Here is a 57,671-nt window from a genome sequence, read left to right on the forward strand (position 1 = left end):
CCGATGATGACTTTAAAACTAACAGTTGTTAGTAAGTTTAAATGATTAACATCTTACTTGTTCAGTTTTCAAGGTTCATTTTGTTGTCGCCTTAACGACTTATCTATCTTATCATCTTCGTTTTTTCTTGTCAACAACTTTTGCAAAAAAGTTTTTATCAAGTTTTAGTGAAGTAATCTCGTCATCTCTTAATGACAATTAATATAATACAATAACATACAAACCAATGTCAACATGTTTTCTAAATAAATTTAAAAACGACCAAAATCAATTAAATGGTTGTTGGGTCAATCTTATAGTGTCTATGATATAGACCATTGCCTTTTGTTTCAACCGTTTCTACCTGAATAAAACCTTTGCTGATTAAGAATTCGATAAATACCTCAAGATCCACTGAATAATTTTTCAATTCTTCGTGTTCATGCAGCTCTTGAATTGTCCAGAAATCTTGCTGTGCCATAACATTTAATATATGACGTGCTCCATCTGCAGTGCGTGAGTGGATTAGAAACTCACTTGCTAAAAATAAAAGCTCTAGTCTTTTTTCAATTGTTTCATCACTGCCAATCAACTCTTTATATAGTTTATAAATTTCCGCATCAATCAGTTTAACTTGAGACCACACAGTTATTTCTGGATATAATCCTTTATCCAAAATAGCTAACCGGGCAAAATGATGCAATGACTCTATCATATGATCATAAGCATCTAAATGATTGTCTTTTTCAAAACATACTTTTCCTTCTAAATACTGGCGAACAAGTTTAGCAAACTCAATACCCATCTTAATATTCCTTCCATAGAAAGGGAAATCCTTTACCGTCTGCTTTAGATTGGTTAGATACTCATTGCGGTCAAACAAAATTTTGCCGAAAAGAATCCAATCTATTAACTTCTTGTTTGTACCGACTAGTAGCCATTTATGCAGCTGCTTTTCTGTAATAATATGCATTGCCGCTTTTTTGCCATCAAATGTATAGTGCTTTGTGAAAACAGGCACCTTATTTTCTTTTGTAATGATCAATAATATCGTATCAAATGTGTCTGTCTTCGGGCTTACGTCTTCTTTCTTTCCTACTATAATAACACCGAGTGTGTTTGGCCTACTTGCGCGTTCCTGGTAGATTGGACGAAGTAACTGCTCCATGAAAAATCCTCCTCAGAAAAGTTATAGTTTAATTCGACATCATTCATTCAGATTCCTCCTTGGATTACCAATTCATATTGCCTTACATGTAGGATTTTAGTATCCTTGACGTTAGGAGGCTTGTAAAATGACATCCAATAAAAAACCTTATAAAAGTAAAATCAATAAAATCCGTTCGTTCGCTCTTATGTTAATCTTTGCCGGTTTTATAATTATGTATGGTGCCATTATATTTAAAGAACATCTTTGGCTCGTTATCATTTTTATGACACTCGGTATACTCTGTATTATAGGAAGCACAGTCGTCTATGCTTGGATTGGATTCCTATCTACCCAAGCCGTGATGGTTGAATGCCCTAGTTGCCATAAACATACAAAGATGTTGGGCCGCGTCGATATGTGCATGTTCTGTAGTGAACCTTTAACAATAGACAAGTCATTAGAAGGTAAAGAGTTCGACCAAGATTATAACAACAAGTCAAAACATGGCCATAAACCTGAGCTTTAATTAGACAACCCTTGTTTCCAATGGAACAGGGGTTTTCTTCTATTTATTTTAATAGTCTACCATATTGCACTCTTTAAAGTGAAACGACACTCGAGATTTTCCATTACAGGAATAAAAAAAAGCCGCACGCGATTGGGGTGCAGCATTCCACTTATCGTTCTATTGTAATTTTGTTGCTTTTTCTTCGCAGTCTGGGCATGTGCCGTAGACTTCTAAACGATGGGAATTCACTTTGAATCCTGTCACGTGTGCAGCTAAATGCTCCACTTCATCAAGGCCAGGATAATGAAAATCCACAATCTTGCCGCATGACTCACAAATAATGTGATAATGCTTTGTCGTCACAAAATCAAAACGGCTTGCATTATCACCATAAGTCAATTCTCTAACAAGTCCTGATTCACGAAATACACGTAAATTATTATATACAGTTGCTACACTCATATTAGGGAATTTATGCTCTAATGCTTTATAAATGTCATCGGCAGTAGGATGCGACATCGTCTCTATCAAATATTCTAAAATCGCATGACGTTGAGGAGTAATCCTTACGCCGGTAGTCTTTAACGTGTCTAGCGCGCTCTTAAGTTGTGTGTCGGACATCGCCATGCACCTCACTTCATAAGTATTATTTATTTATAATCGTTATAAATAGTTTACTTAAAGTGAGATGCAATTGTCAATATTTCTAACTGTCGAATACTATTTCGGCTATTCTCGAAGCGCGTTCAAAACGTTAATATCCTTTCAATGGGTCAATCTTATTTGTTACGTCCTGCTCTCCTTTTAGCCACTTTTCTAGATTTGGCTTGAAGATCTCCATGCTTCTCTCAAGATAGCGGGATGATTGGCTTGAGATGTGGGGCGAAACAGTTATATTATCCATCGTCCAGAAAGGATGGTCTTCCGGCAATGGTTCATCTTCAAACACATCACAAACTGCATAAGCTATTTCTTTTTGCTCCAAGGCTCTTTTCAACACATCCGTTTCAACCAAATCGCCACGTCCAAAATTCATAAATAAAGCGGTATCTTTCATTGCTTTAAAATGGTTGTCTTTAAGCAGATAATGCGTTTCTTCCGTGCTTGGCAGAACAGAAATGACCGTATCCACTTGTGGCAACACTGATTCTAGGTTCGCAAAATCAACCATTTCGTCCATATAGGCTGCTGTATGACCAGAACGGTTACACCCGATTGTCTTGACTCCAAAGGCTTGTAATAACCTGCCAATTCCCCCGCCTATCGCACCTGGACCAAGTATTAGTGCTGTAGTGCCTTGAATTTCCGTAGATTTATGCTTTCGGCTCCATTCCCGCTGTTTTTGTTTTTCGTATATCCAAGGTAGTGAACGATGATAGCTTAAAAGATGAGCAAGTACCGATTCTGCCATTGGCGTTTTATGTATGCCGCGTACATTGGAAACAACAATCCCCTTCTCTGCAATTTCTTTAAGAGGCATTTTTTCCAAACCTGCTGAGCACACCATAATCCATTGTAAGTGTTCTGCTTCATCAACGTGTTTTTCCGTCAGGTCTTCACCATAAGTTACTACTATATCTGCGTTTTTCAGGCCATCGTCAATTCGGTTTTGAAAGACAAATTCTTGGTCTGGAAAGTTCTTTACTAAGTCTTCCTTTAAATCAGGCCGTGGATCGAATGTAAAATAAATGTTCATAATCTATTCCCCTTTGCCGCTTATAGTATTTAACACGTCTTCGATATGGTTTTTAACACGGACTTTGCGCCATTCTTTCTCAATGATCCCCTCTTTATTAATAAAGAAGGTAGAACGCTCGATGCCCATATACTCTTTGCCATACATTTTCTTTAACTTCCACACACCATACTTTTCTGCAACAGTGTGATCCTCATCTACAAGCAAGGAAAATGGAAGGCCGTGTTTTTCAATAAACTTCGAATGTTTTCCTTCATTATCTGGACTGACACCAAGTATTACTACATCTAAATCCGAAAACTCTTGGTGTGCGTCACGGAAATCACATGCCTCTGTGGTACATCCCGGTGTCATGTCTTTCGGATAAAAATAAAGTACCACTGATTTTTCTCCTTTAAACGCTTCCAGTGAGACCATATTTCCGCTTTCATCTTTCAAGGTAAAAGCTGGTGCAATCTTGCCTTCTAGATTGTTCATTGTATTCCCTCCGATTTTAATAATATTTTCTATTCTCATTGTAACAATTTCTATGGTATTTTGTAGAAAGTTTGACTACAATAAGATGATATAAATTGTCTGCTTTAAGGAGCAGTATGAATTTGCTTTCAACTGCTTATTTCGAAAGCCCGATTGGTTCTGGTCACATCTGCATAACCTTTAATAAGGACACGTTGTGATTTTCAATATCTTTTGGCGGGTATGAGTTAGAGGAAGAAGAAAACTCGAACATCAGGAATGGATTATTTATTTAATAACGTAAAGAAAGAGAGGGAACTAACTTCAAATGAAATTAGGTGCCCGTATTTTAAAAACTGGATTGGCAATAATCACTGCACTGTATGTGGCCAAAGCCTTGCATTGTCCAACTCCTATATTTGCAGGTATTGCGGCTATCTTTGCGATGCAGCCGTCTCTTTACCGGTCTTATCGTACAATTATTGAACAAATACAAGGGAATATTATTGGTGCAGTCATAGCTGTTCTTTTTGTTTTCATCTTTGGCCATGAGTATGTAGCCGTCGGGTTGGCAGCAATCGTCACCTTATCATTAATGATCAGACTTAAGCTGGAAAGCAGCATTTCCCTTGCCTTGGTCACGATGATTGTCATTATGGAGGCCCAAGGCGCAAATTTTATCAACTTTGCACTCATTCGATTTGCAACCGTAATGGTTGGCGTATTTGCCGCTTTTATTGTCAATTTAATTTTTCTTCCTCCGCGATACGAAACACGGCTCTTTTCTGCCATTAATATCGTACAAGATGATATCATTCGTTGGATTCGGTTAGCAGTGCGCCAAGCATCTGAGCACTCTTCTACGAAACAATCATTGCGCGGGCTGAAACAACGCTATGAGCGCATTAATTCTTTATACTATTTATTTAGAGAAGAGCGTGCACATATAGGCAAAAGTAAATATATTAAAGCTAGAAAGCTTGTGGTCTATCGCCAGATGATTGCGACCACATTAAAAAGTATAGAAGTGCTAAATCGATTGCATCTTCATGAAAATGAAATCGCCAATCTCCCTGAGCGATTTCGTATTATCATTCAAGAAAGATTGGATTACTTATTAACGTATCACGAACAGCTCTTCTTGAAATATTCAGGTAAATTGAAGTCAGAACCAACAACATGGGTGGGACAAGAAGAGTATTTACAGCGCAATGAAGTAATGGATATCTTTGCAAAGCACATTGTATTTGCTCATGCCGATGAGGGTGATGAAGAATTTTCAAGCTACCATCTGCTTCACATTTTGTCCCGTATATTAGATTACGAAGAAAACCTTGAGCAGTTGGATACGATTATTATGGCCTATCAAAATCACCATGCAGATGAGCTTTTAAAAGTGGAGCTCGATAACCGTATAGAATAATCAACAAAAAAGAAGTGGTTAGCATAATTTGCTGAACCACTTCTTTTTTAATTTTTCATTTTTGGGTCTAGCGCATCGCGTAAGCCATCCCCCATTAAATTGAAGCCTAGAACTGTCAGCATAATCGCAAGTCCTGGGAAAATCATAGTCCATGGTGCATTGATGAGGTAAATCCTTGCATCCGCAAGCATTTTCCCCCACTCCGGCTGAGGTGCTTGTGCGCCAAGTCCCAGGAAACCGAGTGCTGCCGCTTCGATAATCGCAGAAGCAATAGCAAGCGTACCTTGAACAATAACAGGTGTCATTGAATTCGGCAATACATGAGAGAATAGAAGTCGTTTATCACTCATCCCAATTGCTTTTGCGGCTGTTATATATTCCTCTTGCTTCACGCTCAATACCTTTGAGCGAATTAATCGACCGAAGTTCGGTATATTGATGATGCCAATAGCGATTAGGGCATTTTTTAATGATGGACCTAAAATAGAAACGATTGCAATGGCTAATAGAATACTAGGAAAAGCTAGGATAATATCAAAGAGTCGAGAGATAACAGTATCAACAAACCGTCCATAATAGCCGGCAATGATGCCTAATAGACTGCCGACAATGACAGAGCCAATAACTGATAAGAAACCAACCATAAGTGAAAGCCTTGCACCATGCACCACACGTGAAAAGATATCTCGTCCGAAGTCATCTGTGCCAAACCAATGTTCTGCAGACGGAGCTTGCAGGCGCTGGCTCAATTGTTGTTCGTTAATCCCCTGCGATACGATCAGTGGACCGATAAAGGCAAGTAAAATAAAGAACACGACAATGATGGCACCAACGACTGCTATTTTGTTTTTTCTAAAGCTGCGCCATGCTTCTTTCCATGGCCCTACTGTTTGGTCAGTTGGTGCTTTGGCATTTGGCGCTGCATTTGGCGCTATTTGAGTCATAAAAAACGCCTCCTTCTTAGTTGTATTTAATTCGCGGATCAATAATGCTATACAGAATGTCCACAACTAAATTAATCATTATAAAGATAAACGCCACAATGAGAATACCGGACTGAATCACTGGATAATCACGGAATCCAATGGCGTCATAGATATACCTTCCGATTCCTGGCCAGCTGAAGATAGTCTCTGTTAAAATTGCACCGCCAAGCAAGAGGCCTGTTTGAAGTCCGATTACTGTCAAGACGGGGATAATCGCGTTTTTCAAAGCATGTTTGTAGACAACGAAAAACATTTTTTGTCCTTTTGAACGAGCTGTGCGTACATAATCAGAACGCATTACTTCAAGCATGCTTGAACGTGTCATCCGTGCAATAATCGCCATTGGAATGGTCGCTAACGCTAGAGCTGGCAGAATCAAATGTTGAAGAACTACTATAAACTGATCAAAACGCCCTTGAATCAATGTATCAATGAGATACAAGGAAGTAATCGGATTGACCGGGTTACGCGGGTCTTCACGTCCTGAAGTTGGTAAAAAGTCTAATTGAATGCCGAAAATCCATTGTCCCATTAATCCTAGCCAGAAAATCGGCATAGATACACCAATCAACGCAATAATCATCGCTGCATAATCGAACCAAGAATTTTGGAACCAAGCAGAAATAATACCGGCATTGACGCCTATGATTACGGCTAAAATCATAGCGCATAGGGATAATTCCAGCGTTGCAGCTAAGTATGGCCATAATTCGTCGGCTACTGGTGTTTTGGTACGCATTGACTCACCTAAATCGCCCGTTATCAAATCACCTAAGTAGTGGAAATACTGTATATACCATGGGTTGTCCAATCCTAGGCTTGCTCGCAATGCCGCAACGGCTTCTTTTGTTGCTTGTTGGCCTAATATCACTTGGGCAGGATCACCAGGAATTGCGCGGATTATTAAGAATACGATAAATGTCATTCCGAGCAAAACAGGGATTAATTGTAGCAGCCTTCTGCCTATATACCGAAGCATATCCTCACCTCTTTATCATGTTGTCATGGCAGATTTATAAAAACTCACCTTCCATTAACAGAAGGGAAGGTGAGTCTACTCTTTCAAAATGCCATTTTGTATTATTTAAAATCAACTTGAGATAATAGATCAGATCCCGTTGGATGCGGCTTGAAGCCTTCAAGATCAGCTTTGCCCGCTAATAATGGTGTTGAGTGTGCAAGCGGTACCCATGGCGCTTGTTCTGCAATAATGTCTTGCGCCTTTTTGTACAATTCATTACGTTTTTCCTGATCTGTTTCTTTTTGTGCTTCAAGCATTATTTTATGCGTTTCGCTATTTTTAAAGTACGTATAGTTGTTGCTTCCGATATTGCTTTCATCTAGTAATGTGTATAAGAAGTTATCCGGGTCTCCATTGTCGCCGGTCCAACCTAGCAAGAATGCATCTGCTTCTCCTTTAGATGCTTTATCTAAATAAGTAGCCCATTCATACGTTACAATTTTTGCTTTCATGCCTACATCTTCCAGGTTCTTTTGGATTGCTTCAGCCACTTTTTGGCCATCCGGCATGTAAGGACGTGGTACTGGCATTGCCCATAATTCGATTTGTTTGCCATCATAGCCAGCTTCTTTTAACAATTCTTTCGCTTTTTTAGGATCATACGTATATTCCTTCACATCATCGTTGTAGCCTTCAATTGACGGTGGCATTGGGTTTTTCGCCACTTCAGCTTGACCTTCGAAAAATGCATCGATGATTGCTTTCTTATCGATTGCATAGTTAACAGCTTGACGCACTTTCACATTGTCAAAAGGAGGTCTAGTAACTGTTAATCCAAGGTATCCAACGTTCATAGAAGGACGTTCAAAGATTTGCAATTGATTGTTGCCCTTGATGGAAGCAGCATCAGATGGATTGATACCATCTGCCAAATCAATTTCACCTGTATTTAATGCATTCAAACGAGCTGAGTTATCAGGGTACGTACGGAAGACAACTTTATCTAATTTAGGTTCGCCATCTTTCCAATACTCTTTATTTTTTTCGATTGTAATAGAATCATTGCGTTTCCAAGAAACAAATTTGAATGGTCCTGTACCTACAGGGTTGTCGCCAAATTTATCTCCTTCTTTTTCAAATGCTGTTGGGCTCGCAATACCGAATGAGCTCATCGCAAGGTTTTTCAAGAATGGTGCCTGAGGTTTATTTAGCGTAAATACTACTTTGTAATCTCCATCAGCTTTTACTTCTTTGATGACAGCATCCTTGTCACCTTTAAAGCCGCCAAACATAGATTTAAAGTAAGGGAATTTATCTGCATCCCCGTTCATCCAACGTTCAAAGTTTTTCACAATTGCCTCTGCGTTGAAGTCAGTGCCATCATGGAATTTAACGCCTTCTTGTAAATCAAATGTATAAGTCAAGCCATCTTTAGAGGCTTCCCATTTTGTTGCTAGGCCGGGATGCAATGTAGTGTCTTTTTCTCCGAATTCAATCAGTGTTTCAAAAATATTCTTTGTTACTTTATATGATTCGCCATCTGTTACTGCAATCGGATCAAGCGATACAGAGTCTCCCCCGCGGCCAAAAATCAATGTCTTCTCTTTTTCATTGCCGCTTTTGCCGGTATCCCCGCTTGCACCATCTTTGCTGTTTGACCCGCAAGCTGCAAGGATGGTCGATAGGAACACAATCAACAATACACCGAAAGATAATAATTTCCTTTTTCTCATTGAATAACCCCCAAATTCCCTTTTTATTTATCATTAACATAGCCTTCGTCATATAGATGACAGGCTACAGAATGACCTTCTTCAACTTCTATTAATATTGGAACAACTGCTGTACATTGCTCCATCTTGAAAGGACATCTTGTATGGAAAGTACACCCTTTCGGTGGATTAGAGGGGCTTGGAATATCGCCCGATAACAATACATGCTCTCGCTTGAAATCTGGATCTGGCACAGGCACTGCAGAAAGCAGGCCCTTTGCATATGGGTGAAGCGGATTGGCATAGAGCTTTTCGCTTTCAGCGAGTTCAACCATCTTTCCTAAATACATCACACCCACTCGATCACTGATATGCCGTACAACCCCCAAATCATGCGCGATAAATATATAAGTAAGCTTTAAATCTTTTTGCAAATCTTGCATAAGATTTAATACTTGTGCTTGAATCGATACGTCTAGTGCTGAAACAGGCTCATCTGCAATAATGAGCTTCGGATTGGTCATAAGTGCTCGAGCGATGCCGATTCGTTGCCTTTGCCCACCACTGAACTGATGTGGATAACGATTGGCGTGATAACTTGATAACCCTACGATTTCTAAAAGTTCGAGCACCTTTTTCTTTCGTTCCTTGGCATTGCCCAATCCATGGACGATCAAAGGCTCTTCTAGTATTTTGCCAATCGTGTGCCGCGGATTAAGTGATGCAAAAGGATCCTGGAAGACCATTTGAATTTCACGGCGCGCCTTTCTCATCTCAGCATTCGATAGTTTTGTTAAATCTTTTCCTTCAAACTCAATGGAGCCCTCTGTCGGATCAAGCAGTTTCATAATCATTCGCCCTGTAGTGGATTTCCCGCAGCCGGATTCTCCTACTATGCCTAAGGTTTCTCCCTCATATACATAAAACGACACATCATCTACGGCTTTGACGTTTCCTTGTTCTTTGCCTAGAATTCCTTTGCGAATAGGAAAATACTTTTTTAAGTTATTTACTTTCAACAATGGCTCTGTCATCAATGTGTGCCTCCTTGCCGCTTACTAAAAAGCATCTTGTCTTATGGTGCTCTCCTGTCTGATAGAGAGTAGGGTTCTCCTGTAAACAGCGTTCATGCGCCCATTCGCAGCGTGCAGCAAAACGGCAACCCTGCTTAATGCTTCCGGGTTTTGGTACATTTCCTCGAATGGAGTATAATCGATCCTTCTTAAACCTCATATCAGGCACAGATTGGATTAATCCTTTTGTATAGGGATGCTGTGGATCCTTAAAGATCAAATCAACAGGTCCTTCCTCAACAATTTGCCCACTATACATAACGACAACTCGTTCACACGTTTCAGCCACTACGCCTAAATCATGCGTGATTAGCATAACAGCCGTATTAAGCCGTTTATTTAAATCCCTCATAAGTTGGAGGATTTGGGCTTGAATCGTAACATCCAACGCAGTTGTTGGTTCATCTGCTATCAAGATTTTTGGATCGCAAACTAAAGCCATTGCAATCATGACCCTTTGCCGCATTCCTCCTGATAATTGGTGAGGATATTCTTTTAGCAGCTCTTCTGAACGGGGAAGCCCCACTAACTTCATCATTTCAATGGCACGTTCTTCTGCTTTTTTCTTGGACCATTTTTTATTGTGAATCAAAATGGCTTCCGTTAATTGATTACCTATTGTAAAAAGGGGATTCAACGATGTCATAGGCTCTTGGAAAATCATCGCTACTTCTTTCCCTCTAATTTTTCGCATTTCTTTATCCGAAAACTTTGCTAAGTCCGTGCCTTCTAAGAGAATTTCACCGTTTGTGACCTTTCCTGGCGGGGAAGGTACAAGCCCCATAATAGAAAGGGACGTTACGCTTTTGCCGCAGCCTGATTCTCCTACTATGCCAAGAATTTCACCTTCTCTTAGCGAAAAATCTATGTTATCAACTGCAGGAATTGCTCCATCCTCTGTAAAAAATGTTGTTTCTAAACCTTTAACCTGTAATAGCTCCTTCCGTTCCATCCCATCACTCCCTCAAGAGTCTTATCTTCTATTTTATATATATGCGCTTAAAAGCTCGTTCCTTCCTCGCTCTAAAGTTTAATAGAGTGATTAAAGGTACCCTAAACCGTTTTAGGTCGTATTGCATAATTAATTGCAATATATTTCTGAATTATCTATTAATCATAATATTTTGTCAATAGTATTTTTACTTTTGAGCTTCTGCTAGATTCGTATATATATGAGATAAGACACTCCTTTTCGACTGCGAACAAAAAGGCCTCCACGAAATGGAGGCCGCAGACTGTGGAGAGAAGGGTTGGAAATCGAAATGATTTTAACCCCTTCTGTGTTTTCTGCTTCTAAATCAGCAGAGGAAAAATCAACAGTTTTAGTAGTGATTCTATAAAAAAAGACTGCAGGCAAACTCTAAACCCATGAGTTTGTCTACAGTCTGAGGCCTTATCAAAAATGGAGGCCGATTGAACGTTATTCTAATGTTTGGATATGGAACAAGTTATGATAAATTCCATCCTGTTTTTCTAGAAGTTCTTGATGGGTGCCTTGTTCTTTCAACTCTCCATGATCAATGACTAAAATCTGATCTGCATGTGTAATCGTAGATAGACGGTGCGCCACGATAACCGTTGTACGATTATGCGCTAGCCTGTCAAGAGATTCTTGAATCAATGCTTCACTTTCTAGGTCAAGGGCAGAAGTAGCTTCATCCAAAATAAGGATAGGCGGGTTCTTTAAGAACACTCTCGCGATGGCAATCCGTTGTTTTTGTCCGCCGGATAGTTTTACGCCTCTTTCGCCCACTTTTGTATCATACCCCTCAGGAAGAGACAATATAAATTCATGGGCATTGGCGGCTTTGGCAGCTTCAATGACTTCCTCGTCTGACGCATCTGGATTACCCATTAAGATATTCGCTTTCACAGAATCGCTAAACAATATATTATCCTGCATAACAATACCGATTTGGGAACGCAATGATAGGAGTGTCGTTTTCCGAATATCCACCCCATCGATTTTTACAGCGCCCTTTTGGACATCATAAAAACGAGGAATCAAGCTGATGATCGTGGACTTACCACCGCCACTCATACCGACAAGCGCTACCGTTTGGCCCGGAACAATGTCAAAGTTAACATTTTTCAGTACATCTTGCCCGTCATCATTATAGCGGAAAGACACATGGTCGAATTCAATTTTCCCCTTCACTTGTGGTAATGGTTTAGCATCCTTCGCATCTTCTACTTCATAGGTTTGGTCAAAAAGCTCAAACATGCGGTCCATTGATGCAACGGCTTGTGTTAATGTTGTAGACGAATTAACTAATCGACGCAATGGATTGTACAAGCTATCTATATAAGCAACAAAAGCAGCCATCGTACCGACAGAAAGATGTCCATTAATTACTTCATAGCCTGCAAAGCCGATAACAATTAATGGAGCAATTCCTGTAATCGTATTAACTACTGCAAAGGTCTTCGCATTCCATCTTGTTTGGTCTAATGCTTTGTTTAAGAATTCTCCGTTTGTACCGCTGAATATCTTTTGTTCATGTTTTTCTAATGTAAAGCTTTTAATAATATTCATGCCTTGAACACGCTCATGCAGGTAACTTTGAACACCTGCCAATGCCTTTGATCTTTCCCTTGTTAGTGAACGCAGACGGCTAAAGAAATATCGTACACTAATCGCGTAGAATGGAAAGGCGATTAAAGATACAAGCGTTAACTTTACATCCAATTTCATCATGACAACGATGGCAATAATAATGGTAGATAAGTCAATCCACACATTCATTAACCCAGTCATGACAAATTCTTTTGTTTGCTCGACATCATTGATTGTTCGAGAAATGACGTCTCCTACCCGATTATTGGAATAGAATTTTAAACCCAACTTTTGCAGGTGAACATATAATTTTTGGCGAATATCGTACAGAATATTATTACTTAATTTTTGAGCTAAATATTGACGATAGTACTCAATTGGCGGACGAATTATGAAGAAAAGAATTGCGGTACCGCCAAGCCAATAAAACAGTTCCTTTGTTTTCATTTCAGTCGAGAGGTCTTTTGCGCCTATAATATCATCTATGACAATTTTAATAAGCACTGGAGTAAAAAGTGGTATAGCAAATTTAATAACTCCGAGTATAAAAGTGACAAATATATTCACTCTATATGGTTTGACGAAGCGCAAATAGCGTTTCATACTGCCCAATTACATCACGTTCCTTTCAAACGAAAAAAAGCTGCCCTGATCCGCCGGGCAACTCCTTTTCAATTTTTGCATTGCGTTTAAGACAAGCGAAAGCTACTTAGGATTATGCAGTTCTTTTTGGAACTTATAGCGGCTTGTCCACGCTTCAATAAAGTCTGGCGCAAATGGCCCTTTACGTTTATCTATCCAGCTGATTAATTTGTCAACATTGGATTTAAGGATATGGTCTATCACTAGTGGATAGCCCATTGCCTTTTTATGCTGCTCATACTCATCCTCATCAAGTAGTGTATACGACATGTCCGAGAATACTTTGATATCCAAATCATAATCAATATACTTTACAGCATTATGGTCAAATACAAATGGTGAGCTCATATTACAATAGTAATATACTCCATCTTCCCTTAACATACAAATAATATTAAACCAATGCTCTGCATGGAAATAACATATGGACGGTTCCCGTGTAACCCATGTACGCCCGTCTGACTCAATGACTAATGTTTTATCATTCGCACCGATTACGATATTTTTAGTAGCCTTTAATACCATCGTTTCCTGCCAAACTCGGTGGATCTTGCCGTTGTGTTTATAACTATGTATTTGTATGATTTCCCCTTCTGACGGAATTGCCATTGAAAGACCACCTTTCAAACACCCCTTATGAGCGTTCTTTTGTAACATTATAACAATCCTCGTCAAAAACGTGTAGCAAAAAAAACTGGTGAAGGATAATCCTCCACCAATTTGTTTGTTAAAAGCTATTGATTTTGATTTGGATTGTTTTGTCCATAAAGACCAGAAGCTTGCTGCTTAGCGCGTTCAGCTTGTTGGTTTTGCTTTTTGACAGCTTGAACATCTGTCTCAGCACCAAACTCCTCAGTGTTTTGCCCCGCAAGACGCCCAGAAGCTTGTTGCTTTTTAGCTTCAGCTTGTTGGTTTAACTTTTTCACACCTTGAACATCTGTTTCGCCGTTGAATTTTTTTCTCAATGTAATCACCTCCACGACTATAAGTTGTGCAGTATGATGTTTTTTATACAATGGTTATTAAATTCAGCAAGCAACCCACACTAATACTCACTAGGAGAATAAACTGTGTACAAGGTAAAATTTAAGCATGTTTATGTTTTGCTTCGGTTTCTTTCCATGCAGCCCAAATCTTTTGCATAGGTACAGGCAGTGGCAGAGCTTTTATTTCTTCCTCTGTAAACCAAACGCTGGATTCTGTTGGTTGTCCGTTCTGTTCTACCTTCAAATAGTAACTCTCCATATTCCATGTTAGATGTGAAAAAATATGCTTGAAGGACAATAATCTTTCGCGGCTTACAAGATCTACATTGTAAGAATCTGCAAGGAAACCTTCGCTTGGAGTTGTTGATTTTTCTACCATTGGGAATTGCCACATGTTTGCAAGCAGACCTTTACCAGGTCTTTTTTCTAATAAGAACTGTTTCTTTTCATTTTGCACAACAAACACATCATAAAAAAGGTCTTTCATTTTCGTTTTTTTTGTTTTAATCGGCAATTCTTCTGGACGGCCTTCCTGGAAAGCAGTGCAAAATTCGCGTACCGGGCAAAGGAGGCATTTGGGTGAAGTTGGCGTACAAATCAGCGCTCCTAATTCCATTAACCCTTGGTTGAATTCAGAAGGATACGCTGGATCAATTAATTCCATAACGGCTTGTTCAAATATTTTTTTCGTTTTAGGTAAAGCGATATCTTCTTTAATCAAAAGAACTCTGCTGAGCACGCGCATTACATTGCCATCGACTGCATGTTCGGCTTTATTATAGGCAATACTTAGAATAGCACCCGCGGTATAAGGGCCGACACCTTTTAATTTGATAATTTCCGGGCGATTGTCAGGCACTGTACTACTATACTTTTCTACAACCTCTCTGACGCCTGCTTGCAGATTTCTAGCTCTCGAATAATAACCAAGACCTTCCCATTGCTTTAATAGTTTTTCTTCAGGTGCTTGCGCTAAATCCTCCGGAGTAGGAAATTCTTCGATAAAACGATTGTAATAAGGGATGACAGTATCTACTCTTGTTTGCTGTAGCATAACTTCTGACACCCATATTTTGTACGGATCATGCGTGTGTCTCCAAGGCAAATCTCTTTTTTCTCGAATAAACCATTGAACTAATGCTTCTTGGAATTGTTTTTTATATTGATAATGAAAATTCATGTTTTCCACCTTTTTAATTCATTTTTAATTCACATACAAAGTGGGCATTATAGTGTAAACTGTTGCCTAAAAGGGTAAACAGTAAGTATAAGCAATACTCCCATGTTATAAGGAGTTGATCATTTTGGATTCTGGAACACATCTAGTAATGGGAATTGCGCTAGGCGGCTTGGCTATGGTTGACCCAGTTGTTGCCGGCAGCTCATCCACTTCTATGGCCGTCATTACCAGCGTAATTATTGGTTCCCAAGCACCTGATATTGATACTGTTTTGAAATTGCGCAGCAATGCTATATATATACGCCATCACCGAGGAATTACACACTCCATTCCAGCGGTTCTATTATGGCCGATTTTAATTTCATCTGTCTTTTTTTTAGTATTCCCGCATACTAATTTTTTGCATCTCTGGCTTTGGACATTCCTTGCAGTCTTTTTACATGTCTTTGTAGATATTTTTAATGCGTATGGCACACAGGCACTGCGCCCCTTCTCTAAGCGATGGGTAGCACTTGGCTGGATTAATACGTTTGATCCGATTATTTTCGCCTTGCATGTGATCGCCTTAATGTTTTGGGCATTCGGTGCGGACCCAGTACCTACCATGTTTTCTTTGTACAGTGTGGTATTCATCTATTATGTGGTACGTTTCTTTCTTCAACGATCAGTCAAGAAAGCGGTCCATAATACAATACCTGATGCTAAGAGAATTATTTTATCGCCTACGTCACGTTTCTTCCAATATAGAGTAGCAGCCAACTCTGCTACTCATCACTATGTGGGACGTGCTTATGGGCGTTCAATTACCATTTACGACAAATTTAAAATTGAACCATTGCCCGATACGCCACTTTTCCATAAAGTATTGGAAGACCCGAATTTTAAAACGTTTGTTTCTTTCTCTCCACTCTATAGGTGGGAGGTCAACCAATTGGGTGATGGGAAAACAGAAGTACGTCTCATAGATCTGAGGTATCGCAGCAATAATTATTATCCATTTGTTGCAATCGCACATCTGACAAAAGATCTAACCATCGTCAAATCCTTTACAGGTTGGATTTTCAGCGAAGACAAACTACAGAAAAAATTAGTAGTGAAATCAGAAGGCATCCGTTAAAAGGCCATCAAAATGACCGTTTCTATAAAAGAAACGGTCATTCTTTTTGTATAAACGGACAATCTAAGCAATAGTTTAACATGTCCATTTTAGCCAAAAATCTATTCTTCATTTAAAAGGTGCGCATATTTTGGATTACGAGCTACAAATTCATTTAACTGGCTGCCGTAGCTGTCTATCCATTGTGAGATGATTTTCTCCGACATTTTAGCTCCTTGATAGTCGTAGCCTGCTTTAGCATAGGTGGCTTCAAAATCAGACCAAAGAAGTTCCACCCAAACACGCGCTTTCTCCTCTGATATTTTCGGATTTTTGTCTTGCAGTTTTGCAACTAATTCATTGATAATTCGTTCCATCTTTTAGCTCTCCTTTACAGGTGTTAGCATAGCAATCGGAAGGGCTTCTTCATAATGATTGCCGCCTAAGCGATAGCCCCATGCATACACACCTTTTAAATAATCGACCTTAAAGAACATCCCTGGGTCGTTTGCAATCCGATACATCTCACCTGATTTAAAATCTTCTGGGTTTAACAAATACGACTGTGCCACTAATGCTTTCCGTTCATACACAGCAAACTCATTTAGAATACCGAGCTGCTCTGCTTTTCTTGCTTTTTCTTTTAGTGTGGCAATTGTTTCCCGTAATTCAGTAGGGTTCATTTCGCTAAATTTCTTCTCCATTGTCCTGCTCCTTTTCCTTTTGTTCAATAAAATCATCTATCACTTCTGCAGGGAATCCTTTTTGATATAGAGCTTGTTTCACCCGCATATGCAATTCGTATCCTGTATATTTTGAGGCGTATTTCTTCCACGCCTTTTCACCTTGCAGTTCTATCATATCTTGCCATTCTTCATCTTCTTTGGATAAATCCACTTGCTCGATTACTCTTTCGCAAATTGAATAGGAGTAGCCCTTGCGCAGTAGCAAATCCTGTATTTTTTGCTTTATTTGGACGGGTGTCTTGCGATGCTCACTTCGCACAACCTTTTCCGCTAGCTGTTTAGCAATCTTGGCTTGCTCATCTTCAGAAAATTCATCGAGTACTCTCTGCTGCAGATTTTCTTCGATGCCCCTTTTTTTCAGGTCCATCTTAATCGCTCTTGGCCCTTTTTTGGCTGTTTTCTTTTTTGTTTCGACTAAAGCCCTGGAGTAACTTTCATCATTTAAGAAGCCAAGCTTTTTTAGCTTTTGCAGTGCTTCTTGGATCACCGCATCCCCAAATTCTAAACCCTTCAATTTTTGGCGGACTTCATGTTCGCTGCGCATTTGATAACTCAAATAGGAAAGTGATCGATTGAAAGCTCGTTGAATTTCATCGTCGAATGCAATTTCCTCAACCGTTAATGAATCGAGTACCTTTCCTTTTGTCAGACCATATTGAATAAGAATACCCTCGTCCACGCTAAATGCATATTCTTCATTAAGAAATATATTATAACGCTCTTGGTTCCTTTTTTGGGCGCTTATTTTTGTAATTACACGAGACATTCGGTCCACCTCCATTATATAAGTATAACAAGACTTCGTTTAAAAACAATTATCCCTAACTGCATAATTCCTGGTATTACACACAAGCTAACACAAAAAGAAAGGATGCGTGAAAAATGTTTAAACAACATCTCGCCGGCATTGCCATTGCAGCCACTATTTTAGCAACAGGCATCACAACAAATCCGTTTGATGCATTTGCAAAAGAATATGGTTGGGGTTTTAAAAAAACAACAAATGAAGTTCCTACAGAAGCTGGTGCAGAGTATGATGCACTACTAAAAAAATATGATGCTGTCTATAAAGGCAGCCCAGAAGAAAAAATTATGTATCTGACATTTGACTGTGGTTATGAAAATGGCTATACAGCATCCATTTTAGATACTTTGAAAAAAGAAAATATACAAGGCACATTCTTCTTAACAGGCCATTACTTATCGAGCGCAACACCGCTAGTTAAACGTATGGTAAAAGAAGGTCATGAAATCGGCAACCATTCGGATAAGCACCCGAATATGGCTCGTCTAACTGAACAACAAATGAAAGATGAATGGGCTAATTTTGATAAAAAGCTCGCTGAAATTACAGATGTAGAGCGTACAGTGTATGCAAGACCGCCTGAAGGAGTATTTAGTGAAGAGTTATTGCGGGTCGGTAATGAGGCTGGCTACCGTCATATTTTCTGGTCTGTCGCATTTAAAGACTGGCTTAAGGATCAACCACAAGGCTGGAAATATTCATACGACAACTTGATGTCTCAAATGCATCCAGGCGCAATCATATTAATGCATACCGTTTCACCTGATAACGCTGAAGCGCTGCCTCGATTTATTAAAGATGCTAAGAAAAAAGGCTACCGTTTTGAATCCATCAACAATTTGATGAACTCTGGTACTGGCTCCTCTTCAAAAGACAAGAAAAAGGATGCTTCTTGATTCTTTGCTGCTGCGTCTATTTTCGTTATAATGAGGAATGAAGCGAAAAAAGGACGTGTAATTCTTGAATCAACAAGCGACGATAATGAAGCTGGGACAACGAATCCCACTTTCGATAAAACGATTAGGCATTAATGGTGAAGGTATCGGCTACTATAAACGTAATGTTGTTTTTGTTAAGGGTGCTTTGCCAGGAGAAGACATTTATGCCGAACTAACTAAAATCAACCGCAATTTTGCCGAAGCTAAAATCATCAAAATTCATAAACAGTCAAAAGCAAGACAAACACCGCCATGCCCTGTGTATGATTTGTGCGGCGGATGCCAATTACAGCACATGAAATATGGAGACCAGCTGAAGGCAAAGCGAGATGTCATTGTACAAGCTCTGCATAAGTATGTGAAAAATAGCGCGAAGCAGATAGACATCAGAAAAACAATCGGTATGAGTGATCCATGGCATTACCGGAATAAAAGTCAATTTCAAGTTCGTAAAATCGGTAGCCATGTAGCTGCCGGACTTTATACGGAAAACAGCCATAAGCTACTCGATATTGACGATTGCCTTGTCCAAGATACTAGAACTACTGCTATCACGAATAAAGCAAAGAAGATTATTGAAGAACTCGATATTCCTGTGTACAACAGTAAAACACATAAAGGCATTGTCAGAACAATTGTTGTGCGGGTAGGTCTTCAAACGGGAGAAATTCAACTTGTCCTTATCATGGCACGCAAAAATTTCCCAAATAAAGAAGTACTGCTTGAAAAATTAAAAGGAATAGACGAATCGATAGTGTCGATTGTTCAAAATATCAACAACGACCAAACTTCCCTTATATTCGGTGATCAAACGATTACTCTTTATGGGCAAGATACAATTCACGAAGAACTGGGTGAGCTTGCTTTTGACCTTTCAGCACGCGCATTCTTCCAACTAAACCCAAGCCAAACAGTACATCTGTATAATGAAATCAAACAAGCAGCAGGGCTTACAGGCAAGGAAAAGATTGTAGATGCTTATTGCGGCGTCGGTACTATTGGTCTTTGGCTTGCAGATCAGGCCAAAGAAGTGCGCGGAATGGATATCATCCCTGAAAGCATTGAGGATGCGAAGAAAAATGCGAAGAAGCATGGCTTCACGCATACAAAATATGTGGCAGGCACAGCAGAAAAATGGCTGGATATCTGGCAAAAAGAAGGCTTCATACCAGATGTTTTAACAGTCGATCCACCACGTACAGGATTAGCGCCAAGCCTTATCAACACATTGCTACAAGTAAAGCCAAAGCGAATTGTTTACACATCCTGCAACCCATCTACGTTAGCAAAAGATCTGCAGGAATTAATGAAAGTCTACAACGTAGAATATATTCAACCATTGGATATGTTCCCACAAACGGCGCATGTTGAGTCCGTGACATTGCTGACATTGAAATAGCTTGTCTTGTCTCCAATATTGTGGTGTTTTGTATGTGCCCTCGGACTAAAGGTTCGGGGGTTTTTTTTTTGCCTAGGAGCGTATTTTTGCATGGGATTAAAATATTTGATGGGCTGAACCATCAATAAAATATATTCTGGCAATTACGTGAAGGGGATTTAAGAAGAACGTTTTGCGATTTAAAAGCTGTAGGAGACGGTGATAACATATGCCACTATCAATTTATTAAAAAAAGAGAATACGTAGGAAATATTGTGGCAATTATAGTGCTTGCTTAATAAACTGGGGATTGGAAAGAAGAATAACTAACATAATTTCTTTCAATCATACTTGCCATATAGTTAGATTTATATAGTATTCTAATAATGCATTCACAAACTAAAAGGAGGCAAAAAATGAATATCGATGCTCAAATGAATCAAACAAAGGACGAGGAATCGGAGCAATATAAAGTAGTTCCCATTATCGTCTCTTTTTTGATTGCTGGATTTATTGGTTTATTTAGCGAAACAGCTTTAAATATGGCATTAGGTACTTTAATTGTAGACTTTAAAATTCATGAGACTACCGTTCAATGGCTTACGACTGGCTATTTATTAACTTTAGGGATTCTTGTTCCTGTTTCTGGTTTAATTTTACAATGGTTTACAACAAGGCAATTGTTTATTGTTTCCATTACATTATCTATAATCGGAACATTTATAGCTGCTATTGCCCCAACATTCGCTTTCTTAATGTTGGCGCGTGTAGTTCAAGCAATGGGTACGGCATTAATGTTACCTCTCATGTTTAATACCATTTTATTAATTGTTCCACCCTATAAAAGAGGTAAAATTATGGGATTAATGGGACTTGTTATTTCCTTTTCTCCCGCTGTTGGCCCAACACTTTCTGGGTTGATTTTAAAAACACTAACATGGCATTATATTTTCTGGTTTTCTTTACCGGTTCTAGTGATCGCCCTTGTTTTTGGAATAGTGTATATGCAAAATGTTTCAACACCAACGAAGCCTAAAATTGATATCTTATCCATTATTTTATCAACAATTGGATTTGGTGGGGTGGTTTATGGATTTAGTATTGCAGGTGATGGTGGTTGGGGAGATTCAACTGTAATTACTGCTATTATTGTTGGTGTAATTGGGTTACTGCTCTTTTGCATTCGCCAAACAAAAATGGAACAACCAATGTTAAAACTTCGTGTATTCAAATACCCTATGTTTGTTGTTGGGTTAATACTCGTACTAATATGTATGATGGTTATTCTTTCTTCAATGATTGTATTGCCACTGTACTTGCAAAATTCGCTAGCTTTAGGTACGTTTGCTGCAGGACTTCTGCTATTACCAGGTGGAATTGTAAACGGGTTATTGTCACCTGTTATGGGTAGCTTATTTGATAAATTCGGACCGAAATGGTTAGTTATCCTTGGCATTATTATAGTCACAGGTTCCTTAATTGGCTTTTCAACGATTGATTTAGATACATCTTCTGGATTCTTGATTGCTATGCATATCTGCATGATGATTGGTGTATCGATGATCATGATGCCAGCTCAAACAAACGGTTTAAACGAATTACCACGTGAGCTTTATCCTGATGGAACAGCAATCATGAACACACTTCAACAAGTCGCCGGTGCAATTGGTACGGCAGTAGCGATTTCTATTTTATCTTCTGGAACTGAAAAGTATCTAAAAAACGTAACCGATGCGACAAACCCACTAAATCAATTACTTGCTTTCACTTCAGGAGTTCAAGATGCCTTTATCTTTGCGATTATCGTGGCGATTACTGGTTTAATTGTTAGTCTATTTATTAAAAGAGTCCATGTGTAACATTACATTTCTTAAGGTATGAAATCGACCATTATTTTTAAGGACCGAGTTGATTAAGTCTATAAATAGATTGTGTTGTAAAAATATGGACAATATTAGAAATATAAACCTTTAAATGATAGCACACGTTGAATCCGTGACACTGCTGACATTAAAATAGCTGTTCTAATTACATTAAATAGCAAAAAGAAAAAGGCTTAACCTATGTTACGCCTTTTCTTTTTGCCGTTTTTTCATTCAGGCTTCTCTTAATTTAAGGATATTGATTAGATGGACATTCATGTCATCAGCCGAATCTTTAAAGTCATGGCGATACCACTCTATGATCAAGCCCATAATTGCATTCGCCGAGTAAGAATATAAATAATCGTTCAATTCTCCATATTGTTGAAGCGTATTCTGGTCTTCTATACAAATAGAACGTATTTCATCAAATAACATGAAATAATAATGTGTGGAGACATCTTGAGAAAATACTATCTTATAAAAATCCTCATATTTTTTTATATGATGAAAAATCCGAACTGTTTTAGGATCCAAATTTGCTACGTCAAGAAAATTCGTATGGAGATAAGGTGCTTGGTAGGATTCTTTTAAATCTACCATAATCTCTTCATAAAATTCTTTAAACACATCCCCTACCTCTTGGTAATGAAAATAGAATGTCCCTCGATTTATATTTGCTTCTCTGCAAAGCTCAGTGACCTTGATATGTGTTAAAGGTTTCTTTTTAAGCAGTTTAATTAAAGCTAAATGTATACTTTGCTTTGTTTTTAATACACGCAAATCATTTTTATTCATCTAGCATTTCCCCTTTATCAAACACTTTTACGTTTTCTGTTCAATATTGTACGTTTTGAATTTTTTTGTTTATTGAAGCTGCTATGATTCAATATTATTATTTTATTGAACAGTTGTAAAATAAGATTAAGGGGAGGATGTTTAGAATGAGATTAATGGATAAAGTAGCGATCGTCACAGGTGCGGCTTCAGGTATGGGTAAGGCAATTGCAGAGCATTACGCTAAAGAAGGTGCTAAAGTAGTTGTTTCTGACTACAATTTTGAAGGTGCTCAAGCTGTGGCTGAGGCAATTAATGCAACTGGCGGTACAGCCATCGCCAACAGAACGAATGTTGCTGAATTAGCAGATTTAGAACAGTTATTCGTAGAAACTAAAAAAGAATTTGGCAAGTTAGATATCTTAGTTAACAACGCAGGCATCATGGACGGCATGGAACCAGTTGGTGAAATCTCAGATGAAAAATGGGATCGCGTATTTGCTGTTAATACGACAGGCGTTATGCGTGCAATGCGCATCGCAACAAACATCTTCTTAGAACAAGGACACGGCGTCATTGTGAACAATATTTCAGCAGGCGGATTACAAGGTGCACGCGCAGGCGCTGCCTATACGGCTTCTAAACATGCTGTTACGGGGCTTACAAAAAATACTGCCTATATGTATGCTCTTTCAGGCATCCGCTGCAACGGAATCGCTCCGGGTGGCGTGGAAACAAACATCGGTTCATCTATGACAAATGTGTCTCAATTTGGTATGGGTCGTCAAATGACTGGCTCAGGTACAATGCCACGGACAGGTAAACCAGAGGAAATTGCACAACTAGCTGTTTTCTTAGGTTCTGATGAATCAAGCTTTGTAAATGGACAAATTATCGCTGCTGACGGCGGCTGGATTGCATACTAATCTGTTCATCTAATTCGTTTGTACAAATCGAAAGCAGAAACGAAAAAAGGCTCCAACATCGGATCTCGATGGTTGGAGCCTTTTATTATGCTAGATTGAACAACATAGCAACAGTCATCAGTAGATAGCCGAGCATCGATCCATGCTTATAATCCATGTACATTGAAAACGCAACGAATCGAAGATGTATAAACAAACAGACTCCATACGAACCATTTAAACTACTCCACCTTTTTCACCGGATAAAAGAACTCTCCTATGCCAGTTCCTCTTTCTTTTGCTCTTTTCCAAATACAGCACTAACTGTAAAAATGAGCAGCAAAATAATAGATATGAGCAGTAAGAAGCTAAAATGCACATATTGCAGATAGATACCTCCGAAGAGTGGACCGGACAAACTACCGAAGCTAAAGAAAATACTGCAGAGTAAGTTCCCAGTTGGTAACAGCTCCCGCGGTGTCAAATCGCTCATGTAGGAAATACCAAGAGAGAAGATGGACCCGACAAACGTACCCGCTAAAAAGAAACAAACTGCCACAAGTATACTATTGGATTCCAAAAAACTGCCTACCCCAAAGAATAAGCCTCCTCCTAAAAAGGCCATTAACACTACCTTCCGCCGGCCAATTTTGTCTCCTAGCGTGCCTAGCGGGAATTGTGTGAGGATCCCTCCGATTGAGAAGGCCGCCAATATAACAGAAACCATTGATACGTCTATTTCCTTTCTCAATGCATAGACAGGAAATAAGGAATTTAATGTAGATTCTAAAAAGCCATAGCAAAGCGGTGGCAAAAATGCGACCCATGCATACTTTAAAGTAACGGCATATCGTTTGAGCATCTTCCCGTTTTCTTTTGTTTGAATAGGCTCTGGCTTTTCGTTTTTCACAAAGAAAATAAATGACCATGCAATTAAACAAAGAATCGAGGATAAAATGAATGGAAATGCTTCAGAAATCTTCGTAAGCGGTACAAAGAAAGGACCAACTGCAAAACCAATCCCAAATGACAAGCCATATATGGCAATATTTTTACCTAAGCGATTAGCAGGTGCAGAGCTTGTAATCCATGTTTGGGTTGAATAATGGAGAGAATGATCTCCAATGCCGATTAGCAATCGTAAGATAAACCAAAACCATACATTCTTCCAAAAAGGAAATAATAATAAACTACTAAAAACTAGTGCACCGCCTATAATTATAATTGGCTTGTAGCCAAATTTTCTAAGCGGCTGCTCGACAAATGGTGCAATAAGTAGTGTCCCGATATAAAGACCCGTTGCGTTTAATCCATTTATGGACGATGATACACCGTCCTGTTCAAAAATAACAGAGATGAGCGGCATCAGCATGCCTTGTGAGAACCCAGAAATCGACACAATGATCACAAGGATCCAGAATCTCTTTTGGGCCATTCGTTCATTTAATTCCACAAATCTAAACTCCTTTGCTAGTTAATAATATTCTATGTATTTCCCTATCCCCAACCGGCTTTTGACTAATAAAACACCTTCTCAACTTACTGTTTCCGTTAAGTCTGATTGGGATTTTACATTCTTGATAGGTTCGTGCGGGAGACCTTCTACATCCATTAAGCATGCCCTGAAAATGAATTTTCAACTTACTTTTCTTATAAGTACTTTGTGCCTTTGAAATCCTCTAGCATCGCTTAAAAATAATAGTAACATTTAAACAGAAAGTAGGGAATCTAGTTTACTATTATTTTTTCCTTTTAAAAAACAACACAAAAAGACCCAGTCCACTTTAACGATACGTGTACTGGGCCCTTCAATCTGTTAATATCATATTTTTCTTGGTTTTAAACAATTTTCAGCCTTATTCTGAGAACTGTTTAACTCCGTAGCCAACATTTGCATGACAACATCTTTTCACATGTCTTTTTTAAGCTAATTCATTTTATTGATAAAGCTTGATCTCGCAAACTCGTAAACAACATTTCCTACACGCTAAACCTGAAGAATCGCTTGTTCAATAATCTTCGTTGCCTTTCACTGCTGTCTAAAAAGTATACATCCTTTCTTTAGATTTATCCTAAGGCATTTAGTTATAAGTAGGCTCATTGTGATTTACATTTACACCAACACTCAGGCGCTTTGGCTAACGGAACTGCCCTCCCTTCACAAAATTAGGATTTTCAGTAAGAACGCTATATGTTTCTTTCATTAATCCCTCCAATCTCTCGATGATTTCAACCAGCTCTTCTTCCAATGTTCCCTCCAGAAGTATTGAGAAGGAAAACTGATTCCTCATCGGGCCTCCTTTCTTTTAAATTAAAAATAGAATAACATATAACTTTAATTTTGTAAATTTTCATAATCGACAAAATACTTAAATCATACTTTATTCCTAATTCTGTTTTTGATTTGAATTATTATCTCATTTCGTATACGATGGATAGGACGAAATGAGGTGGTACAATGAGCAAGTCAATCACAGACAAAGAGCAACAAGTAACTTACTTAAAAGAGCGCCTTCAAATCTTTATGGAAGTATTGGATGCTATTGATCCAGAAACTGCCGATTTACAGGATATCGATCGCCTTATTGGAATGATGGACGATTTAGAAGATAAGATGGAACAATTTAAAGACCGTCCTGAAATTTAACAAATAAATACTCCCGAATGGATAAAAATCAAAGAGCGCATAATTGTGCTCTTTTTTTCATATTTTAAGCAGGTTATAATAAGCATGCTTGACAACATTTTATAGGGAGCTGAAAGCTATGAATCTCGAAGTGCTCGAACAAAGCATCTATGATTTAGTAACTGAAACATCGACAAATTTGCCGAAGGATGTCAGACGTGCAATTAAAAAAGCGAAAGATGCAGAAAATGCAGGAACTCGCGCTGCTATGAGCTTAGATACAATTGCCAACAACATTTTTATGGCGGATGATCAAGTATCACCTATCTGCCAGGATACCGGTCTACCTACATTTAAAATTAAAACACCGGTTGGCGTTAATCAGCTTGAAATTAAAGAATGCATCAAAAATGCGATTATCCGCGCTACAAAAGATGCGAAACTACGCCCAAATGCAGTTGACTCCCTAACAGGTAAAAACAGCGGCGATAATTTAGGCGAAGGCGTGCCCGTTATTAAATTTGAGCAATGGGAAAAAGATTATATTGAGATGAAGTTAATTCTAAAAGGTGGCGGCTGTGAGAACAAAAATATTCAATATAGCCTTCCATGCGAATTAGAAGGACTTGGACGTGCTGGCCGCGACCTAGAAGGCATTCGAAAATGCATTTTACATTCAGTGTATCAAGCACAAGGACAAGGCTGTGCAGCCGGATTCATTGGAGTAGGTATTGGAGGCGATCGCTCTTCAGGATATGATCTTGCCAAAGAACAGTTATTCCGCCATGTAGACGACGTAAATCCAAATCCTGAACTAGCAAAATTGGAAGATTACATACTAGAAAAAGCAAATACATTGGGCATTGGAACTATGGGATTTGGCGGTGAAGCGACACTACTAGGCTGTAAAATCGGTGTGATGCACCGTATCCCTGCTTCCTTCTTTGTATCTGTTGCATATAACTGTTGGGCATACCGTCGTATGGCTATCGATCTTGATGCTAATTCTGGCGAAATCAAAAATTGGCATTATCAAGATGGCGAAAAAATTGCCTTTGACGAAACAGCAGCAACACAAGACGATCAACCATCAAAAGAAGTGATTGAGCTGCGCGCACCAATTACAGAGGAACAAATCCGTTCACTTAAAGTTGGAGACGTAGTTAAAATTACAGGACGTATGTACACAGGCCGTGACGCCATCCACCATCATTTAACATCACATGATGCACCGGTGGATTTAAATGGTCAAATCATTTACCACTGTGGCCCTGTTATGGCAAAGGATGAAGACGATCGCTGGGTTGTAAAAGCAGCTGGTCCTACTACATCTATTCGCGAAGAACCATACCAAGGCGACATTATGAAAAAATTCGGCATTCGTGCTGTTATGGGTAAAGGCGGCATGGGTCCAAAAACATTACAGGCGCTTAAAGAACACGGTGGTGTTTATTTAAATGCAATTGGCGGAGCAGCACAGTATTATGCTGACTGTATCAAGTCTGTCGATGGTGTTGATCTAATGGAATTTGGGATTCCAGAAGCCATGTGGCATTTAAATGTAGAAGATTTCACAGCAGTTGTGACAATGGATTCGCACGGCAACTCATTGCATGCTGATGTCCAAAAATCTTCATTAGAAAAACTGGCGGCACATGCAGAGCCCGTCTTTAAATAGAATAAAATAGTATAAAAAAGGGTATTAAGCAACAATTGCTTAATACCCTTTTTGTTTGCCGCTTTTTCTTCTCTTGCATACACTGTGGAAGGAGTAGCCGTGTAAACCATTTGTTCCGTTATACTTTTTATTAATCTATTATGTTGTGTAGTGTAGGACGGTGACTCCTGCGGGATGATCTTGAGCTGAAAGACCCGCAGGGACGTAATTGAAGTCAAGCTTGCGGGTGCACTCTCTCGAACGGAACACTATAAATATCACCCTTTGAAAGCAGCTACTTTTGTTCTGGACCAACCTCAGTAAAACGCCATACAAAAAATAACTAGTTAATCATTTTATTTTTGAATTAATACTCTTCCTCTCTTCAACCCCTTATGTTATAATCATTATAAATAAGTAATTACTATTAATTAATTACTAAAGGTTGAATAATCACCTTTAATAAAGGTTTTGATATTGATTTTCATTATCAGGAGGGATGAATGTTGGAAATTGTAAAAGAGAATAATACTCATCTAATTGAGAAAATAAAAGAACATGGTGAACTGATAGCAGCTATTTTCTCAGGATTGTTCATATTAATTGCTTGGTTACTAGGAAAAGATGGGCATACGGCAGCTTCTATCGTTTTCTATGTGATCGCATTTATTGTAGGCGGCTTTGCGAAAGCAAAAGAAGGCGTAGAAGAAACGATTGCAAACAAAGAGTTAAATGTAGAATTTCTAATGATATTAGCAGCTATTGGATCAGCAATCATTGGCTATTGGACAGAAGGCGCCATCCTCATCTTTATATTTGCAGTGAGCGGTGCATTAGAAACTTATGCCATGAACAAAAGCCATAAAGAAATCTCCGCATTGATGGATTTGCAGCCGGAAGAAGCATGGCTTGTAAAAGATAATGGCGAGATTGAAAGAGTTGGGATTTCCACTCTACAAGTCGGCGACCATTTACTTGTTAAACCAGGTGAACGTGTCCCTGCAGATGGTGTAATCATCGATGGGATGACGACTCTCGATGAAGCAGCCATTACTGGCGAATCCATTCCAGTCTCTAAAGGCATTAAAACAGATGTATTTGCTGGTACTGTAAACCTCTCAGGTGCTATTACAATGAAGATGACAAAATCGAATATGGAGTCATTATTTCAAAAAATAATTGACCTCGTTCAATCAGCACAGAGCGAAAAATCACCTTCTCAGCAATTCATTGAACGTTTTGAAGGTACCTATGTGAAATGTGTGCTCCTAGCAGTAGCTTTGATGATGTTTATTCCACACTTTTTACTTGATTGGAGTTTCCAAACTACCTTCTACCGTGCAATGGTTCTACTTGTAGTAGCTTCACCATGTGCGCTCGTAGCGTCTATTATGCCCGCTACTCTATCCGCCATTTCAAACGGCGCAAAAAATGGGATTCTATTTAAAGGCGGACTCCATATTGAACATTTAAGTGTATTAAAAGCAATTGCCTTTGATAAAACTGGCACACTTACGCAAGGTAAACCTATTGTAACTGACTTCGTTGCAGCCAAAGGCGAAGATGGGAAGGCTTTACTTTCGCTTCTTGCCGGAATTGAAGCGAAGTCTAACCACCCTCTTGCGCAAGCTATTACAAAATACGCTGTAGCCAATGAGCTTACAAACTATCCACAAGCACAAATTGAAGATTTGCCTGGCTTTGGCTTGAAAGGAATTGTTGCAGGAAAAGCCTATAAAGTCGGAAAAGCAGATTTTGTTGGAGAACAATTGGCTCGGGAATTTGAAAATAATATTGCACTAGAGCTAGCCGAACAAGGTAAAACTGTAATCTTTCTTTCAGATGATACTAGAATCCTAGCACTTGCTGCCATGAAGGATACCGTTCGCCCGGAAGCAAAGCATGCTATCTCTCTTTTAAAAAGTATGGGAATCCAGACTGTCATGCTAACAGGTGATAATGAAGTAACGGCAAAAGCTATTGCAAAGGAAGCGGCAGTAGATTCATATATTGCCGAGTGCTTGCCTGAGACAAAAGTAAATCATATCAAAGAATTGATGGGCTCCTATCACCATGTTGCCATGGTGGGAGATGGCATTAATGATGCCCCCGCCCTAGCAACTGCTACATCTGGTATCGCTATGGGCGAAGGTACAGATGTAGCGCTAGAAACAGCCGATGTGGTCCTTATGAAGAATGACTTGACCAAGATTGCTTATGCAGTGAAGCTATCACGAAAAATGCAAAGAATTGTAAAACAAAATATGTTCTTCTCCATCGCTGTTATTGCCCTGTTAATTATCTCGAATTTCATGCAGGCAGTCGATTTGCCTCTTGGAGTTGTTGGACATGAGGGTAGCACTATCCTGGTTATCTTAAACGGCTTACGCCTACTAAAGAAAATAAAGTCTGCTTGACTCAGTAGGGGATTTTTCTCTTCCCTGCTGATGGTGAGTGCTCCAATCGGGCTTTTGGGCAGTTATTCCCCATTTAAACTTCTTCGCTATACTTAGGTTTAGAAATAGGCGTCTTACTGCCCGTAGAAGCGTATTAAAATAAATCATTTAAAAAGCGGCAGGTCATTCAATATAGAATGACCTGCCGCTTTTTCATTAAGCTGTTCTATGACTTTTTGATTCCTGTATTTCTCTTCTCTTTTGGACAAGCGCATTCACTTGTCCGCCAACCATCAGGATAATACCAGTGATGTATAGCCAAAGCATTAGAATGATAATACCACCGATACTTCCGTAAGTAGCGGAGTAATTTGAGAAGTTGTTGATATAGAAAGAAAAACCATATGAAACGATTAACCAAGCCAATGTAGAGAACAAGGCGCCAACCCATACGCTTTTTAAATCCAACTTCATGTTTGGCATCAACCAATACATAAGCGTGAGGACAATAAATATAACAACGGGAGGCAAAATATAACGGAACTTGTTCCAAACGGCGAGGAAACCATTCTCTAATCCAAATGCAGAGAATAATAGTTTACCAATTTGCTCACCGAATACAGGCAATACAAGTGCCACTACAACTAAGCCGATTAATAGAATCGTGAATATTAACGAGTAAAGCCTTACTTTAAGAAATGGCCGCGTCTCTTCTTGGTCATAAGAGCGATTCAATGATTTATTTAGCGCATTTACACCATTAGATGCTGACCATAACGTACCTAGAATACCGATCGACAATAAGCCGCCATGACGATTCTTTAAAACTTCAGAAAGTGTATCAGAAGTAAGAGAATAGATTTGGTCAGGCATAACTTCTTCTAAAAGTGTATATACTTGGCTAACGGATAAATGAAGATACGGCAGCAATGTCACGATAAAAAGCAGCATCGGGAATAAGGAGAGTAAAAAGAAATAAGCTAATTGCGCTCCAAATCCCCCGATGTCTTCTTTCTTCACTTTCTCGATAAGCCCCATGATAAAACCCTTATTTGTTGTAATATCAAAGTGACGCTCTTTCTTTTTCTTCTTCTTTTCTTTTTTATCCATGTTTTCTTCGTTTTCTAATTGCACAAATGTATCTTTATCGATGTATTCAGCAGCATCGCCTTTCCGTGTTTTGGTTGTCTCGGAATCTGCTGAAAGACCAAATTCGTGTCCCTTCTCCATAATCCCGCCCCTTTATCTTCTTCAACTTATAGATGAATAACAGATTCATTTGATTCGGTATTGGTTGAAGGTAATTGTTGTTTTACATCTTTGATATTAGATGAAAATGTATCTTTCGTTTCCATCACAATGTTTTTAACTTTCGGTGTAAGTTCTTGGATTTCTTCTACTTTTTTCATATAGAAGTCTTTGTCTTTCATAAATGTATTGTATAGAGATTTAACTTTCCCTGTTCTTGCTTGGATACTATTCATTAATTCATCTCGGTTATTTGCAAAATATTGCATGTCTACCCAATAGCGTTTCAGTACTTTTTTTGTTGTTTGACGTGTATTGCGGTCTGCCATACTAAGTGCTGCACCTGCTACTGCTCCTAATGCTAATCCTGTAACTAATTTATTTGACATAATAATCCTCCTCCATACTTTTACAATGTTATATGCCTATTATACCCTACTGATTTATATGTAAAACAGTTTGCCCGTTAAAAAACTCCTTACCTATTTAAAGGGATTTTTAATTGTTGTTTTATGGAATTTCTTAACTATAGAAATTTAAATTCAAAAAGGGGGTAATGGAATGACCAATTTTTTAGCAAAGCTGAACGAGGTCTTAGGGGATTTTTCATCAATGCTTTGGGGAATACCGCTTATTGTCTTAATTGTTGGCACAGGCATTTTTCTCACACTTCGAATCAGCTTTTTGCAAATCAGACTTCTTCCACAAGCTTTGAGATTAGTATTCTCGAAAAAACACGACAAAACGGCAGATGGTGATATCTCCCAGTTTCAAGCACTTACAACAGCTCTTGCTGCTACAGTTGGAACCGGAAACATTGTTGGTGTAGCAACAGCCGTTATTTTAGGTGGACCAGGGGCTGTCTTTTGGATGTGGGTGTCGGCTTTCTTCGGCATGGCGACTAAGTATAGTGAGGCTATACTAGCTGTTCGCTATCGTGTAAAAGATGCGAAAGGGCAAATGGCTGGCGGTCCGATGTATTATTTGGAACACGGCCTAAAACAAAAATGGCTGGCTGTTTTGTTTGCCTGTTTTGGCGTACTAGCTTCTTTTGGCATTGGGAATGGAACACAATCTAATTCAGTTGCAGGCGTTGTTAATGCTACATTTAGTGTACCTACTTGGGTCACTGGCCTCATTCTAACTGCCTTTGTTGCGCTTGTCATTTTGGGCGGCATTAAATCTATCGGAAATGTAACAGCTATTTTTGTACCTATTATGGCGGTCTTTTATCTTGCAGCAGGACTTATAATTATGATTATGAATATTACCGAAATACCAGCTGCTTTCCTTACAATTATTAAAATGGCCTTTACAGGCGAAGCTGCTCTTGGCGGAGCCGTTGGTGCAGCTATACGTTATGGTGTTGCACGTGGGGTATTCTCGAATGAAGCAGGTCTTGGTTCTGCACCAATCGCAGCAGCTGCTGCTAAAACGGATCTGCCGGGACGACAAGCTTTGGTTTCAATGACGCAAGTGTTTTTAGATACATTCCTTATTTGTTCAATTACAGGAATCACAATTGTCATGTCTGGTGTTTATACAAATAAAGGCTTGCAAGCAAATGAACTGACAACAGCAGCATTCAGTCACTTCTTGGGTGGTTGGGGTCCTTATGTTGTAGCGATTGGTCTTATTTTCTTTGCCTCATCTACAATTTTAGGTTGGGCTTATTATGGAGAAAAATGTTTACAATATCTCTTCAAGGGTCAAACAGCTATATATATTTACCGCGTGATATTTGTTGCTTTCGTATTCGTCGGTTCTACCGTTGCATTGGATCTTATTTGGACATTCTCAGATATCGCAAACGGATTAATGGCTATTCCTAACCTGATCGGCTTATTAGGCCTTTCTGGCATTGTAGTTTATGAAACGAAGCGGATTCAAAATAAACTAAAAGAAGAAAAAGCTCTAGCAAAACAGATGGATATGCCTGATTCTAAAAAAGCGAGCTGATACTAGTATAAAATGCTGGCCCAATCGTAAAAGGAATTGACAATCATAGGCTATAAGTGGAATGATACTATAGTATACATCTATCAAAAGCAGGAGGAATCCCTTTGAATCTTACAGAACCGACAACAGAAAACGTAACTTTCATGATTGATGCCATAAAAGAAAAGCTTCGCATGGTCAATGCAGATGCGATGAAGCCCGAACATTTCAGCACCAATCATTATGAAGATTTGGTTTACTTATATGATATGGTGATGAAGCGCGATGCTTTTAGTCCTAGCGAAATGCAAGCAATTGTAGCAGAACTTGGCTCATTGCGTGACTAAAAATAGGCTAATGAAAAAACCGAACTATATGTGAAATTTAATTTAATTTCACATTGGTTCGGTTTCTTTTTATTATTTTACTTTTGAATCCCTCAAGCTATTTTTATTCTCCAGTTTTCGATTCATTAACGGAGGCATCTTTATTGATTGTAGGATTTGTTGAAGAGCCATCTTTTTTCACTAAAGGTTGGATAAGAACTTCAACCCGCCGGTTTTTGGAACGCCCCTCATCAGAATTATTAGACGCGATTGGATTATTTTCTCCATATCCTTTTGCACTAAAGAAAGAAGAATCTAATTTAGGGTTTTGATCCACGATTAGCTTCAAAAAGTTTACAGCACGCATTACACTTAGTTCCCAGTTCGATGAAAACTCGGCGGTATGCATCGGCACATTATCCGTATATCCCGTAATGACAACACTACGTTTTGGATCAAATACAAGAAGCTTCGATAATTCCCTCGCTGTTTTCTCATACTCGCTTTTAACTACCGCTTTCCCTGGATCAAATAATACGCTGTCTCGTATCGTCACCAGAAGCCCTTCGTCAGTTAACTTGGTTTCAAATTGTTTTTCTAGTTCATTGACCGCTATAAAATCATCAACATTACCTTTAATCTTGGATAAAGATTTTTGGTCTTCCAGATAAGCTGAATTTTTGCTCGTCTCATCGCTCTTCGGATCGTTCGGCATTGTATCAGACGGATAGTCCATAACGCCTTTTCCCCCGTCAAATACTGCATTAAATACCGATGAAAGCTCATGCAGCTTTTGATTATCGACTGTACTCGAGGCAAAAAGTACGATAAACAATGCCAGTAATAAAGTTAATAAATCTGAATAAGGAAGCAGCCATGCTTCTGGAATTTCCTCATGCTCCTTTTTATGCTTTTTAGCTCTCTTCGCCAAGGCCGCTCGCCCCGCTTTCGCCCAATATTTTTTTACGGTCTTCTTTTGTTAAGTAAGAAGCAAGCTTTTGTTCAATGACACGCGGCGCCTCTCCCTCTAATACGGAAAGAATCCCTTCAATCATTAGCATTTTTTGACGTACTTCATTGCTCGATTTTCGTTTAAGCTTGTTGGCAAACGGATGCCAAAGAACATACCCTGTAAAAATCCCGAGTAATGTTGCAATGAACGCAGCCGAAATCGCATGGCCGAGCTTTTCAATATCATTCATATCTTTTAGTGCGGCAACCAGACCGACAACCGCCCCTAAAACCCCTAAAGTAGGAGCGTATGTACCTGCTTGTGTGAACATCCCAGCGCCAGCACTGTGGCGTTCTTCCATAGCCTCTACTTCTTCTGATAAGACATCGCGGATATAATCAGCATTTTGTCCGTCAATTGCGAGTGACAGGCCGTTCTTAAGGAAAGGATCATCGATTTCTGCTACTTTTCCTTCCAGTGCAAGCAAGCCTTCTCTTCTTGCCAGGTCTGCCCATTCTGAAAATAATTTAATAATGTCCGTGTCTTTACCTAACTTTTGTTCAGTAAACAATATTTTAAAAAGTTTTGGCAATCTTTTTAATTCACTCATTGGGAAGGCAATTGTTACGGTTGCCATTGTCCCTAAAATAATTATGAATATAGCTGCTGGATTCATTAAGGCATCGGGTGTTACACCTTTAAAGTACATCCCAACGATTAAGGCAACGACCCCCATAATAAGACCAACAATTGATGATAAATCCATTTCTGTACCTCCAAAGTGTCATTCTTGTTATTATTTCGGTTACTTCTCTCTAATGTTAATATTCTACCGTGAACAAACTAGAATATTTGACTAAAATCCAAAAACTTCGTGAATTATAAAATATTTGTAGACAAATATTGTTCGCTACAATTATGATGCGAGTATTTGCAAAACTATTTTAAATTGATAAAATTATCATAGAATTTAAAGTTCATCTTCAAACTATGTTGGCATAGAAGTATCTAGGGATGCTTTCTATTCCACTGATTTGTAAATGAGCAATTTTGGAGGAGATCTTTTATGAAAACGTTTCAAGAGAAGTTAGATAGTTATGCCGAATTGGCAGTAAAGGTGGGGGTGAACCTTCAACCGAGCCAATATCTGTTTATCCAAGCATCAATTGACCAAGCTGAGTTTGTTCGATTAGTCGTGAAGAAGGCTTACGAAGCAGAGGCAAAAGAAGTCTTTGTCCACTATTCAGATGATTTGCTGACACGCATGCATTATGACATGGCACCAGAGGATGCCTTTGGTTTCTTTGCCCCTTGGCACGCAGAAGAGAAAAACTGGTTAGCTGACCATGGTGCAGCATTTATGACCATCAAATCACAAAGCCCTGATCTTTTAAAAGGTGTTGACCCTAAAAAAATCGCACTTCAACAAAAGGCGGCAGGTCAGGCATTGCAGCACTTCCGCCAAGCTTCCCAATCTAATAAAATCAGTTGGAACATTATAGGTACGCCTTCTAAAGAATGGGCTGCAAAGGTTTTTCCTGAGCTAGAGGAAGATAAACAAGTACCAGCCCTATGGGAGGCTATCTTTAAAACAGTCCGCGCTGACTTAGACAATCCGCTTGAAGCTTGGGAAGCTCATGATGAAGTATTACATGAAAAAGTAAAACATCTAAACGGTAAAAAATATCAAAAACTTCACTACACTGCCCCAGGTACAGATTTAACGATCGAATTGCCGAAGGGACATGTGTGGAGTGGTGGCGGAAGCAAAAATCAAAATGGCAAACCTTTCATGGCCAATATTCCGACAGAGGAAGTGTTCACTGCGCCTCATAAAGATGGTGTTAATGGCTACATCACATGCACAAAGCCACTTAGCTACGCAGGCACAATTATCGATCATTTTACCTTAACATTTGAAAATGGAAGAATTGTGGATGTAAAAGCAGAAGAAGGCGAAGATGTCTTAAAAAATCTAGTTGAAACAGATGAGGGTTCACATTATCTAGGTGAAGTAGCTCTTGTTCCGCATGATTCGCCAATCTCCAACTCCGGTTTACTGTTCTATAATACGCTATTCGACGAAAATGCTTCTAACCATCTAGCAATCGGTAGCGCATATGCATTCTGTATTGAAAATGGCACAACAATGACTGCTGCAGAACTCGAAAAACACGGTATAAACCAAAGCATTATGCATGTTGATTTTATGGTTGGCTCCAAAGATATGGACATTGAAGGCATTACAGAAGATGGACGTTCAGAAGCTGTCTTCCGCAATGGAAACTGGGCATTCTAAGCTCCCCATAAATAACCAATTTATTTTCACGTAAAAGTGGTATAATAATAGTGTTCTATTAATCTTATAGAAACCTGTTTTAACCTTATAATTCAAGAAAAAATCATGTATACTATTTATATAAAGTGAAACTACAGTTAGTAGGTTATTTCCTACTAATTGTTAGTTTTACCAATCGGGCAGTTACGGGCAATAAACCCCAGTCTAAACTTCCCGTTTGCACTTACTTTCGTTTTGGGGTTTACCATCCGCTAATGCGGAATAAAATTATTTAATACATGGAGGGCTATGATAATGGCAACTTTTATGGTTACTGTATTAGGCGTATTCTTCGCAATTATGGGCACTGGCGCTATTCTTGTTCACTTTTTGCGTGATGGGCTTAATTCTTCAACTTCTCATATTATCGATCCAAAACCAGAAACTAAGTTCTAATAAAAAGGAGCAGCCTGTAATCTAGTAGGCTGCTCTTTTTATTTCACAATCTATTAACATTTTCATCACAATTTCACTTTTATTTGTATCTTTAGTTCCTTTAAACTACCATTTATTGGGTTTATATATCAACCTTCTATCTATCTACCTCTGTAATGATTGTTACATACCATAATATAACATGCTGAACCCTCTAAAAATATCATATACTTATAGAACCTAAGGTTATTCGAGGAGGAATTGTACGCATGTTTTCGCCAACAACTATTGGAATCGATTTGGGCACTGCCAATACATTAATATATACAAAAAATAAAGGAATTATCATAAATGAACCTTCTGTCGTAGCTTATAATGTGAATACAAACCAAGTGATAGCGACAGGTACTGAAGCAAAGGAAATGGTCGGCAAAACGCCGATAGCTATTCAGGCAGTTCGTCCTCTAAAAGACGGTGTGATCGCTGACTTTGATATGACTACTGCTTTAATCAAGTCAATGATGGAAAAGGCTGCAAAAGTAATGGGCTCTTCTCTACGCAAACCAAACGTTGTGGTTTGTACTCCCGCAGGAGCAACATCCGTTGAAAGACTGGCGATTCAAGATGCGGTAAGACAATGCGGCGCTAAGGAAGTATTTTTAATTGAAGAATCTGTGGCAGCTGCTATAGGTGCTGATCTTCCTGTAAGCGATCCGATTGCGAGCGTTATTGTAGACATTGGTGGCGGTACAACAGAAGTCGGTATTATATCATTCGGCGGAATTGTAACCTCTAACACATTGAAACTTGGCGGCGACCATATGAATGAAGAAATTATTCAATATGCACGCAAGGAATTCAACGTCCTGATTGGCGAGCCTACTGCTGAAAAGGTAAAACAGGAAATTGGTTACGCGCTGATTGACCATCCTGTCGAAACAATGGAAATCAGAGGACGCGATATCGTTACTGGTTTACCTAAGATTATCTCTGTGAATTCTTATGATATACAAAATTGTTTAAAAGAGAACCTTTTAGCGATATTAGAATTAATTAGTAGGACCCTTGAATGCTGCCCTCCAGAACTATCGGGTGATATTGTAGATCAAGGTGTGATATTGACTGGCGGTGTATCACTGTTAAAAGGTATGACAGAATGGCTTTCAAATGAATTGGATGTACCTGTTCATCTTGCGCCAGAACCTCTTGAATCTGTTGCTGTCGGCACAGGTAGATCGATTGATACCATTCATTTCCTTAAGAAATAATTTACACAAAAACACATGGCGCGCTTTTTATCGAAGCTGCCATGTGTTTTCTTTTATTATTCGACTTATTCCCCGGGAAATAGCACGACATTTTCCTACAATCCCCTCAGTAATTTGCGGGCGTTATTCGACCATTTCCTCCACCGGGCCTTACCCTTTCAATAATCTTCCTCTAAATAAGAATATAAATAATGATCTTCCCATTTCCCATTAATATATAGAAGACTTCGGAGTAATCCTTCTCGGTTAAATTTTGCTTTTTCAAGTACACGGACTGAAGCTATATTTTTAGGAGAAACATAAGCTTCTAAACGATGCAGGCATAAATCATTAAAAGCAAATTTGACAACAAGTGAAAGAGCTTCCGTCACAATTCCTCTGCCAGTATGGGATTCATCCATTGAATAACCCACAAATGCGCTTGAAAATGGCATACGCTTTATCGAATACAAAGAGATATGCCCTACCATTTCCTTGGTTTGTATATCAAATATGCCAAAGCTATACTCACGGTTTAGACGCATTTGCTGAATTGATTCTTGTATTTTTTTTAATTGAACCTTTTCAGTATAATATTCGGGCGGATGCAGTGGTTCATGTACTGACCAATAACGCATATTGCGCGCAACCATATTCGTAAATGGCGTGACATCTGACTCCATTAATACCCGTAGAAAACATCGTTGCCCCTCTATAACAATCATGTTACTTCTCACCCTCTTTTAAAAATCTCTATTGTGTTAGAATCTTTTTCGCAACTTATAAGAGTTATGTACCCCATAATAAGAAATACTGCGCATTTTCACTAAATATGTATCCTTTCCTAAAACTTCCGAATGCTCTCTTTTTTATTTTACTGGAAATTTCACGAAAATGATATTTGTTGTTAAAGCAAAACGAATGTATACTTAAAGATAGTGGTTTTTTGTTATTATTACAGCTCACTTCTATCATTTGTAAAAATATTAGTTTTGGGCATATTGTTATTCTACAGTTTATGTTAAAGGGGGAGATTTTAATGGGCAGGCTACTCATCATTTCGCTTAGCTTTATCGCAATGACCGTTTTTAGCATTATGGCAAATTTGATGCCATTGAACGGTTATACAACAAGTGAAATCTCCAACCGCTATACCGTCCTTTTTAGCCCTGCTGGATATGTTTCTGTAATTAAAATCTTTATTTATATTATTTTAGGTTTGTGGGTTTACCTGCAATGGAAAAAACGGCAGGCACAGCAGAACATAACGGGAGTGCAAACAGCCTTATTTTCTTTCAGTGCTCTATTTAATATTTTATGGCTTTACTTGTGGCATTATGAATATTTCACATGGTCTATTATTGCCATATTGTTGATGGTTTTGTCGTTAATTGGGCTATATTTTACATATCCTAATTGGCAAAATACTTGGAGTGGGAGAATTCCTATTTCTTTATTCCTAGCTTGGGAAAGTATCATTGCATTTATGAATATTGCATTTCTATTTACACATAATCACTGGAATTTCTTAAGTTTAAGCGATCCTTTATGGACAGTTATCGCACTTACTGTTGGCACAGCAGCAGCACTCCATTTGCGATATCACCATGACGACTATGTTTTTCCTATCGTATATATTTGGACATTTATCGGTATAGCATTTAAGAACGGCTTTGATGAATTGCTCGTTTCGACTGCTGCTTTATTTTTAAGTGGCGTCCTGCTCGTTGGAATTTTACTAATTAAAAAAACAAAGCCCTCTGAATAATCAGAAGGGCTTTGTTTTTTAATCTAACTTTGTTGTAATAATAGGCACGCCATTAGTGACAATAATGGTATGTTCATGCTGAGCAACAAGAGATTTGTCTGGCGTTACAAATGTCCAGCCATCACCTGCTTCAACAATATGCTCCGCTTTTTGTGAGATAAATGGTTCTACAGCTAAAACCATACCTTCTTTCAACATTGTACGTTCCCAAGCATCAAAATAGTTAAGAACGTGTTGTGGTTCTTCATGAAGAGAGCGCCCAATTCCATGTCCTGTCAGATTCATGATGACGTTTAAGCCGTGATCACGCGCCTCACGCTCTACTGCTTTGCCGATTTGGTTTAGTTTAGAACCTGCTTTAACTTTCGTCATAGCACGTTCGAATGCACTTGATGCTACATCACAGATTTTTTGGATATCTGCATTATCCACATCTCCTACGATAAACGAAATGCCGGTATCTGCATAATAACCATCCACATGTCCAGACACATCAATGTTAATCAAATCGCCTGCTTTTAATTTATAATTGTTCGGGATGCCGTGTGCTACTTGTTCATTGACGCTTAAGCATGTGTATCCTGGAAAATCATATTCTGCTTTAGGTCCAGAAACCGCACCTTTCTCGTCAAATAGCTTTCCAGCCAAATCATCCAATTCTTTAGTCGTTACGCCTGGCTTGGCCGCTTCTTTTAAAGCCTCACGAATTTCGGCCATAGCACGGCCAGCTTTCATCAAAGCATCTATTTCTTCTTGCGTTTTTGCAATCATGTAAAACGATCCCTTCTGATTAATCTCGCTATTTAACTATACCACAAAATTCTGTGATGAAGTGAAAACCGGCTCAGTGGAGGTTTCTCTATTCCCCCTCATAACCTGCTAACCAAACAGCTACTTAGAATTTGAAAATGCGAGGTAAATTAAGTGTACTTTTCTAAATTAACATATGCGTTTCTATAAAAATAAGTGCTTGCGCTTTAAGAAAAAACCGCCGTTCAAAATGTTCGGCTCATAGGAAACAACAAAAGCAGATGGGGCTATTTTTGTAATGCAATCTCGGAAATACCTTTCCTCTTTTCTCTTGGCAATCACTTTCAAACAGAGACGTTCCCCATCTTTACCATTACCAATCCATGCTGTGACGCCAAAGCCTTCATCCCTCAATTTGCTAACCAACCCCTGCTGTTCTCTGTCAACAATCACATCAAAGATCATATAACCTAGCGCTAGTTTGCTTTCAATGAGACCACCAGAATAAACGCCTAATCCCCATCCTACGCAATAAGCTAATATATTGAGCGGACGGTCTAAATTATCCAGCACAATCTTCAACCCCATCAAATAGATAAAGACCTCAGCTACAGACATCAGTGATGCTACAATTCGATATCCTTTTATCACAAGAATCATCCGCAATGTTACCAGTGTCATATAAACAATATTGATAATAATAATTAGTAAAAGCATCTCCAACAGATTCACCCCGCAATCAATTATTAGTATGTAGATTTATTACAATCCATACCCAGTCATGAAACTAAAAAAACGAATTGAGTTCCGTTACGATTCGCTAGTATTAGCAAACTATATTAAAGAAGATCGGAATAAATACGATAAAATTGTTATAGAATTTTTAGGTAATCAAATCTTATAAACTTTTAGCTTCTGCCGAAGAAGATACCTTAAAACAAGAAGGGTGGAAATTATATGAAGAATAGACTTGATCCACTAGAAGCAGCCTTACAGTTTGTTGAAAAACATTTTCATAATTGTCAGGGAGCTATCTTAGCTGGGAGTGTTGTTCGAGGACAAGCAACTGAAACTTCTGATTTAGATATCATCATATTTGACAAAAGTTTTCCTTTTTCTTATCGTGAATCCCTTATTGAATTTGGATGGAATATTGAACTGTTTGTTCATAATTTGAAGTCTTATCGTTTCTTTTTTGTACGTGATTGTAAAGAAGGAAGGCCTACAATGCCAAGAATGGTAAGTGAGGGCAAAATTTTAAAAGATACAGGAGTATTATCGGCTATTAGAAAGGAAGCCAAAGACTTAATAGAACAAGGGCCAGAAGATTGGACAAAAGAAACAATGGACATAAAGCGATATTTTGTTACGGATGTGTTAGATGATTTAATCGGTTGTCAAAATAGAGCTGAAGGCATTTTTATTGCGAGCACACTCAGCGAATTAGTTAGTGAATTCATCCTTCGAAGTAATGGCAAATGGATTGGTACATCAAAATGGGTTTATCGTTCATTAGTTCATCATGACAAGAAACTTGCAAACGAATTTGTTGAAGCATTCGACGCATATTATAAATCAAATGATATTGGTAAGATTGTATGCCTGACTGATCAAGTCCTTCAACCATTTGGTGGAAGATTATTTGAAGGCTTCTCTTTAGGAAAATAACCTAATAAATAAAAACGCTCAGAATGTATCTGAGCGTTTGTTCATTGTATTGCTAATATCATGTCGAATTCTTAATTCATTAATTTTTCGGGTTAGCTATTCGAGGCGCAGATTTAAACAGCAGCGCAACGACAATAATCGTTAAAATAATAGCAGGAATCATATAAGAGCCGTTGTACACAATAGAGTACCAATATACATTTTGCTTCCCTGCATATTCAGCAAAGAACACGATTCCCGCCAATGTATGTGCTGCATATTTTAATAATCCGCCAATAAATGTTCCAATTGTTATAGCAACGATCATTTTGCCAGTTTGGCCACGTCGGTTGGCAGCAATCATCATGCCTCGCATCACACCAGCTAAGCCTACAGCTGTAAATGCAAAGAAATAATCGATGAAGCCTTGCAAAGGCGTCAACACATAGGCGCCCCCTATTAACACTTGCAATCCGCCAATTAACAGCCCTGTAACGAGTCCAGCCATTGTCCCCCAACGAAATGCCATAAGTACAATCGGAACCATTACAAGGCTAATAGAACCGCCCTGTGGCCATAGACTAAAGGACAGCTTATCCAGTACAAATCCGATCGCTGCAAATATGGCGATTTCAATCATCATTAATAAACGTTTCTTATTCAATATACTTCCTCCCGTATTTCGATGCAGCCCACTCTTGCCTAAAGCGTATTCCCGTAAACAAGTATTCCAGAAGATTTCCACCCAAATAAAAAACGACATTAGGATAGCCCTAACATCGAAATAAGTCGGTCTCTATCCACATTCCTACGCAAGCATTAACTTACAGGTTCAAAGGGTTAGAATTTCGGATTCACTCTCAGCCGCCCATTTGCGGCTCCCCTCGTGGTCGATACATCAGTATTTAATTGAACACATTTATTGTACTTGATTTGATTTTAAATTGCCATGGTAATTTTCATCTTTCTGAATCTTTCAGTGAGCCCTGTGCGTATGTATAGATATATGGAGGTGTCAAAATTGGAATTGGAAAACAATAATAACCGTGTAATCTCTTCTTTGTGTTATTTTAGTATATTTTTTGCTGGATTTATCTTGCCCGTCATCGTGTATTTTGCTGTAAAGGAACAAGAAGTGAAAAGGCATGCTAAGCGCGCCTTACTCTCTCACCTTCTTCTTCTGGTCCCTACCATTATTGGCGTTATTATATTTATGGCCGTGGTGGCTGGAGCCGGTTTTTACAGTTATTCATTTGAAACAGGGAGCCCAGATGCCTCGTCCAATGATGGTATGTGGATTATGGGAGCATGGCTCATCTTTATTGTTGTAGAAGCTATCCTTTCGCTAGGCGTGTTCATTTGGAATATTGTACAAGGAATTAAAGTACTCAAAGTTTAAAATACTGTTAATATGGCTATTAGTTAAATATACACAAGCTCATCAATGAATGGAGTGCTACTATATGCAATTACGAAAAGTAATAAAAACTGTAATCAAAATCGCACCAGTTGTTTATCCAATCATCTTAAAAGTGATTGATGCAAGACATGATAAAAAAGCAATGAAAAAATAATCACTAAAAACGCCGTATTTCCTATGGAATACGGCGTTTTTTTATATGAACTTTAAGCTGAGATTAAAAGGTATAGCAACCTACGCAAGTCTACTTAAAATGCCCAGCTGCCATTGCGGAAAATAGGTTCAACTGTACCGTCTGCTAGAACGCCGTCGATATCCATTTCTCCGCTACCAATCATGAAATCTTCATGAGTAATTGATGTATTAATACCTTTTTCCTCAAGCTCCTCTTTTGTCAGGCTGCTTCCACCTTCATAGCATGTCGGATAAGCTTCGCCAATTGCCAGGTGGTTAGAGGCATTTTCATCGAAAAGCGTATTGTAGTAAAGAATATTTGATGCAGAGATAGGCGACTCATGTGGTACAAGAGCAACTTCGCCAAGGTACTTAGAACCTTCATCCGCTTTGACTAATTCTTGCAGCAAATCATGACCAACCTCTGCTTCAGCTTTTACAATCTTTCCACCTTCGAATGTCAACTTAAATTGATCGATAACATTGCCTTGGAAAACAAGCGGTTTTGTATTCGATACAAAGCCATTTACCCCGTATTTTGATGGCATTGTGTACACTTCTTCTGTTGGCATATTTGCTACAAACGAAGAACCAGCAGGTGTATGGCTCCCACCTGTGCACCAAATATGCTTATCTGGCAATTCAATTGTTAAATCAGTACCAGGCGCTTTATAATGCAGCTTTTGATAACGTTTTGCGTTTAAAAGATCTGCTCTCGCATCTAGGTTTTTCAAATGTTGTTCCCAGTTGTCTACAGCATTTCCTTCACCAATATGAACCGTTTTGAAGATCGCTTCCCATAATGCTGGCAGCTGCTCTTCTTCTTTTAAATCAGAGAATACTTTTGCAGCCCATTTCTTCGATGGTACAGCAATAATAGACCACGCAATCTTGTCGTTCATCACTGCATCGCGATAGTTTTCAAGCGCTTTGCCTGATGCTTTTTGCTGTGCGGATAGTTTTTCAACTGGCACTCCCGTAAGGTTATCCGGATCTTGCGCATCAATCCACAAAAGAGCACCCCCGCGCTCAATCAACTCATCTCGTTGTTCACTAATCCAGCGTGGAAATTTAGCAAATTCATCAGCTGGTGCATTGTCGTAAAAAGCACGGTCAATCACATCATCTGAAAAATTAACCGTTACGCGTGCAGCCCCTGCTTCATACGCTTTTTTTGCCACTAATCTTGTAAATTCAACTGTCTCTGTAGTTGTATTTATTAACATGGTTTGACCTTTTTGGATATTTGCGCCTACTCTTACTGCAAGCTCAGCAAATTGTTCTAGCTTCTCTTCAAACGTCATATTATTTCCCTCTTTTCTTTGCGTGATAAGGTTTCTTCCCATCGCCCTTGTTTTTTCTGTTTGCATTTGTACCATTCGTTGAATAGCGTTTATTCCCTTTGTTAGGTTTGGCTTCTGCCTTACCCTCTTTTAATTGGCCATTTGCCCAATTTTTCTCAACTGGCTCAATTTCTAATTCTCTCATGCGTTTTAGATATGCCTGTTCTTCATGATGTGCAAGTAATGTAAGTACTTCCCCGCTATTGCCAGCTCTTCCTGTTCTGCCTGAACGGTGGATATACTGCTCTTTTGTGAATGGCACGTTGACATGAATAACATGTGTTAGCCCCTCTATATCTAAGCCCCTTGCGGCAATATCTGTAGCGAGAAGGACGCGCGCGTCACCTTTGCGGAAACGTTCAATCGCTGATTTTCTTTCCTCTTTTTTCATCTCAGAATGCAAGGCTACAATCGGCGCATTGCGAAAACCTAGCTTTGATTCTTTCATCATCACTTGGTCTAAGTTATTGATAAAAGCTAGTCCACGCAGCCCTGAAAGGTTTGACAGTTTTCGCAATAGTTCTGTCTTATCTCGTTCCTCTATTTTTATGAAGGAATGTTCGACCTTACCGCTTGCTGGAACCTCTGTTGCTGCTATTTTAATGCGTACCGGATCATGAAGCATTCTATTCGCCACAAGCTCAATTTCTTCTGTTACCGTTGCAGACACCACAGCTACTTGTCTGCCATGAGCTGCTCCATCTATAAAGCCTTTTACGATAACACGATAATCCCGACTTAATAGTTGGTCCCCTTCATCTAAAACAATCATGTTAATTTCATGCAATTTTAGTTTTTTGCTTGTAATAAGTTCATTTAAACGTCCTGGCGTTCCTACAACTATCGTTGGCTTTTTCTTTAGCTTTTCAATTTGGCGTTGTGGATTTGCACCGCCAATCAAAGGGACTACAGTAATATTTGTGCCAGCAATCCATGTACGGATCACCTCTACGATTTGCATGCACAACTCTTGCGATGGAGCTACAATAAGGGCTTGAGTTGCCTTTTTAGCACCATCTACCTTTTGTAAAATCGGCAACAGATACGCTAACGTTTTACCTGTTCCTGTAGGAGACTCAGCTACTACATCTTTCCCCTCCAAAAATGCTTCTACCATCTGCTCTTGAATGGGCATTGTAGATGGAAACTTCCATTTTTGCTGCAAATCTTCATTTAATAAATCTAAAAATGCCATAATGCCTGCACCTTCTTTCTTTTTCTAATGTATGTAACGCCCGCCTCTTATGTAGACGGGCCCTTTAAATTCCTGAGAAAAGTTTTATACTAATCCGCTAACTCATAACCGCAGCTTTCGATTGCACGCTCTGCAAGCACGACAAGCGCATCGATATATCGATTATCAAGCGCTAAAGAACGGTTTACAACTGACAGCTCCGTACATCCTAGAATGATATAATCACAAGCTGCTTTCTTCATCTCATCCTCGATTGACTGCCAAACTGCTTTTGATATCATTTTGCCCGCCTTCACATGATCGTAGATAATAGACATCAAGCGCTCTTGCAATTTTTCATCTGGAACAACCGGTTCAAGACCTTCTTGGACTAAAGCTTCTTGATATAAGTTCGACGAAAGTGTTCCTGTTGTAGCAAGTATCCCCACACGTTTTGCTTGAAGCTGCTTTGCCTTTTTAGCTGTCTCCCGAATCATATGCAAAATCGGTATCTTTGTTTCCTTTTGCAATTCATCGTAAAAGTAGTGGGCTGTATTGCAAGGAATAACAATTCGTTCCGCTCCAGCATTCACTAGTTTTTTTGCATCTTCCGCCATAAAAGGAAGCGGGCTAGCCTGTGTCTGATCAAGGATAAATGCTGTCCGGTCTGGAATGCGCGTATCATTATCGATAATAAAGTGCATATGCTCTTGGTCGCTAAACGCCTTTGTTCTTCTTACAATGGTTTCTCCGAGTAGCATCGTTGCAAGCGGCCCAACCCCGCCAATAATCCCCAGTACTAACTTGTCCATTTCTTATGACAAACCTTTTTTGTTAAAGTATTTTTTGTACTTGCGATAATAATTCAGACTGTTCAACGTTAGTTTGATCCAACGTTTCCAGTTCATGTCCTCTTTGTAGAACAGCGAGTTGGTTGATTTGCCCTCTTGGATTAGCTTACGCGCTTTTGCTTTAAGCTCTTTATTTTCTGCATATTTGAACAGTACGCCATTTGGAATAATGGTCCAAAGATGCTCATTTTGCGCATATGTGCACTCTTGTTCAAGATGCAGCATTCGGTCATCTGCTACATATTGCATTAAGTTGTAGCCAGCAGCAGTCACATAGTAGCTGCTTCGTCCGTTACGTAAATTGATTTCAAATAATTTATACTTGCCGTCACGTTCATCATACTTCATATCAAAGTTGGCGATACCAGTAAAGCCGATATCCTCTAAGAAATAACGCACTTGGTCAAGAAGCTCTTTATCATATGTCGAAATGATTGCTGCATAGCTTCCAATTCCTTCTGGTGTATGCTCTTCTAAAATTGGATTTCCTAAACACATTAATTTTACTTTGCCGTCTGTTGCAACATAAGCATTTAAAACACGCATATAGGAATCATCACCTGGAATGTATTCTTGGATGATTAAATGATCTTTATACGACGAACTGTATATCGCTTTTAAAATCGCATCTTTTTCCGCTTCATCCTGTGCTAAGAATACTTTCTTTTTGCCCGGGAATTCGCAAGCCCAATATGCGACTGAGTTTGATGCCTTGATAATAATGGGGTAGTTGAATTTCACTTCAAAGTTTTCATGCGTTTCATATGTGCATGTGTCTGTTTTCGGATAACTAAATTGATATTGATCGCATATTTTATAAAAGTTTTCTTTTAACAAAATACGGTCCATCAACGCTTCATCAATATATGGAACGGTAAAATGCTCCTCTAGGGCAGGTTTATTTTTAATAATAAGTTTGACATAGTCATCGCCGCATCCCATAAGAAGCAATTTTTGGTCTCTATATTCTTTTGCAATTTTCTTCATCTCTTCTAGGAAGTTCTCTTTTAGATTGGGAACTTGTCTGAAATGGAGTATACGGCTATTTTGTGTTGCTGTTAAATGTGCTCGGCCGACCACAATGGGCTTAATGCCGTATGCTTCATAGAATGAGCGAGCCATGCCATAGGCGTTCATATCTGAGCCGATTAATATAGGTAAAAATGGTTGTTTTGCCAACGCTGATCATCTCACTTAATTTCTTATTTTAATGCCATTAGTGTACCATATTTTCATTTATATCACGAATATACGAATAGATTTGCTTTAGTGTTTCTTAAGAGCTATTGCTTGCTTGCCTAAGTCTTTATAACTCGCAAAAAACTTGGACGCGGAATGTGATACATAACCGTGCAATGGATCCATTACAATGACCTTTCCATCATCGTAACCTGTAAGCACCACAACATGCAGATTACGGTACATGGACATTTTTTTCATGGTTCCCTCGATATACCAGCCTTCCTTTGTTTGTGGCTTAGTTAAATCGAGTGTTACCCACATCATGACAGGGATGCCCTGTTTGACAGTACCAATAATCTTCTGCTTGCTTGCGCCTGTGAGGTTTTGTACCTGAATATCTGCATGATAATCCTTTGATACTTTCTTCGCTGCTTTTTCAATTACTTTAGCAAACACATAGGTACCTGTATTCACATTAGCTGGATCACCAGCATATGCTTTTGCCGGGTCTGGGCCTATTCGTTTGCCGTCACGATTAATTAATGGCTGTGTAGGCAAGTAATTGCGAGCCATCTTAATTTTAGACAAGTTTAAACCATAATAATTGAATGCTGCGGTCATTGCAGTTATTTCACAACCGTGGGGAAGCTCAGGTTTTTGCAGAACAACAGGCACGTCCATTGCTTTATCTTCTTGATTGTAGGTTTCCAGTACCACATAAGTTGTATCATCTTTAATCTTAATCACTTTCGAGACATTCGCTGTTTCTTCGTTCTTAAAATCCTCATGTGAGGGGATGAACAAATACCTGCGATTCCTCTCCAAATGTAACGTCAATTCGCCTTCACTGTTCCCAATTGCAGTGGTAATTAATTTGTCTGTATCTAAGTCACGGACGATTACCTTTGTATTGGGTATGGGTTCTCTGCTCCCAAAGGCGACGGTCAACACTTTTATGCCCTCATCCTGCTCTCCCTCTTTTGCTGGAAATACACTGCTGCAACCGCTTAGATAAACGGAAAAAAGCAATATAAAGCAAAAGAGGAGCACATGCCGAGGCATTATACTTCTCTTTAACATGCATAACATCCTTTTATATCCCGGATAACAGGCATCAGGGACCGACCCCTACCATTTAAGCTAATGATAAGGGTCGGTGAATTGTTGCCTGTATGCCCAACTGGAACACTCAATCAGGTACACTGATTAGATTGCAATTTATAGGGAAAGGGAATATTAGCCAAAATATTTGTTGTACCATACTAGGAACATATAGATTGTCCATACTTTACGTTGGTTTTTCGCTTTTCCTTCGTAATGGTCTGTTAATAATTGAACGATTGCTTGTTGATCAAAGAATTGTGCTGCAACTGGCGATTCAAAAGCCTCTTTAATTTTGTTGAAGTATTTGTCTTCTTGTAGCCAAAGTCTGATAGGCACAGGGAACCCGATTTTTTTGCGGTTTGCCCATTCTGATGGTAATGCACGTTCTGAAGCTTTACGGAAAGCAAATTTTGTATCTTGTTCATTGACACGATAGCGTGATGGCACTTTAGATGCTACTTTCATAACTTCACGGTCAAGGAATGGTACACGCAATTCAATAGAATGCGCCATACTCATTTTATCTGCTTTCAATAAAATGTCGTCTACTAACCATAAATTCAAATCTAGCAATTGTTTTTTCGTTAAATCATCTTCACCTGCAGCTTTTTTATAAACAGGCATTACTAAGTCTTCTACAGTAGGCGCATGATTGTAACGATCTGCCAATATCTCAGTCGCTTCTTTTTCTTCAAAGATATGCGCTTGTCCAATAAATGTTTGCTCTACTGGTAGACCTCCGCGCATTAAGAAGTGTTTGCCTCTAAGTTCAGGCAAAACTTTAGCTACTTCTGCAATTGGACGACGAATTAATTGAGGTATTTTTTTATATTTACGCATAGAAGGTGTTTCATCATACTCTGCATAACCACCGAATAATTCATCTGCACCTTCCCCAGACAATACAACTGTCACGTGTTTACGTGCTAATTCTGCTAAGAAATAAAGTGGAACGATAGAGGGATTAGAATGTGGTTCATCCATCATATATTGAATTTCATCTAATTTATTGAAGCAAACTTCAGGATCAAGTACTTCATTAATATTTTCGATACCTAATTCAGTTGATAATTCTTTTGCATTATCAATTTCAGAAAAGTTTTGTGCACTGAAACCAACTGAGAAAGTTTTATCCGGTTTTAATACAGAAGCTACATAGCTTGAGTCAACACCAGATGATAAGAATGAACCCACTTGAACATTTGGATCTGAAAATTCATGTGCTTTAATAGAGTCGCGGACAGTGTCATCGATCTCATCGACAATCTCATCAAGAGGACGTTCTTCCGGATGGAATTTTGGTTCCCAATAACGTGTCACTTCTAACTTGCCATCTTCAAAAGTCAAATAATGAGCTGCTGGCAATTTGAATACACCTTTAAAGAAAGTTTCATTCAATACAGGGAATTGGAATGTTAAATAAGGTTTTAATGCTTTTTCATTCAATGTTTTCTCAAAATGCGGATGAGGCAAGAAACTCTTAATTTCAGAGCCAAATAATAGCGTTCCATTCATATGTGCATAATAGAAAGGTTTAATACCGAACATATCACGTGCAGCGAATAAGCGCTTTTTATTGCGATCCCAGATCACAAAAGCAAACATACCACGTAGCTTTTGGACAAGCTTAGGGCCGTATTCTTCATACCCATGGATCAATACTTCACTATCTGTATCCGTTTTAAACGTATGACCACAAGCAAGAAGATCTTCTCTAATTTCCTGGAAGTTATAGATTTCACCATTAAAAATTAATACTAATGATTGGTCTTCATTATAAAGCGGTTGGCTGCCGTGCTCTACATCAATAATACTAAGACGACGGAATCCAAGAGCTGCTAGTCCATCTGTAAAGTCTCCCGCTGAATCCGGGCCGCGGTGTATAATTTGGTTCATCATATTTTCTAGTACAAGGCCAGGGTTTGAAACCTCACCGATAAATCCTGTAAATCCACACATATTTAATATCTCCTATCTATATCAATTCACTTTAATTCATGTTTTAGCCAATGTCATTGACAACTTTCGACATCTCTTGATTATACTCTATTTTTCCATTTATATGTACCCTTACATACCGAAAAAGATTGCCACTGAGTAGCAATCCGTTAATTTGTCCGTTTTTTATATTCTTTCTTCAAAACTTCCAATGAAACTTGGTAAAGTTGCAGATCTTGCAGCTTGAATACACCAAGCTTCATTAGGTTATCTATTAGATCATCTTTTTTTTGTTCTTCTTCGATTGTTGATTGCTTATTCATGCTGTATCTCCTCTTAACATTAATGCCATTTAAACTTTCCCCATCTTGAAGTTTATTTAAACTCTTCTTTTGAATTTTTCTTTCAGCCAAGGCATTCTTTTAACTAGTTGGTGATAAACCAGAAAACCCAATAGAGCGCCTAACGTATTAAGCCATAAATCATCAACATCTGTGCTTCGGTACTGGGGAAGTTGCATCGTTTCAATAAAAAGGGATAAACAAAATCCGACGATCAATAAATAGAAGAATTTTTCCATTTTCCGCCATAACATCGGAAGAAGAAATCCAATGGGCATAAAAATAGCGATATTCCCGAGAAAGTTAATAAAAAACGGTTGCCATAAACCTAAATAATGGATGGCGTTATATACATCTGTGAATACACGAAACAAATGGAGATTGATTCCTAAAGAATCGGTATCCGTGATTCGCTTTTCCGCATAGCTAAAGCTAACGCCATTTTTAGGGATTATGGTTTCATAAAACAAGCCCACTAAATAAATCCCAAAAATAATTATTCCTGCTTCACGAAGCGGATTACGTTGAGAGGCCTTTTGTTTTCTTTTCATCCGTAAACGAATGAAAATAACAAAGGGTACAGCAATCATCATAACAATTAGCATATCAAGTGTGTATTGAAGTATATAAGACAACTTCTTCACTCATTTCTCTCTATCTAACAGGACAAATTATATAACATTAGGTTGCGTGCTCACCATAAATATCTCTAATAAAATTGGATTTTTAAGAAAGATAGAACTACTTCCCTACGTTACAGCACTAACTTCCTACTATTTTATTTTGTTAGGTATGGGGCTTTTCTTGAAAGAATTACCTCTTTAAGTGATTCTAATTTTTCAATCACAGTTTGCGAACAAGCTTCCAATTCAGCTAAATATTTTTCTGCAAGTTGATTCTTGTTAGCGTTATAAGCATTTATGGCCAATTTTGCGATTTCATGTACTTGTTCATGTGGTATTTTTAATTCCTTAAATGCAGGTTCATCTCCAAGCAATTCTCTGCCCATTCCATCATACCATTCACCAAGCCGTGATTCTTTGTGCGTTCCAATATCCTCGACGCTCAATTGTTCAAAACCGCTAAGTAGATTGTAGATACGCCAACGCCAGAGCAGATGATCGGTAATAGCTAGTGATATCACATCTTCTTGGCTGATAATAAAGTTCTTTGAAATGGTATTTGTACGATAATCAATAATCATTTTGCTAAGTGTATAAATGATTTCTCCCGTTGTGTGGGATAATTCTTTGCTTTTCACAGCATGCTCAGCAATATTGCGTATCCTGTCTACGATTTCATTAGCAGCGGTAGCTTGCTGCTTAGAGGCTGAAGCGACATCTTCGATATTTTCACCTTGATCTTGTAGGTTTTCATTCAAAGCAGCTAATGTCTTTGTAATGCCTGTTGCTTCAAGGGAGCCAATATGTAAATCTTCTGCTGATTTAGTTGTTAATTCATTAATCTTTTTTGTAGTAATTAAGAGCTTTTGAATGTCTTCATGCACAGACTTAACAGAGATCTTTGTATGATCTGCCAGTTTTCTTACTTCCTCTGCTACAATGGCAAAACCTTTACCAGCCTCTCCTGCTCTTGCGGCTTCAATCGATGCATTTAATGCAAGTAGGTTTGTCTGTTCCGCTAGGTCTTGAATAAATTTTACCAGCTGAGAGACATTATTGACTGTACTAACCAAATCTGAGACATGTTCATTAACGCTTCCTTGACCTTCATCTGTTACTGCTAGCAACTCTTGTACTGATTGTAACGAGCTAATACCTTTATTCAATTCCTTCAATGCTGTTTGCGTGTCATAGGTGATGTGTTGGATAGATGAAGATGCTTCTTCTATACCCGCTTCTAATTGTTCCATCGCTTCATTTACAACCATGACGTTTTGCATTTGAATTTCTTGAAAATCCCTCAAATCCTTAATCTGATCAAGCCTAGTATTATAGGAAATAATCTCGCCTAATCCATCTACAATAGAGTTTGCTTGTATTTCTATATAGGTCTCAACAATGATTTGCTGGTCTATACTTACTAACGTTTCATAAGCTAAAAGGACATCCATTGCCTTTTCAATGTCTCGGCTATACTTTTTAATAATCAGTGGAATAATCATTTGATTGATATAGGTATATGCTGAAATCATCCAATCTGGCAATACACCAATTTTCGCATGTGTATGCGCGATTTTACGGCGATCAAAAATATATTGTAAATCCAAGTCGTCCTGGAAAAGGCTACGGAAGTGCCGGTCAAAGGTTATTTTTAGACGATCAACATGTGAATACGTATCGATTATTTCTTTAAACTCTGGAATAGCCATTAAATGTTCGTAGAAGCTCGTCAAGATTTTTTCGTGATGTTCAATATACAGGTCGCATAAATCTTTTACCGCTTCCCTCCTAATAGAGGAAAGTCCCAAAAAATCAAGTTTGCGCTGAAATCTTTCATTGGCGACAAGATCGGTACCAGGTGTGGAAGAGAAATATTGATAGTGTTTTTTTAACTTTGGAAACATAAGATGATCCTCCTTCGTTTTCAGCAACACACCCTATATATTTATTCAAAAGCAACAAGAAATTATGTCTATAGGGAACGTATTCCCCTTATTATAATGGAGTTCTAACCACTTTAATACAACTTTATATCTAGTTTTTTTACACTATTTACATAGTGTTTTAGGTAACAATCATTAAAAAAGGAGCCATTTTTAATGGCTCCCTACTTAAAATCATATTTATGATGCAAAAAACATAACTGTTGGAACAAAAGATAAAACAAAGAATAAAGCATACCAGCCAGAGACTCTTTTCAATGAAAAGCTACGTCTCTTTTTCTCCGCGTAAAACGCATCGAAGAATACTGCGCAAACCAACGGAATGCTCATGCAATATACGGCTATTAGGATAAGATCATTAAAATTCATTTTGGCATCCCCCTTTAATTTAAACGTTCAATTGTGACAACTTTATGTCTATATAATACGCCAGTCGGACACAAAATGTCAACAATTCATTCACAAATTGGACAAATTTATTTTCCCAAGGACTTATTTATAGAATAAGTCCCCAAAAACAGCAATTAATACGCAAAAAAGCAGGCCTGCCTTAACTAAGGTTAGCATTCATTTTTATAAATAATTATAATTTGATTAACAAATAGAAAGTGAGGAGATGATGTAATGATTATAATGATAAATGGAGCATTTGGTGTGGGTAAGACCACTATTGCAAATACGCTTCAAAACGAAATTGAAAATAGTATGATATATGACCCTGAAGAGATAGGTTATATGTTAAGAAATGTTATTCCTATTGATATAAAAAGAACAGAATCCACTACAGGAGACTTTCAAGATTTAGAATTATGGAAAGAGTTAACTGTTGATGTGGCAAAAAGGTTAATTACAAAATATAAGATCAATCTAATCGTGCCAATGACGATTAGGAAAATAGAATACTTTCATTTCATTTATAACGGATTTAAAAGTATTGATGATCAAACCCATCACTTTTGCTTGAGTGCAAGTAAAGAGACAATTTACGAAAGGTTAAGATTACGTGGAGAGGAAGAAGGCAACTGGTGTTTTCAACAAACCGATAAATGTTTAGAGGCCTACAATCAATATGATTTTGGAGAGTATATAGATACTGAAAAGAATAGTATCATTGAAATCATTCAAGAAATAAAAGAAAAGTTAAGCCTTTTTTAAACTAAATTATTTCTAATTAACTAGTAATATGTTTATACAATACATACAAATAATTTTCCAAATGAAAGTGTGAGAATACCGGTATATACAGACAATTTATTAACCTGTACACCTACATTCTATTTATCATTCCTATACTAAGGGGTTTTATTTGAAAACGATCTTCAACAATCATAATCCAATTGAATATATTAAAGGTTTGTTTGACAAAACAAGCCTTTTCTTTTTGTTTAAAGAATACTTCAATAATTTAATATCATTGAAAATGAAAATTCTCTGTATTACTATATATCATAGTAATCTTATAAGAATAATTAAAATGCAGGTGTAGATACAGAATCAATTTCAATAAATGGATGGCCTTTTGTCCTGTGAGATGAATTGACATTATGAATGATTAAAAATATCACATTTCGTTAATACACTATTGTAAAGGTTTTTAAAATGGATTTAGAAGAATTGAAAATGGTATTGAAAGGTGGCTTTAGAATGAACTACTATCATTCTATTCTTGACTTAGTCGGAAAAACTCCAATCGTTAAGTTGAATAAAATTCCCGAAGCAACTGGAGCAGAAGTCTTTATTAAATTAGAGTCTTTTAATCCTGGAGGGAGCGTAAAAGACCGTGCAGCTCTCAATATGATTACAAGAGCTGAAAAAGAAGGAAAACTCATTCCTGGTAAGAGCACAATCATTGAGCCGACGTCAGGAAATACAGGAATTGGTCTTGCTATGGTGTGTGCAGTAAAAGGTTACCCCTGCATCATTACGATGCCTGATAATGCAACAAAGGAACGTATTAAAATTATGAAAGCATATGGTGCGGAGGTTCATTTGACTCCATCCGAATTTCGGATGCAAGGTTCTATCGATGAGGCTATACGTCTCTCAAAAGACATTCCAGATAGCTTCATTCCTATGCAATTTGATAACCAAGCTAATGCGGATGCCCATCGTAAAACAACTGCTGTGGAAATCCTAGATACATTTGATGGTTCATTGGATGCCTTTGTCTTAACAGCAGGTACAGGTGGCACAGTAACTGGCACAGGTGAAGAGCTAAAAAAACAGTTGCCTGATTTAAAAATCTATGTAGTAGAGCCAGCGGGTTCACCAGTTCTTTCTGGCGGCCAACCTGGACCGCATAAAATTCCTGGCACAGGCCCTGGGTTTGTCCCTTCTATTTTAAACCGAGATATCTATGATGAAATTCTTCATATTGAAGATGAAGATGCTACAGTCATGGCACGCCGCCTTGCAGCGGAAGAAGGTATTTTTGTTGGCGCTTCAGGTGCTGCTTCAGCCTTTATGGCAGTTCAAGTAGCTAAAAAGCTGCCAC

The 57,671-nt window shown here is 38.5% G+C and carries 58 protein-coding genes and 1 riboswitch (1 of these 59 running past the window's edge); of the genes, 21 read left to right on the forward strand and 37 right to left on the reverse strand.

The annotated features are described in order from the left end of the window. Nucleotides 1-271 precede the first annotated feature (271 nt). Nucleotides 272-1,147: a nucleotidyltransferase-like protein gene (locus tag RST01_RS12165; RefSeq protein WP_147197163.1), complete on the reverse strand. Its 876-nt coding sequence runs from the start codon at nucleotides 1,145-1,147 to the stop codon at nucleotides 272-274. Between the two features lie 127 nt (nucleotides 1,148-1,274). Between RST01_RS12165 and RST01_RS12170 the strand changes: the two genes are divergently transcribed. Next, complete coding sequence (locus RST01_RS12170; RefSeq protein WP_066789689.1) at nucleotides 1,275-1,655, forward strand: YgzB family protein; 381 nt, start codon at nucleotides 1,275-1,277, stop codon at nucleotides 1,653-1,655. 159 nt (nucleotides 1,656-1,814) lie between these two features. Here the strand turns inward: RST01_RS12170 and perR are convergent, their stop codons facing one another. The 3 genes from perR to bcp all read right to left on the reverse strand — a co-directional run bounded on the left by perR (nucleotide 1,815) and on the right by bcp (nucleotide 3,810). Next, a complete protein-coding gene (gene perR / locus RST01_RS12175) occupies nucleotides 1,815-2,258 on the reverse strand; it encodes a peroxide-responsive transcriptional repressor PerR (protein ID WP_184117575.1) in 444 nt (147 codons plus the stop codon). Between the two features lie 133 nt (nucleotides 2,259-2,391). Further along, complete coding sequence (locus RST01_RS12180) at nucleotides 2,392-3,333, reverse strand: D-2-hydroxyacid dehydrogenase (RefSeq protein ID WP_147197166.1); 942 nt, start codon at nucleotides 3,331-3,333, stop codon at nucleotides 2,392-2,394. A gap of 3 nt (nucleotides 3,334-3,336) precedes the next feature. Beyond that, nucleotides 3,337-3,810: a thioredoxin-dependent thiol peroxidase gene (bcp, locus tag RST01_RS12185; protein WP_147197168.1), complete on the reverse strand. Its 474-nt coding sequence runs from the start codon at nucleotides 3,808-3,810 to the stop codon at nucleotides 3,337-3,339. Nucleotides 3,811-4,117: 307 nt separating this feature from the next. Between bcp and RST01_RS12190 the strand changes: the two genes are divergently transcribed. Next, the gene (locus RST01_RS12190) at nucleotides 4,118-5,212 is read left to right on the forward strand and encodes an FUSC family protein (protein ID WP_147197170.1); all 1,095 of its coding nucleotides are present in this window, start codon (nucleotides 4,118-4,120) and stop codon (nucleotides 5,210-5,212) included. A gap of 47 nt (nucleotides 5,213-5,259) precedes the next feature. Here RST01_RS12190 and RST01_RS12195 read toward each other — a convergent pair whose 3' ends face one another. The 9 genes from RST01_RS12195 to mutY form a co-directional block, all read right to left on the reverse strand. Then, nucleotides 5,260-6,156, reverse strand: a complete 897-nt coding sequence (locus RST01_RS12195) for an ABC transporter permease (RefSeq protein WP_147197172.1) — start codon at nucleotides 6,154-6,156, stop codon at nucleotides 5,260-5,262. A 16-nt stretch (nucleotides 6,157-6,172) separates the two neighbouring features. Next, nucleotides 6,173-7,177, reverse strand: coding sequence for an ABC transporter permease (locus tag RST01_RS12200; protein WP_147197173.1), 1,005 nt, complete (start codon nucleotides 7,175-7,177; stop codon nucleotides 6,173-6,175). A 101-nt stretch (nucleotides 7,178-7,278) separates the two neighbouring features. Continuing rightward, complete coding sequence (locus RST01_RS12205; protein ID WP_147197175.1) at nucleotides 7,279-8,892, reverse strand: ABC transporter substrate-binding protein; 1,614 nt, start codon at nucleotides 8,890-8,892, stop codon at nucleotides 7,279-7,281. A 23-nt stretch (nucleotides 8,893-8,915) separates the two neighbouring features. Beyond that, on the reverse strand, nucleotides 8,916-9,905 hold the full coding sequence (locus RST01_RS12210) for an ABC transporter ATP-binding protein (protein ID WP_147197177.1): 990 nt from the start codon (nucleotides 9,903-9,905) through the stop codon (nucleotides 8,916-8,918). Then, nucleotides 9,877-10,896, reverse strand: coding sequence for an ABC transporter ATP-binding protein (locus tag RST01_RS12215; RefSeq protein ID WP_147197179.1), 1,020 nt, complete (start codon nucleotides 10,894-10,896; stop codon nucleotides 9,877-9,879). The genes RST01_RS12210 and RST01_RS12215 overlap by 29 nt, the downstream gene beginning before the upstream one ends. A gap of 468 nt (nucleotides 10,897-11,364) precedes the next feature. After that, nucleotides 11,365-13,113 (reverse strand): ABC transporter ATP-binding protein, encoded by a 1,749-nt coding sequence (locus RST01_RS12220; protein WP_147197181.1) that lies wholly within the window; start codon nucleotides 13,111-13,113, stop codon nucleotides 11,365-11,367. Nucleotides 13,114-13,206: 93 nt separating this feature from the next. Then, nucleotides 13,207-13,752, reverse strand: a complete 546-nt coding sequence (ntdP, locus tag RST01_RS12225; RefSeq protein ID WP_066789719.1) for a nucleoside tri-diphosphate phosphatase — start codon at nucleotides 13,750-13,752, stop codon at nucleotides 13,207-13,209. Between the two features lie 125 nt (nucleotides 13,753-13,877). Beyond that, complete coding sequence (locus RST01_RS12230) at nucleotides 13,878-14,108, reverse strand: gamma-type small acid-soluble spore protein (protein WP_066789721.1); 231 nt, start codon at nucleotides 14,106-14,108, stop codon at nucleotides 13,878-13,880. Between the two features lie 121 nt (nucleotides 14,109-14,229). Further along, the gene (gene mutY / locus RST01_RS12235; protein ID WP_147197183.1) at nucleotides 14,230-15,309 is read right to left on the reverse strand and encodes an A/G-specific adenine glycosylase; all 1,080 of its coding nucleotides are present in this window, start codon (nucleotides 15,307-15,309) and stop codon (nucleotides 14,230-14,232) included. Between the two features lie 124 nt (nucleotides 15,310-15,433). On the opposite strand from mutY, the gene RST01_RS12240 reads away from it, so the two are divergent. Continuing rightward, nucleotides 15,434-16,426: a metal-dependent hydrolase gene (locus tag RST01_RS12240; RefSeq protein WP_147197185.1), complete on the forward strand. Its 993-nt coding sequence runs from the start codon at nucleotides 15,434-15,436 to the stop codon at nucleotides 16,424-16,426. Between the two features lie 101 nt (nucleotides 16,427-16,527). Here RST01_RS12240 and RST01_RS12245 read toward each other — a convergent pair whose 3' ends face one another. Genes RST01_RS12245 through recX form a run of 3 tightly spaced genes read right to left on the reverse strand, consistent with a single transcriptional unit; the run spans nucleotide 16,528 to nucleotide 17,917 of the window. Continuing rightward, nucleotides 16,528-16,782 carry a YfhJ family protein gene (locus tag RST01_RS12245; RefSeq protein WP_147197187.1) on the reverse strand — a complete coding sequence of 85 codons (255 nt, stop codon included), beginning with the start codon at nucleotides 16,780-16,782 and terminating at the stop codon, nucleotides 16,528-16,530. A gap of 3 nt (nucleotides 16,783-16,785) precedes the next feature. Then, nucleotides 16,786-17,109 (reverse strand): YfhH family protein, encoded by a 324-nt coding sequence (locus RST01_RS12250; RefSeq protein ID WP_147197189.1) that lies wholly within the window; start codon nucleotides 17,107-17,109, stop codon nucleotides 16,786-16,788. After that, nucleotides 17,093-17,917 (reverse strand): recombination regulator RecX, encoded by an 825-nt coding sequence (gene recX / locus RST01_RS12255; protein WP_147197191.1) that lies wholly within the window; start codon nucleotides 17,915-17,917, stop codon nucleotides 17,093-17,095. Before recX ends, RST01_RS12250 begins: the two co-directional genes overlap by 17 nt. 116 nt (nucleotides 17,918-18,033) lie before the next feature. On the opposite strand from recX, the gene RST01_RS12260 reads away from it, so the two are divergent. The 3 genes from RST01_RS12260 (at nucleotide 18,034) to RST01_RS12270 (ending at nucleotide 22,131) form a co-directional block, all read left to right on the forward strand. Then, a complete protein-coding gene (locus RST01_RS12260; protein ID WP_147197193.1) occupies nucleotides 18,034-18,852 on the forward strand; it encodes a polysaccharide deacetylase family protein in 819 nt (272 codons plus the stop codon). 85 nt (nucleotides 18,853-18,937) lie between these two features. Beyond that, the gene (rlmD, locus tag RST01_RS12265) at nucleotides 18,938-20,293 is read left to right on the forward strand and encodes a 23S rRNA (uracil(1939)-C(5))-methyltransferase RlmD (RefSeq protein ID WP_371859450.1); all 1,356 of its coding nucleotides are present in this window, start codon (nucleotides 18,938-18,940) and stop codon (nucleotides 20,291-20,293) included. Nucleotides 20,294-20,706: 413 nt separating this feature from the next. Next, the gene (locus tag RST01_RS12270) at nucleotides 20,707-22,131 is read left to right on the forward strand and encodes an MDR family MFS transporter (RefSeq protein WP_244946727.1); all 1,425 of its coding nucleotides are present in this window, start codon (nucleotides 20,707-20,709) and stop codon (nucleotides 22,129-22,131) included. 237 nt (nucleotides 22,132-22,368) lie between these two features. Here RST01_RS12270 and RST01_RS12275 read toward each other — a convergent pair whose 3' ends face one another. Then, entirely contained in the window at nucleotides 22,369-22,932 is a 564-nt protein-coding gene (locus RST01_RS12275) for a TetR-like C-terminal domain-containing protein (protein ID WP_147197199.1), read from the reverse strand. Nucleotides 22,933-23,078: 146 nt separating this feature from the next. On the opposite strand from RST01_RS12275, the gene RST01_RS12280 reads away from it, so the two are divergent. Then, on the forward strand, nucleotides 23,079-23,837 hold the full coding sequence (locus tag RST01_RS12280; protein ID WP_147197201.1) for an SDR family oxidoreductase: 759 nt from the start codon (nucleotides 23,079-23,081) through the stop codon (nucleotides 23,835-23,837). A 256-nt stretch (nucleotides 23,838-24,093) separates the two neighbouring features. Here the strand turns inward: RST01_RS12280 and RST01_RS12285 are convergent, their stop codons facing one another. Continuing rightward, entirely contained in the window at nucleotides 24,094-25,251 is a 1,158-nt protein-coding gene (locus tag RST01_RS12285) for an MFS transporter (RefSeq protein ID WP_147197342.1), read from the reverse strand. 703 nt (nucleotides 25,252-25,954) lie between these two features. After that, on the reverse strand, nucleotides 25,955-26,107 hold the full coding sequence (locus RST01_RS16045; protein ID WP_184117574.1) for a hypothetical protein: 153 nt from the start codon (nucleotides 26,105-26,107) through the stop codon (nucleotides 25,955-25,957). A 167-nt stretch (nucleotides 26,108-26,274) separates the two neighbouring features. Here RST01_RS16045 and RST01_RS12290 point away from each other — a divergent pair, with 167 nt between their 5' ends. The 3 genes from RST01_RS12290 (at nucleotide 26,275) to RST01_RS12300 (ending at nucleotide 30,516) form a co-directional block, all read left to right on the forward strand. Further along, on the forward strand, nucleotides 26,275-26,463 hold the full coding sequence (locus tag RST01_RS12290) for an SE1561 family protein (protein WP_147197203.1): 189 nt from the start codon (nucleotides 26,275-26,277) through the stop codon (nucleotides 26,461-26,463). 118 nt (nucleotides 26,464-26,581) lie between these two features. Then, entirely contained in the window at nucleotides 26,582-28,120 is a 1,539-nt protein-coding gene (locus tag RST01_RS12295; protein WP_147197206.1) for a fumarate hydratase, read from the forward strand. 482 nt (nucleotides 28,121-28,602) lie between these two features. Then, on the forward strand, nucleotides 28,603-30,516 hold the full coding sequence (locus RST01_RS12300; protein WP_147197208.1) for a heavy metal translocating P-type ATPase: 1,914 nt from the start codon (nucleotides 28,603-28,605) through the stop codon (nucleotides 30,514-30,516). A gap of 195 nt (nucleotides 30,517-30,711) precedes the next feature. Here the strand turns inward: RST01_RS12300 and RST01_RS12305 are convergent, their stop codons facing one another. Together RST01_RS12305 and RST01_RS12310 are read right to left on the reverse strand one after the other, a co-directional pair. Further along, nucleotides 30,712-31,725: a YihY/virulence factor BrkB family protein gene (locus RST01_RS12305; protein WP_244946716.1), complete on the reverse strand. Its 1,014-nt coding sequence runs from the start codon at nucleotides 31,723-31,725 to the stop codon at nucleotides 30,712-30,714. A 26-nt stretch (nucleotides 31,726-31,751) separates the two neighbouring features. After that, complete coding sequence (locus RST01_RS12310; RefSeq protein WP_184117573.1) at nucleotides 31,752-32,132, reverse strand: YtxH domain-containing protein; 381 nt, start codon at nucleotides 32,130-32,132, stop codon at nucleotides 31,752-31,754. Nucleotides 32,133-32,304: 172 nt separating this feature from the next. Between RST01_RS12310 and RST01_RS12315 the strand changes: the two genes are divergently transcribed. Both RST01_RS12315 and RST01_RS12320 read left to right on the forward strand, forming a co-directional pair. Next, a complete protein-coding gene (locus tag RST01_RS12315; protein ID WP_147197210.1) occupies nucleotides 32,305-33,702 on the forward strand; it encodes an alanine/glycine:cation symporter family protein in 1,398 nt (465 codons plus the stop codon). A 104-nt stretch (nucleotides 33,703-33,806) separates the two neighbouring features. Beyond that, the gene (locus tag RST01_RS12320) at nucleotides 33,807-34,028 is read left to right on the forward strand and encodes a DUF1128 domain-containing protein (RefSeq protein ID WP_147197212.1); all 222 of its coding nucleotides are present in this window, start codon (nucleotides 33,807-33,809) and stop codon (nucleotides 34,026-34,028) included. A 103-nt stretch (nucleotides 34,029-34,131) separates the two neighbouring features. Here RST01_RS12320 and motB read toward each other — a convergent pair whose 3' ends face one another. Next, complete coding sequence (gene motB / locus RST01_RS12325; protein ID WP_066789752.1) at nucleotides 34,132-34,938, reverse strand: flagellar motor protein MotB; 807 nt, start codon at nucleotides 34,936-34,938, stop codon at nucleotides 34,132-34,134. Next, entirely contained in the window at nucleotides 34,922-35,725 is an 804-nt protein-coding gene (motA, locus tag RST01_RS12330; protein ID WP_147197213.1) for a flagellar motor stator protein MotA, read from the reverse strand. The genes motB and motA overlap by 17 nt, the downstream gene beginning before the upstream one ends. A gap of 300 nt (nucleotides 35,726-36,025) precedes the next feature. Here motA and RST01_RS12335 point away from each other — a divergent pair, with 300 nt between their 5' ends. From RST01_RS12335 to mreBH, 3 genes are all read left to right on the forward strand, one after another. Further along, the gene (locus tag RST01_RS12335) at nucleotides 36,026-37,258 is read left to right on the forward strand and encodes an aminopeptidase (RefSeq protein WP_147197216.1); all 1,233 of its coding nucleotides are present in this window, start codon (nucleotides 36,026-36,028) and stop codon (nucleotides 37,256-37,258) included. Nucleotides 37,259-37,552: 294 nt separating this feature from the next. Next, a complete protein-coding gene (locus tag RST01_RS16050) occupies nucleotides 37,553-37,693 on the forward strand; it encodes a hypothetical protein (RefSeq protein ID WP_158512599.1) in 141 nt (46 codons plus the stop codon). Between the two features lie 248 nt (nucleotides 37,694-37,941). Further along, a complete protein-coding gene (gene mreBH / locus RST01_RS12340) occupies nucleotides 37,942-38,940 on the forward strand; it encodes a rod-share determining protein MreBH (protein WP_066789759.1) in 999 nt (332 codons plus the stop codon). A 158-nt stretch (nucleotides 38,941-39,098) separates the two neighbouring features. On the opposite strand, the gene RST01_RS12345 is transcribed toward mreBH, so the two are convergent. Next, nucleotides 39,099-39,644 (reverse strand): GNAT family N-acetyltransferase, encoded by a 546-nt coding sequence (locus RST01_RS12345; protein ID WP_147197218.1) that lies wholly within the window; start codon nucleotides 39,642-39,644, stop codon nucleotides 39,099-39,101. 314 nt (nucleotides 39,645-39,958) lie between these two features. Here RST01_RS12345 and RST01_RS12350 point away from each other — a divergent pair, with 314 nt between their 5' ends. Further along, on the forward strand, nucleotides 39,959-40,687 hold the full coding sequence (locus tag RST01_RS12350) for a TspO-related membrane protein (RefSeq protein WP_244946717.1): 729 nt from the start codon (nucleotides 39,959-39,961) through the stop codon (nucleotides 40,685-40,687). A gap of 18 nt (nucleotides 40,688-40,705) precedes the next feature. Here the strand turns inward: RST01_RS12350 and map are convergent, their stop codons facing one another. Next, complete coding sequence (map, locus tag RST01_RS12355) at nucleotides 40,706-41,458, reverse strand: type I methionyl aminopeptidase (protein ID WP_147197220.1); 753 nt, start codon at nucleotides 41,456-41,458, stop codon at nucleotides 40,706-40,708. Between the two features lie 183 nt (nucleotides 41,459-41,641). Continuing rightward, nucleotides 41,642-42,154, reverse strand: coding sequence for a DUF2179 domain-containing protein (locus RST01_RS12360; protein ID WP_147197348.1), 513 nt, complete (start codon nucleotides 42,152-42,154; stop codon nucleotides 41,642-41,644). Nucleotides 42,155-42,394: 240 nt separating this feature from the next. Here RST01_RS12360 and RST01_RS12365 point away from each other — a divergent pair, with 240 nt between their 5' ends. Further along, a complete protein-coding gene (locus tag RST01_RS12365; RefSeq protein WP_147197222.1) occupies nucleotides 42,395-43,105 on the forward strand; it encodes a nucleotidyltransferase domain-containing protein in 711 nt (236 codons plus the stop codon). Between the two features lie 79 nt (nucleotides 43,106-43,184). Here the strand turns inward: RST01_RS12365 and thiT are convergent, their stop codons facing one another. After that, nucleotides 43,185-43,748, reverse strand: coding sequence for an energy-coupled thiamine transporter ThiT (thiT, locus tag RST01_RS12370; protein ID WP_147197224.1), 564 nt, complete (start codon nucleotides 43,746-43,748; stop codon nucleotides 43,185-43,187). A 124-nt stretch (nucleotides 43,749-43,872) separates the two neighbouring features. Then, a riboswitch (TPP riboswitch) is annotated at nucleotides 43,873-43,979 on the reverse strand. Nucleotides 43,980-44,105: 126 nt separating this feature from the next. On the opposite strand from thiT, the gene RST01_RS12375 reads away from it, so the two are divergent. Both RST01_RS12375 and yxzF read left to right on the forward strand, forming a co-directional pair. Continuing rightward, nucleotides 44,106-44,483, forward strand: a complete 378-nt coding sequence (locus tag RST01_RS12375; protein ID WP_066789768.1) for a magnetosome magnetite crystal formation protein family — start codon at nucleotides 44,106-44,108, stop codon at nucleotides 44,481-44,483. A gap of 64 nt (nucleotides 44,484-44,547) precedes the next feature. Continuing rightward, complete coding sequence (yxzF, locus tag RST01_RS16360; RefSeq protein WP_490722674.1) at nucleotides 44,548-44,658, forward strand: small protein YxzF; 111 nt, start codon at nucleotides 44,548-44,550, stop codon at nucleotides 44,656-44,658. Between the two features lie 94 nt (nucleotides 44,659-44,752). Here the strand turns inward: yxzF and RST01_RS12380 are convergent, their stop codons facing one another. The 10 genes from RST01_RS12380 to RST01_RS12425 form a co-directional block, all read right to left on the reverse strand. Then, nucleotides 44,753-45,982, reverse strand: a complete 1,230-nt coding sequence (locus RST01_RS12380; RefSeq protein ID WP_147197226.1) for an aminopeptidase — start codon at nucleotides 45,980-45,982, stop codon at nucleotides 44,753-44,755. A gap of 1 nt (nucleotide 45,983) precedes the next feature. Next, a complete protein-coding gene (locus RST01_RS12385; RefSeq protein ID WP_147197228.1) occupies nucleotides 45,984-47,216 on the reverse strand; it encodes a DEAD/DEAH box helicase in 1,233 nt (410 codons plus the stop codon). Nucleotides 47,217-47,305: 89 nt separating this feature from the next. Then, a complete protein-coding gene (cuyB, locus tag RST01_RS12390; RefSeq protein WP_147197229.1) occupies nucleotides 47,306-48,007 on the reverse strand; it encodes a cysteate racemase in 702 nt (233 codons plus the stop codon). 3 nt (nucleotides 48,008-48,010) lie between these two features. Next, nucleotides 48,011-49,183 carry a carboxylate--amine ligase gene (locus tag RST01_RS12395; protein ID WP_066791933.1) on the reverse strand — a complete coding sequence of 391 codons (1,173 nt, stop codon included), beginning with the start codon at nucleotides 49,181-49,183 and terminating at the stop codon, nucleotides 48,011-48,013. A gap of 129 nt (nucleotides 49,184-49,312) precedes the next feature. Further along, on the reverse strand, nucleotides 49,313-50,308 hold the full coding sequence (locus tag RST01_RS12400) for a C39 family peptidase (RefSeq protein ID WP_184117572.1): 996 nt from the start codon (nucleotides 50,306-50,308) through the stop codon (nucleotides 49,313-49,315). A 156-nt stretch (nucleotides 50,309-50,464) separates the two neighbouring features. Continuing rightward, nucleotides 50,465-52,291, reverse strand: a complete 1,827-nt coding sequence (gene asnB / locus RST01_RS12405; protein ID WP_066789777.1) for an asparagine synthase (glutamine-hydrolyzing) — start codon at nucleotides 52,289-52,291, stop codon at nucleotides 50,465-50,467. A 149-nt stretch (nucleotides 52,292-52,440) separates the two neighbouring features. After that, nucleotides 52,441-52,593 carry a Fur-regulated basic protein FbpA gene (locus RST01_RS12410; RefSeq protein ID WP_084246948.1) on the reverse strand — a complete coding sequence of 51 codons (153 nt, stop codon included), beginning with the start codon at nucleotides 52,591-52,593 and terminating at the stop codon, nucleotides 52,441-52,443. Nucleotides 52,594-52,649: 56 nt separating this feature from the next. Further along, nucleotides 52,650-53,255 carry a VanZ family protein gene (locus RST01_RS12415; protein ID WP_244946718.1) on the reverse strand — a complete coding sequence of 202 codons (606 nt, stop codon included), beginning with the start codon at nucleotides 53,253-53,255 and terminating at the stop codon, nucleotides 52,650-52,652. A gap of 134 nt (nucleotides 53,256-53,389) precedes the next feature. After that, nucleotides 53,390-55,138: a protoglobin domain-containing protein gene (locus RST01_RS12420; protein ID WP_147197233.1), complete on the reverse strand. Its 1,749-nt coding sequence runs from the start codon at nucleotides 55,136-55,138 to the stop codon at nucleotides 53,390-53,392. A gap of 219 nt (nucleotides 55,139-55,357) precedes the next feature. Then, entirely contained in the window at nucleotides 55,358-55,546 is a 189-nt protein-coding gene (locus RST01_RS12425; RefSeq protein WP_066789788.1) for a hypothetical protein, read from the reverse strand. Between the two features lie 255 nt (nucleotides 55,547-55,801). Between RST01_RS12425 and RST01_RS12430 the strand changes: the two genes are divergently transcribed. Both RST01_RS12430 and cysK read left to right on the forward strand, forming a co-directional pair. Further along, nucleotides 55,802-56,332: an AAA family ATPase gene (locus RST01_RS12430; RefSeq protein WP_147197235.1), complete on the forward strand. Its 531-nt coding sequence runs from the start codon at nucleotides 55,802-55,804 to the stop codon at nucleotides 56,330-56,332. 489 nt (nucleotides 56,333-56,821) lie between these two features. Continuing rightward, on the forward strand, nucleotides 56,822-57,671 hold the 5' portion of the coding sequence (cysK, locus tag RST01_RS12435) for a cysteine synthase A (protein ID WP_147197236.1). It continues 74 nt past the right edge of the window; 850 of the gene's 924 nt are visible here — the first part of the coding sequence; the start codon lies at nucleotides 56,822-56,824; its stop codon lies off the right edge, out of view.

It is taken from the genome of Rummeliibacillus stabekisii, assembly GCF_007988965.1.
GTDB classification, from domain to species: Bacteria; Bacillota; Bacilli; order Bacillales_A; family Planococcaceae; genus Rummeliibacillus; species Rummeliibacillus stabekisii.

Bases quoted from the DNA above. Each gene is read 5' to 3' on its own strand.
- RST01_RS12165 (WP_147197163.1), bottom strand. From the start codon at position 1,147: ATGGAGCAGTTACTTCGTCCAATCTACCAGGAACGCGCAAGTAGGCCA.
- RST01_RS12170 (WP_066789689.1), top strand. From the start codon at position 1,275: ATGACATCCAATAAAAAACCTTATAAAAGTAAAATCAATAAAATCCGT.
- perR (WP_184117575.1), bottom strand. From the start codon at position 2,258: ATGTCCGACACACAACTTAAGAGCGCGCTAGACACGTTAAAGACTACC.
- RST01_RS12180 (WP_147197166.1), bottom strand. From the start codon at position 3,333: ATGAACATTTATTTTACATTCGATCCACGGCCTGATTTAAAGGAAGAC.
- bcp (WP_147197168.1), bottom strand. From the start codon at position 3,810: ATGAACAATCTAGAAGGCAAGATTGCACCAGCTTTTACCTTGAAAGAT.
- RST01_RS12190 (WP_147197170.1), top strand. From the start codon at position 4,118: ATGAAATTAGGTGCCCGTATTTTAAAAACTGGATTGGCAATAATCACT.
- RST01_RS12195 (WP_147197172.1), bottom strand. From the start codon at position 6,156: ATGACTCAAATAGCGCCAAATGCAGCGCCAAATGCCAAAGCACCAACT.
- RST01_RS12200 (WP_147197173.1), bottom strand. From the start codon at position 7,177: ATGCTTCGGTATATAGGCAGAAGGCTGCTACAATTAATCCCTGTTTTG.
- RST01_RS12205 (WP_147197175.1), bottom strand. From the start codon at position 8,892: ATGAGAAAAAGGAAATTATTATCTTTCGGTGTATTGTTGATTGTGTTC.
- RST01_RS12210 (WP_147197177.1), bottom strand. From the start codon at position 9,905: ATGACAGAGCCATTGTTGAAAGTAAATAACTTAAAAAAGTATTTTCCT.
- RST01_RS12215 (WP_147197179.1), bottom strand. From the start codon at position 10,896: ATGGAACGGAAGGAGCTATTACAGGTTAAAGGTTTAGAAACAACATTT.
- ntdP (WP_066789719.1), bottom strand. From the start codon at position 13,752: ATGGCAATTCCGTCAGAAGGGGAAATCATACAAATACATAGTTATAAA.
- mutY (WP_147197183.1), bottom strand. From the start codon at position 15,309: ATGAATTTTCATTATCAATATAAAAAACAATTCCAAGAAGCATTAGTT.
- RST01_RS12245 (WP_147197187.1), bottom strand. From the start codon at position 16,782: ATGGAACGAATTATCAATGAATTAGTTGCAAAACTGCAAGACAAAAAT.
- RST01_RS12250 (WP_147197189.1), bottom strand. From the start codon at position 17,109: ATGGAGAAGAAATTTAGCGAAATGAACCCTACTGAATTACGGGAAACA.
- recX (WP_147197191.1), bottom strand. From the start codon at position 17,917: ATGTCTCGTGTAATTACAAAAATAAGCGCCCAAAAAAGGAACCAAGAG.
- RST01_RS12260 (WP_147197193.1), top strand. From the start codon at position 18,034: ATGTTTAAACAACATCTCGCCGGCATTGCCATTGCAGCCACTATTTTA.
- rlmD (WP_371859450.1), top strand. From the start codon at position 18,938: ATGAAGCTGGGACAACGAATCCCACTTTCGATAAAACGATTAGGCATT.
- RST01_RS12270 (WP_244946727.1), top strand. From the start codon at position 20,707: ATGAATCAAACAAAGGACGAGGAATCGGAGCAATATAAAGTAGTTCCC.
- RST01_RS12275 (WP_147197199.1), bottom strand. From the start codon at position 22,932: ATGAATAAAAATGATTTGCGTGTATTAAAAACAAAGCAAAGTATACAT.
- RST01_RS12280 (WP_147197201.1), top strand. From the start codon at position 23,079: ATGAGATTAATGGATAAAGTAGCGATCGTCACAGGTGCGGCTTCAGGT.
- RST01_RS12285 (WP_147197342.1), bottom strand. From the start codon at position 25,251: ATGGCCCAAAAGAGATTCTGGATCCTTGTGATCATTGTGTCGATTTCT.
- RST01_RS16045 (WP_184117574.1), bottom strand. From the start codon at position 26,107: ATGAGGAATCAGTTTTCCTTCTCAATACTTCTGGAGGGAACATTGGAA.
- RST01_RS12290 (WP_147197203.1), top strand. From the start codon at position 26,275: ATGAGCAAGTCAATCACAGACAAAGAGCAACAAGTAACTTACTTAAAA.
- RST01_RS12295 (WP_147197206.1), top strand. From the start codon at position 26,582: ATGAATCTCGAAGTGCTCGAACAAAGCATCTATGATTTAGTAACTGAA.
- RST01_RS12300 (WP_147197208.1), top strand. From the start codon at position 28,603: ATGTTGGAAATTGTAAAAGAGAATAATACTCATCTAATTGAGAAAATA.
- RST01_RS12305 (WP_244946716.1), bottom strand. From the start codon at position 31,725: ATGGAGAAGGGACACGAATTTGGTCTTTCAGCAGATTCCGAGACAACC.
- RST01_RS12310 (WP_184117573.1), bottom strand. From the start codon at position 32,132: ATGTCAAATAAATTAGTTACAGGATTAGCATTAGGAGCAGTAGCAGGT.
- RST01_RS12315 (WP_147197210.1), top strand. From the start codon at position 32,305: ATGACCAATTTTTTAGCAAAGCTGAACGAGGTCTTAGGGGATTTTTCA.
- motA (WP_147197213.1), bottom strand. From the start codon at position 35,725: ATGGATTTATCATCAATTGTTGGTCTTATTATGGGGGTCGTTGCCTTA.
- RST01_RS12335 (WP_147197216.1), top strand. From the start codon at position 36,026: ATGAAAACGTTTCAAGAGAAGTTAGATAGTTATGCCGAATTGGCAGTA.
- RST01_RS16050 (WP_158512599.1), top strand. From the start codon at position 37,553: ATGGCAACTTTTATGGTTACTGTATTAGGCGTATTCTTCGCAATTATG.
- mreBH (WP_066789759.1), top strand. From the start codon at position 37,942: ATGTTTTCGCCAACAACTATTGGAATCGATTTGGGCACTGCCAATACA.
- RST01_RS12345 (WP_147197218.1), bottom strand. From the start codon at position 39,644: ATGATTGTTATAGAGGGGCAACGATGTTTTCTACGGGTATTAATGGAG.
- RST01_RS12350 (WP_244946717.1), top strand. From the start codon at position 39,959: ATGGGCAGGCTACTCATCATTTCGCTTAGCTTTATCGCAATGACCGTT.
- map (WP_147197220.1), bottom strand. From the start codon at position 41,458: ATGATTGCAAAAACGCAAGAAGAAATAGATGCTTTGATGAAAGCTGGC.
- RST01_RS12360 (WP_147197348.1), bottom strand. From the start codon at position 42,154: ATGCTTTTACTAATTATTATTATCAATATTGTTTATATGACACTGGTA.
- RST01_RS12365 (WP_147197222.1), top strand. From the start codon at position 42,395: ATGAAGAATAGACTTGATCCACTAGAAGCAGCCTTACAGTTTGTTGAA.
- yxzF (WP_490722674.1), top strand. From the start codon at position 44,548: ATGCAATTACGAAAAGTAATAAAAACTGTAATCAAAATCGCACCAGTT.
- RST01_RS12380 (WP_147197226.1), bottom strand. From the start codon at position 45,982: ATGACGTTTGAAGAGAAGCTAGAACAATTTGCTGAGCTTGCAGTAAGA.
- RST01_RS12385 (WP_147197228.1), bottom strand. From the start codon at position 47,216: ATGGCATTTTTAGATTTATTAAATGAAGATTTGCAGCAAAAATGGAAG.
- cuyB (WP_147197229.1), bottom strand. From the start codon at position 48,007: ATGGACAAGTTAGTACTGGGGATTATTGGCGGGGTTGGGCCGCTTGCA.
- RST01_RS12395 (WP_066791933.1), bottom strand. From the start codon at position 49,183: ATGAACGCCTATGGCATGGCTCGCTCATTCTATGAAGCATACGGCATT.
- RST01_RS12400 (WP_184117572.1), bottom strand. From the start codon at position 50,308: ATGTTAAAGAGAAGTATAATGCCTCGGCATGTGCTCCTCTTTTGCTTT.
- asnB (WP_066789777.1), bottom strand. From the start codon at position 52,291: ATGTGTGGATTTACAGGATTTATCGGTGAGGTTTCAAACCCTGGCCTT.
- RST01_RS12410 (WP_084246948.1), bottom strand. From the start codon at position 52,593: ATGAATAAGCAATCAACAATCGAAGAAGAACAAAAAAAAGATGATCTA.
- RST01_RS12420 (WP_147197233.1), bottom strand. From the start codon at position 55,138: ATGTTTCCAAAGTTAAAAAAACACTATCAATATTTCTCTTCCACACCT.
- RST01_RS12425 (WP_066789788.1), bottom strand. From the start codon at position 55,546: ATGAATTTTAATGATCTTATCCTAATAGCCGTATATTGCATGAGCATT.
- RST01_RS12430 (WP_147197235.1), top strand. From the start codon at position 55,802: ATGATTATAATGATAAATGGAGCATTTGGTGTGGGTAAGACCACTATT.